This window comes from Halorhodospira sp. M38, from assembly GCF_022227985.1.
In the GTDB taxonomy this organism is placed as follows: domain Bacteria; phylum Pseudomonadota; class Gammaproteobacteria; order Nitrococcales; family Halorhodospiraceae; genus Halorhodospira; species Halorhodospira halophila_A.
The window spans coordinates 1-55,879 of record NZ_JAJNQP010000015.1; the positions used below are offsets into that span (position 1 = coordinate 1).

The window sequence follows — 55,879 nt, forward strand, 5'->3', positions numbered from 1 at the left end:
CTAGCCGTCGGCGACGCTTCCCCTATCGATCCCGGTATGGGGTGTGGCCATCGAGGATCTCGATCGCCTCGGCGACCTGCTCGCGCTCTCGCGTGAGGAAGTCGGCCACCGCGTCGCGCAACCCGGGGTGGGCGATCCAGTGGGCGGCGTAGGTCGGTACCGGGGCGTAACCTCGCTGGAGCTTGTGCTCTCCCTGGACACCCGCCTCGACCCGCGGCAGGCCGGCCGCGATGGCCCGCTCGATGGCCTGGTAGTAACAGAGTTCGAAATGCAGGTACGGGACCCGCTCGCGGACATCCAGCCGGCAGCCCCAGTTGCGCCCGTAGAGCGCCTCAGCGCCAAAGAGGTGCAGCGCACCGGCGATCCATGCCCCGTCCAAGCGCGCCATCACCCAGAGGGTGCGGTCACCGAGCCGCCCAGCCAATTCGTCCAAAAAGCGACGTGTCAGGTACCCAGGGCCGAACTTCTGCCAGCAGGTCTGCTGATAGAGCCGGTCAAAGGCGTCCAGATGCTCGGCACCGACCTCGTCGCCGCTTAGCGCATGGATCTCCACCCCGCTCGCCGCCAAGGCGCGGCGCTCGCGGCGGATCTCCTTGCCCCGACGTTGGCTGAGGTGGGCGAGGAAATCCTCGAAGTCCCGGTAGCCGGCGTTGTGCCAGTGGTACTGGTGGGCGGTCCGCTGGAGCCAGCCGAACTCGCCAAGCACCTCCCACTCCTCGCGCCGCGGGAAGGTGACATGCACCGAGGAGAGGCCGAGTTCGGCGCAGATCTGTGTCAGCTCACCGGCCAGGGCACGGCGGATGGCTTCCGGTTCCGCGGCATCGGGATGAACGGCCAGACGCGGCCCGGTGACCGGGGTGAAGGGAACAGCAACCTGAAGCTTGGGATAGTAACGGCCGCCGGCGCGCTCGAAGGCGTCGGCCCACCCCCAATCGAAGATGAACTCACCGAAGGAGTGGTCTTTGATGTAAGCCGGGCAAACGCCTTTTGCGATCCCGTCGGGGCTACGGGCCACCAGATGGCAGGGTTGCCACCCGGTGGCGGTGGCGGCCGAGCCGCTTCGCTCCAGGGCAGTTAAGTATCCGTGGCTTGTAAACGGTTCCTGGCCCCCGGTGCAGGCATCCCACTCAGCCGCCGGGATCTGCTCGATGCTCGCAAGGCGCTCGATGGCGATCACCCGCTGCTCCCTCATCCTCCCGGTCGGCTCGGGGTCCGCTCGTCTGTCTGGGTGGTCAGCATAGCCCTCGGCTATGATGGGCGTTCGAAGCCGCATGATCGGCGCACCCGCGCTGGGGGATTCCCGGCCTTCCGCATGCGGGGTGGCACGACCGCCCCAAGGCGCAGGCACCTTCAGCCCCCGGCCCGCTTCACCCCTCGTAGGGCTCGCGAATCAGCCACGTCCCCGCCAGACGATCGTGCAGCGCCCGATGCTGGCCATCGAACAGCGCCCAGACAAACCCCAGCCCCAGCAGCGCCCACGACAACCCCGCCGCCGCGAAACGCACACTCGCCTGACGCAGCGTCGGCGGTAGCCCCTCGGCATTGACCACCCGCAGCCGCCACGCCAGCATGCCCAGCGTCCGGCCGCCACGGGTCCAGAAGAGCACGAAAAAGAGATAGACCAGCGCCAGCAGATAGACCTGATAGGTGACCGACAACCACGTCCCCGGGGCCGGCGCCTCGCCGCCGGAAGCGGGCAGGAAGACAACGCTGCCGATGAACACGATCGACACCACCAGCAGCAGGTCGTAGCAGATCGCCCCCAGGCGCAGGCCGAAGCTCGAGAAGACACGGCCACCACGCAGGACTCGGCTCGGGGCGTCGAGGGATGTCTGGCTCACGTCGGGATCTCCGGCAGCGTGCGCATGCGAACCGGCTGGCTGCCGCGCGGCTGAAGGGGGAGAGAAGAAGGTGGCGCTCCCAAGGGGATTCGAACCCCTGTTTCCGCCTTGAGAGGGCGGCGTCCTAACCGCTAGACGATGGGAGCGCTGACTCGCGCTGTGCGGCTCAACCGTCAGCAACGAGGGTGGTATTATAACGATCTTCGTCACTCACACAAGGGTGGTTAGCCATTACGTCCGACAATGGTCTCCAACTTCAACGGCTGGCCGAAGCCGAGCCAACCATCATCCCCCGGGATGCGCACAGCATCTCGCGCGCGGACATCAGCGATAACGCCCTGAAAGTCCTTTACCGTCTGCGCAACGCCGGCTACCAGGCCTACATGGTCGGTGGCGGGGTGCGCGACCTCTCGCTCGGCCGCGAGCCCAAGGACTTCGATGTGGCCACCGACGCCCGGCCCGAGGAAGTGCGCAGGCTCTTCCGCAACTGCCGGCTCATCGGCCGGCGCTTCCGCCTGGCTCACGTCCACTTCGGCGCCGAGATCATCGAGGTGGCCACTTTCCGCGCCCTGCATCCGCCGGAGGACGGCGATGGCGACGGCGATGGCGATGGTGCCGACGGCGAGCGGGTGATCGAAAACGGCCGCATTGTCCGTGACAACGTCTACGGCACATTGGCCGAGGATGCCCTGCGCCGCGATTTCACCGTCAACGCCCTCTACTACAACATCGACGACTTCTCCGTGGTCGATCACGCCGGCGGCATGGACGATCTGGAGGCCGGGGTCATCCGGTTGATCGGCGATCCGCGCGAGCGCTACCAGGAGGACCCGGTGCGCATGCTGCGTGCCGTGCGTTTTGCCCTGAAGCTCGGCTTCCGCATCCATCCGGAGACGGCGGCGCCGATGCACGAGATGGCCGGCAGCGTGGCCGACATGCCTCCGGCGCGGCTCTTCGACGAGGCGCTGAAGCTGTTCATGTCCGGCGACGCGCTGGATGCCTTCGAGATGCTGCGCCACTATGGGCTGTTCGATTCGCTGCTGCCGCTCACCGCCGAGGCCCTGGAGGAGGAGGGCAGTGAGCAGTGGGTGCCGTTCATTGCCGCCGCGCTGCGCAACACCGATGAGCGCATCGGCGCCGATAAGCCCGTCACCCCGGCCTTCCTGTTTGGGGCGCTGCTCTGGCCGGCGGTTCGCCGCCGCGAGGCCGAGTTGATGGAGGCCGGCGAGGCGCCGATCCCGGCGCTGCAGCAGGCGGCCGCGGAGGTGCAGGCGCTGCAGCAGTCGCGGATCGCGCTGCCCAAGCGTTTCAGCATCCCCATGCGCGAGATCTGGACCCTGCAGCCGCGTTTCGCGCGGCGCGGTGGCAAGCGGGCACAGCGGCTGCTCGGGCATCCGCGCTTCCGCGCCGCTTACGACTTCCTCGAGCTGCGCGCCGGGGCGGGTGACGCCCCCGCCGAGCTGGCGCAGTGGTGGCGCGAGTTCCAGGAGCAGCCCGAGCGCCCGCCCTCGCAGAAGAAGAAGAGCAGCCGCGGTGGGCGGCGCCGGCGCGGCGGCCGGGGCCGTGGCAAGGGCAATGGCGAGGGTGGCGGGAATGGCACCGCGGCGTCGACCCCGGAGGAGTCGGCGGAATGAGCACGGCCATCACGGCCTACGTCGGCCTGGGCAGTAACCTCGAGCAGCCGCGCCGGCAGGTCGAGCGGGCGGTGGTGCGCCTGGATCTGCTCGCCGACTGCCGGGTCCAGGCCGTCTCCAGCCTCTACCGCAACCCGGCGCTGCAGGCGCCGGGCGTGCCGGCACAGCCCGATTTCATCAACGCCGTGGCGGCGCTGGAGACGCGGCTGGGCCCGCTGGCCCTGCTCGACGCCCTGCTCGGCATTGAGGCCGCGCAGCAGCGGCGGCGCGACGGGGTGCGCTGGGGGCCGCGGACCCTGGATCTGGACCTGCTGCTCTACGGTCAGATGCAGGTGGAGGAGCCGCGGCTGCAGGTGCCGCATCCGGAGCTGGCCCGGCGGCCGTTCGTGGTCCATCCGCTGCTTGAGATCGCCCCCGGGGTTCGCCTGCCCGGCGCCGGGGCGCTGGCCGACGCCGCCGCGGCGCTCGGCGTCGATGCCCTGGAGCGGGTTGGCGCCGTGGCCGGCTTCGAGCACCGGTCGCTGCAGGAACCGGCCTGAAGGCTGGACGCGTTACGGCGATGGGTACTTCAATCGGGAGCCAGTGGCGCTGTACTCTGTCCCACCTTTCTCAAGCCGAGGTTGACTCCCATGTCCAGCGGTGATCGCAAGCACGCCTCCGGCGGGGCCGTGACGGTCTCCCGCATGCGCGCGATGAAGCGCGAGGGCCGGCCCCTGGTCTGTCTGACGGCCTACGACTATGGCTTCGCGGCCGCCTGCGAGCGCGCCGGGGTGGATCTGCTGCTCATCGGCGACTCCCTCGGCATGGTCGTCCAGGGTCACGAGACCACCCTGCCGGTAACCGTGGATGACATTGTCTACCACACCTGCTGCGTGGCACGGGCCTGCCAGCGGGCGCTGGTGGTGGCGGATCTGCCCTTCATGAGCCATACCGACGTGGAGCAGGGGCTGCACAACGCCGGGCGTCTGATGAAGGAGGGCGGGGCGCAAATGGTCAAGCTCGAGGGCGGTGCCGAGCAGGCAGCGCTGGTCGAGCGCCTGGCCGTGAACGGGATCCCGGTCTGCGGCCACTTGGGGCTGAAGCCGCAGCAGGTCCACAAGCTCGGCGGCTACCGGGTGCAGGGGCGCGAGCAGGCCGACGCCGAGCGCATGGAGGCCGATGCCCGGGCGCTGGAGGCGGCCGGGGCCGATCTGCTCATCCTCGAGTGCGTGCCCACCCCCCTGGCGCGGCAGCTCAGCGAGCAGCTGAGCATCCCGGTAGTGGGTATCGGCGCCGGCGGCGGCTGCGATGGGCAGATCCTGGTGCTCCACGACGTGCTGGGGGTCACCGAACAGCCGCCGCGTTTCGCGCGGGCCTTCGGGGCCGAGACGGGCAGTGTGCAGGCGGCGCTTGCGGCCTATGTGGAGGCGGTGCGCGCCGGTACCTTCCCGGGGTCAGAGCACGGGTTCGAGGCTTGAGGCGGGTTACCGAACGCAACGCCATGCGGGAGCTCTCGCGCGCCTGGCGCGGGCGCGGCGAGCGCGTCGGGCTGGTGCCGACCATGGGCAACCTCCATCGCGGCCACCTGGAGCTGGTCGACCGCCTGGCCGGGTGCGTGGACCGGCTGGTGGTGTCGATCTTCGTCAATCCGCTGCAGTTCGGCCCCGGGGAGGACTACGACGCCTACCCGCGCACGCTGGACGCCGATCTGGCCGTCCTGCAGGGGCGCGGCGTGGACGCCGTCTTCGCGCCCACCGCGCGGGAGATGTACCCCGGCGTCGAGCCGCCCTGGACCGGGGTCGACGTGCCGGCATTGACGCAGACCCTGTGCGGGGCGGCCCGGCCGGGCCACTTCGCCGGGGTGGCGGTGGTGGTGATCAAGCTGCTCAACATCGTCGAGCCGGATGCCGCGGCCTTCGGGCGCAAGGATTACCAGCAGCTGCAGGTGGTGCGCCGGGTGGTGGCCGATCTGGATCTGCCGGTGGAGATCGTCGAGGTGCCCGTCGTCCGCGAGGACGACGGTCTGGCGCTGAGTTCACGCAACGGCTACTTGGATGCGGAGCAGCGCCGGCGGGCGCCGGCGCTCTACGTCACGCTCCGCGAGTTGGCGGCGGCCTTGGAGGCCGGGCGGCGGGACTGGCAGCAGCTCGAAGCCGAGGCCTGCCGGCGGCTGGAGGCGGCGGGGTTCGACGCCGCCGAGTACGTAGCGGTCCGCTGCTGCGATGATCTGGCCGAGCCGCGCGGGGATGAGCCGCGGCTGGTCTGCCTGGGGGCGGCGCGCCTGGGTACGGCGCGGCTGATCGACAACGTCGAGGCGCGATTGAACCGGTAACCGAGGGCGTGCATAATCGCTGAGCTGCCGATTGTGCAGGTGCACATGACCGGTTCTTCATCAATCGGATCGGCATGTGATTTCGCGGCATAGAGGTTTGAGCCATGCAACTGAACATGCTCAAGGGCAAGCTGCATCAGGCCCGCGTCACGCAGACCGAGCTCGAGTACGAGGGCTCCTGCGCCATTGATCTGGACCTGTTGGAAGCAGTCGGCATCCACGAGTACGAGCAGATCCACGTCTACAACATCGAGAACGGCGAGCGCTTTGTGACCTACGCCATCATCGGTGAGCGGGGCTCGCGGATGATCTCCATGAACGGGGCGGCGGCCCACAAGTGCAGCGAGGGTGATCGGGTGATCATCTGCGCCTACGCCGGTGTCCCGGAGTCGGAGCTGGGCGAGTTCCAGCCCCGTCTGGCTTATCTCGATGCGGACAACCGCATTACCCAGCGGCGCGGCAGCATCCCGCTGCAGGTCGCCTAGTCCGTCCCCCGCGGCGTGGCTCCGTGCCGCGCTAGGGCCCACCGCACGTGTTGCCGTACCAGGGCCGAGGGGTGGTTGAGCCGCTGTCCGAGCGCCTCGACCACCTCGGGCGTGGGTGCGGCGTTGCCCAGTGCCACCGCCAGGTTGCGCAGCCATCGCTCGTGGCCGATCCGCCGGATGGCGGAGCCCGCCGTGCGCTCGAGGAAGGTGGCCTCGTCCCAGTTGAACAGCGCCACCAGATCCGCGTCGTCCAGACCGTGGCGGGGCTGGAAATCGTCCTCGGCGGTGGGGTGGGCGTAACGATTCCAGGGGCAGACCAGCTGACAGTCGTCGCAGCCGAAGATGCGGTTGCCCATGGCCGGGCGCAGGGGCTCGGGGATCGAGCCCGGATGCTCGATGGTCAGATAAGAGATGCAGCGGCGCGCGTCGAGCTGGTAGGGGCCGGTGAAGGCGTTCGTCGGGCAGGCGCGCAGGCAGCGTCGGCAGCTGCCGCAATGCGCGCGGACCGGATCGTCCGTGGGCAGCGGCAGGTCCGTGAATAGCTCGCCGAGGAAGAAGTACGACCCGGCGTGGCGATTGAGCAGCATGGTGTTCTTGCCGATCCAGCCCAGCCCGGCCTCGCGAGCCAGCGCGCGCTCGAGGACCGGGGCGCTATCGACGAAGGCGCGGTAGCCGAAGGGGCCGATGGTGGACTGGATGCGTTCGGCGAGTCGCTGCAGCCGCCGTCGCATCAGCTTGTGGTAGTCGCGGCCTAGGCTGTAGCGGGTGATGAAGGCGCGTTGGCGGGCCTCGAGCACGGCGCGGGGCTCCGCCGCCCGATCCGGGGTGTAGTCCATGCGCACCACGACCACCGAACGGGTCCCGGGGACCAGCTGCCGGGGCCGCGCCCGCTTGCGCCCGTGGCGGCCCATGAAGCCCATTTCGCCCTGGTGACCAGCCTGCAGCCAGCGGATCAGGCGCGCTTCGTCCTGCGCCAGCTCGGTGCCGGCGATGCCGCAGGCCGAGAAGCCCAACTCGGCGGCCCAGGTGCGGATGGAGCCGGCGAGGGCGGTGGACTGGAGTGCGGTCGGTTCAGCGTCGGGCATAGACCGTTCAGAATGGAGCGTTCCGGGGCCGGGGGGAACCCCCCCGCCGTGCGCGTTCGACCTGGAGGCGAGCAGAACCCCATGCGTGAGCTCTACACCCCCGACCAAGTGGCCCGCCTGGATCAGGCGGCCATCCGTGCCGGTATCGCCGGCGAGGTGCTCATGGACCGTGCCGGCCGGCGGCTCTGGCAGGAGATACGCCAGCGTTGGCCGGGGGCAGGGCGGTTGGCCGTGGTCTGCGGCGGCGGCAACAACGGTGGTGACGGATACGTGGTGGCCCGTCTGGCCGGCCGGGCCGGGCTGGCGGTGGAGGTCCTCTACCTGGTGCCGCCGGAGCGGCTGAGCGGGGATGCGGCCCGCCACGCGCAGCGTTACCTCGACGGGGGCGGGATCTGCCGACCGTTCGAGGCCGAGGCCCTGGACGGGGTCGACGTGATCGTCGACGCGCTGCTCGGCACCGGGCTGGATCGGCCGGTGAACGGGGCGTTCGCCGAGGCGGTGACGGCCGTCAATGCCACCCCCGCGCCGGTGGCGTCGGTGGATATCCCCTCCGGCATCCACGGGCGCACCGGGGCCGAGATGGGGGTCGCGGTCCGGGCGCAGCTTACCGCGACCTTCGTCGCCCGCAAGAGTGGGCTGTTCACCGGTCGCGGCCCGGCCTGCACCGGGGCGGTGGTCTTCGACGATCTCGGCACGGCGACGTGGACCGCTGGCGCGGAGTTGCCCCATGCGTGGCAGGCGACACCGGCGGATGTCGGCGCGTTGCTGCCGCCCCGGCCGCGGGATGCGCACAAGGGGCAGCAGGGGCATGTGCTGGTGGTCGGCGGGGATCGGGGTATGGCCGGTGCGGTGCGCCTGGCCGCCGAGGCGGCGGGGCGCAGCGGCGCCGGGCTGGTGAGCGTGGCGACGCGCCCGGAGCACGTGCCGGCGGTGGTGGGTCCGTGTCCGGCGGTCATGGCCCACGGCATCGATCGCGCCGAGGAGCTGGCGCCGCTACTCAGCCGCGCCAGCGTGGTCGCCCTGGGTCCGGGGCTGGGCCAGGGGGCCTGGGGGCGTGCGATGTGGGCGGCTTGCCGGGATGTGGCCCGCCCCCGCGTGGTCGATGCGGACGGGCTCAACCTGCTCGCCGCCGACGGGCGGCCGCTGGCCGACGCTGTGCTGACGCCGCACCCCGGTGAAGCGGCGCGGTTGCTCGGCGCCGACTGGGACACCACGGCGATCGCTGCTGACCGCTTCGCCGCCGTGCGCGAGCTGGCCTCGGGGTGGCAGGCGGTGGCCCTGCTCAAGGGGGCGGGGACTCTGGTCGACGACGGTCGAGCGCGCTATCTGGCCAGCGCCGGGACGCCGGGGATGGCCAGCGGCGGCATGGGGGATGTGCTCACCGGGGTGGTGGCCGGGCTGTGGGCCCAGTGTCCGGGGGCCGATCGGGTCCGTATGGCGGCGGTGGCGGCCCACGTCCACGGCCGGGCCGGGGAGCGGGCCGCTGCGGCTCTGGGCGGTGAGCGCGGCCTGCTCGCCAGCGACCTGCTCGGCTGGTTGCCGGCGGTTCTCGCCGAGGGGGAGGCGGCGGCGTGAGCATGTGGCAGTGTGATCTCGCCGACGCCGCGGCCACCGAAGCCCTGGGGGCGGCGCTGGCCGCGGTGCTCCCCGAGGGGGTGGTCTACCTGCACGGCGACCTGGGAGCGGGCAAGACCACCCTGGCCCGCGGGTTGCTGCGCGCCCGCGGGGTGGCCGGCCCGGTGCGCAGCCCCACGTACACGCTGCTCGAGCCCTACGCCACGGCCGCCGGGTCCGTCCTACACCTGGATCTTTACCGCCTGGCCGACCCCGAGGAGCTTTACTTCCTGGGCGTCGAGGAGATCGAGGTGACGGGGACGCTGGCGCTGGTCGAATGGCCGGGGCGCGGCGCCGGGGTGCTGCCGCCCGCGGATCTGTCGGTGACGTTGGGGTACGTCGGCGCCGCACGGCGTGCGACGGTCCGTGCCGAGACGGCGCGAGGCCGCGGAGCGGTGGCGGCGCTGGATTCAGGTAGCGCTTGAGTTTTGCTCCTTATCTTCTCGTCTATCGGGAAAAAACCCTTGAAGCCGGCCGGCGCCCGGCATAGCCTTGAGAGGCAGCAACGGGCGACCGCGAGGTGCGAGGAGGAGCGTTGAGGCGGGGCTATAGCCTGGCATGGATCGGGCTGCTGATCGGGCTGCTGGCGGCCCATGCGGCGCCGGCCGCGACTATCGACAATGTGCGGCTTTCCGATGAGGACGACCGCACCCGGGTGGTCTTCGACCTGGATCAGGTGCCGGAGCATCGGGTTTTCACCCTGCCGGATCCGCACCGGGTGGTGATCGACTTCGAAGGCGTCGAGCTCGGTGCCGCCGATCTGCCGCGGGGCGGGGTGCTCGATGGAATCCGCACCGGCCGGCAGGAAGGCGGCGGGCTGCGCGTGGTCCTCGACGTCAGCCGCGAGGTGGAGGCGCGCAGCTTCGTGATCGGGGACGGCGGCGGCCAGCGCCTGGTGGTGGATCTGGGCGGCAAGCAGGGCGAGCGCCGGCAGGCGGTGCGCTCCGCCTCGGAGCGCGAGACACGCGAGGTGATCGTCGCCATCGACGCTGGCCACGGCGGGGTCGACCCCGGCGCTATCGGTCCCGACGGGACCTTCGAGAAGGACGTTGCGCTGGATGTGTCGCGCAAGCTCTACGACCTGATGAAGGAGGCCCAGGGCCTGCGGCCGCTGATGGTCCGCGAGGGCGACTACTACATGAACCTGCGCGACCGCACCCGGGTCGCCCGGGAGGGCAACGCCGACATCTTCCTCTCCATTCACGCTGATGGGGCGGAGAATCCCAACGTTAAGGGGGCCTCGGTCTACGCGCTGTCCCTGGACGGGGCCACCTCGGAGCAGGCGCGGGTGCTGGCGCGGCGGGAGAATGCGGCCGACTTCATCGGCGGGGTCTCGCTGGAGGACAAGGACGACACCGTGGCCTCGGTGCTGGTGGACCTCTCCCGGGGGCACACGATTGAGGCGAGCCTGGAGATGGGTGAGTTCCTGCTGCCCCAGCTCGACCGCCACGCGGATCTGCTGCGCAACCGCGTCGACCAGGCCGGTTTTGCCGTGCTCAAGTCCCTGGATATGCCCTCGCTGCTCATCGAGCTGGGCTTTCTGACCAACCCCGAGGAGGAGCGCCGGCTGAACACCCGCAGCTATCAGCGTGACCTGGCCGAGGGGATCGTCGCCGGCGTACGCGAGTACGCCGAGCGCCACATCCTCCCTGAGCTGCGCATGGCCGATGCAGGCCAGAACGGCCAGCGCGAGCACGAGGTTCAGCGCGGTGAGAACCTGTCGGTGATTGCGCAGCGGTACGAGGTCAGCACCGAGCGCCTGCGCGAGGTCAACGACCTCTCCGGGGATCAGATCCGCGCTGGCAGCACACTGGTGATCCCTTAGAATGCGCGCATGAGTACGCGCGGCATTCACCCCCTGCCGGATAATCTGATCGACCAGATCGCCGCGGGCGAGGTGGTCGAGCGCCCCGGGTCGGTGGTCAAGGAGCTGGTCGAGAACAGCCTTGACGCCGGCGCCGGGCGCATCGAGGTGCAGATCGAGCGCGGCGGCAAGCAGCGTATCCGCATCGCCGACGACGGCGGCGGCATCCCGCCCGGGGAGCTGGAGCTGGCCCTGCGTCGGCACGCGACCAGCAAGCTCACCGGCCTCGAGGAGCTGGAGCGGATCGCCAGCCTCGGGTTCCGCGGCGAGGCGCTGCCGAGTATCGCCGCCGTTTCGCGGCTGACCCTGGCCTCGCGCACCGCCGACGACGAGCTCGGTTATCAGCTGCGGTGCGACGGCGGGGCGCTGGGCGCGCCGGAGCCGGTGGCCCAGCCGCCGGGGACCACCGTCACCGTCGATGATCTCTTCTACAACACCCCGGGGCGGCGCAAGTTCCTGCGCACCGAGCGAACCGAGCTTTACCACGTCCAGGAGGCGCTGCGCCGGTTGGCGCTGAGCCGGTTCGATGTCGGTTTCTCGCTCGCCCACCAGGGGCGGCGGCTGTGGTCGGTGGCCCCGGCGGTCAGTGAGACGGAGCGCCACGAGCGCCTTGCCGAGCTGCTGGGGCGTGCCTTCGCCGATCACGCCCTGGCGGTGGAGCTGGAGGGCGCCGGGCTGCAACTCAGCGGCTGGCTGGGACTGCCCACCGCGGCGCGGCGCCAGGGGGATCTGCAGTATCTGTTCGTCAACGGGCGGCTGGTGCGTGACCGGGGGGCGGCCCACGGGATCCGCCAGGCCTACAGCGACTGCCTCTACCGGGACCACTACCCCGCCTATGTCCTTTTCCTGGAGATGGATCCGGCGCGGGTCGACGTCAACGTCCACCCGATGAAGCACGAGGTGCGTTTCCGTGACGGGCGCACGGTGCACGACTTCCTGGCACGGCGGATTGCCGACGCCCTGGCGACGGTGGAGCCGGCCGGCGCGGCGGCACCCGCGGCGACGGCTTTGCCTGGTAGGACCCCGTCCGCCGGTGTTGGCACGGCCCCGGGGGCGGCGTCGGCTGTAGCGCCGCGTACCGGGGCCGACGGATCGCAGGGTGGCACCGCGGAGCTGGGGCTGCCCCTGGCTGAGGCCCGGCAGCTCTATGGCGGTGGCGCCGGTGCGCCCGCCGGTACCCCGGGGAGCGCGGGGGCACCGGCTGCCCCCGCAGAGCCAGCCAACCCGGGGGATCCGGCCACCCGGCAGGAGGCCGAGCCGGAGCTCGGCCACGCCGTGGGGCAGATCCGTGACGCCTACATCCTTGCCGAGTCCCAGCGGGGCTTGGTGGTGGTGGACATGCACGCCGCCCACGAGCGAGTGGTCTACGAGCGGATGAAGGCGCAGCTGGCGGCCTCGGGGATCGCCACCCAGTCGCTGCTTGTGCCGGTGAGCGTTCCGGTGCCCCCCGCCGAAGCCGAGCGGGTGGAGCTGCACGCAGCCACCCTGGCGCAGGCCGGTCTGGAGGTGGATCGGGCCGGCCCGGAGTCGGTGCGGGTGCACCGGGTGCCGGCGCTGCTCGCCGAGGCCGACGCGGCGGCGCTGGTCCGCGACGCGGTGGCGGCGCTGGAGGCGGAAGGGGCGGGCGGTGGCGTGGAGGACCGGGTGCACGCGCTACTCGCGCAGATGGCCTGCCACGGCTCGGTGCGCGCCGGGCGCCGCCTGGAGCGGGCCGAGATGGACGCCCTGTTGCGTGATATCGAGCGCACCCCGCGGGCGGCACAGTGCAACCACGGCCGGCCCACCTACACCGTGCTCGACGACGAGGCGCTGGCGCGGCTGTTCATGCGGGGGCGGTGATGGCGGCGCCGGTGGTCTTCATCATGGGGCCTACCGCCGTCGGCAAGAGCGAGCTGGCCCTCTCCCTGGCCGAGCGGCTGGGCGGGGAGATCGTCAGTGTCGATTCGGCGCAGATCTATCGAGGGTTGGATATCGGGACCGCCAAGCCCTCCCGCGCGGTGCGCGCGCGCTGCCCGCACCATCTGATCGACATCCGCGACCCGGTCGAGCGCTACTCGGCGGCGGAGTTCGCCCGCGACGCCCAGGCGGCCATCGCCGCCATCCGCGGCCGCGGGCGGCTGCCGGTGCTCGTCGGTGGGACCGGTCTCTATTTCCAGGCGCTTCAGCACGGGCTCTCACCCATGCCGCCGGCGGATACCCGGATCCGCGCCGAGTTGGCGGCGGAGGAGGCGGCCCACGGCGTGCAGGCGCTGCATCGGCGGCTGTGGGCCCTGGATCCGGAGAGTGCCGCACGGCTGCACCCCAACGACAGCCAGCGCATCCAGCGGGCGCTGGAGGTCTACCGGCTCACCGGCCGACCGCTGAGCGAGGTCCAGCGCGAGCCGGGGCTGCCGGGGCTGGACGAGGCGCCGCTGAAGGTCATCCTCGAGCCGCCGGAGCGTGCCTGGCTGCACCGGCGCATCGAGGCCCGTTTCCGGGCCATGCTCGCTGCCGGGCTGGTGGGCGAGGTGGTGGCGCTGCACCGCCGCGGCGATCTGGGCGAGGAACTCCCGGCGATTCGTGCGGTCGGATACAGGCAAGTCTGGCATTACCTGGAAGGCGCCTGCGACCACCCCACGATGATCCGCCGGGGGCTGCGCGCCACGCGTCAGTACGCCAAGCGGCAGATCACCTGGTTGCGCGGGCAGGACGACGGAGTCCGGTTCACGGCGGGCGACGGGCTGGAGGCGCGGGTTCACAGCTATGTCACCGGGGCCCTCGGGGGCGTGTGATACACTTTTCCCATAAGCAAGTGGCGCCCCTGCGGCGGGGTTCGCGGGTCATAACAACAACAATCATTGGGGGCGAATCGTCATGGCGAAGGGGCAGTCATTGCAGGAACCCTTTCTGAATACCCTGCGCAAGGAAAAGGTTCCGGTCTCGATCTACCTGGTCAATGGGATCAAGCTGCAGGGGCAGATCGAGTCCTTTGATCAGTTTGTGGTGCTGTTGCGCAATAACGTCAACCAGATGGTGTACAAGCACGCCATCTCGACCATCGTCCCGGCACGGCGCGTGCGCCTGCCGCAGCAGGGCGAAGAGGCATCCGCCGAGGCGGTCGTCGGCGAGGAGGCAGGCGATAACTAATCAGCGCAAGGGTAGCGGTCCGGCGGATCTGTTCGCGCGGCCTTCCGGGGGCGAACGGGCCGTGGTGCTGCACGTCCGGCTTCCAGGGGACGCCCTGGACGCCGCGGAGGAGTTCGAGGCGCTGGGTGACTCCGCCGGGGCCGAGGTGGTGGGCCGCTTTCGCCACCGACGCGACACCCCGGATCCGCGGACCTTTATCGGCCGCGGCAAGGTCGCCGAGCTGGCCGAGCGGGTGCGCGAACTGGACGCCGGGCTGGTGCTGGTTGACCAGCCGCTGTCGGCGGCTCAGGAGCGCAACCTGGAGACCGACCTAGGCTGCCGTGTGCTCGATCGCACCGGGCTGATCCTGGATATCTTCGCGCAGCGGGCGCGAACCTTCGAGGGCCGGCTCCAGGTGGAGCTGGCGCAGCTCAAGCACGTCGCCAGTCGCCTGGTCCGCGGCTGGTCCCACCTGGAGCGGCAGAAAGGCGGGATCGGCCTGCGTGGCCCGGGCGAGAAGCAGCTGGAGATGGACCGCCGGCTCATCGGCGGGCGCATCCAGCAGATCGAACGGCGCCTGGCCAAGGTGCGCCGAACCCGTGAGCAGGGCCGCAAGGCCCGGCGCAAGCGCGAGCTGCCCGTGGTCTCGCTGGTCGGCTATACCAACGCCGGCAAGTCCACCCTGTTCAATCACGTGACCGGCTCACAGCGCCTGGCCGAGGATCGGCTGTTCGCGACACTCGATCCCTCGTGGCGCCGCGTGGAGCTGGCCCGTGGCTCGGCGGCGGTGGTTTCGGATACGGTGGGCTTTATCAGCCGGCTGCCCCATGATCTGGTGGCGGCCTTCCGCTCGACCCTCGAGGAGGTCACCGACGCGGATCTGCTTCTTCACGTCATCGACGCCGGGGCCGAGGAGCGCGAGCACCAGATCGAGCAGGTGGAGGCGGTCCTCGCGGAACTCGGTGCCGATGCGGTGCCCACGCTGCGTGTCTACAACAAGGTGGATACCTGCGCCCTGGCGCCGGGCCGGATCGAGGACGACGAAGGCCTGGTGACCGGCGTACGGATCTCGGCGGCCACCGGTGAGGGGGTGGAAGCCCTGCTCGAGGCGGTGGCCGAGCGGCTCGGCCCGGAGCGCACCCGGCGCCGTGTCCATCTGCGGCCGGATCAGGGGCGCCTGCGTGCCCAGCTGTTCCGGCTCGGCTGTGTCATCGAGGAGCACTGCGCCGACGACGGCCAGCTCGCTCTGGAGGTGGAGCTCCCCGTGCATGAGCTGGAAAGGCTCCATGTCCGTGAGGGGCTGCCGCGCGGAGAGGTTGTCCCTACCTGACTTCGGTTGCGGTTGGCGGGGCAGCTCCCTAGAATCTGACCGTTCGACCGACCTGACGGCGGATCGTCTTAGTCACATACGGAGTCCCGAATGGCGTGGAATGAGCCCGGCGGCGGCAGCCGCGACCCCTGGGGCAGCGGCCCCAAAGGCGGCGGCAGTGGGGGGCCGCCCGATCTGGATGAGGTCTTCCGCAAGTTGCGTGAGCAGTTGCAGGGCCTGTTCGGCGGGCGCATGCCCAGCGGGCCCTCCCGCGGGCCCGGCGCAACCGGCATCGGCTTGCTGGCGCTCGGCGCCTTCGTGGTCTGGATGCTATCCGGCATCTATATCGTCGACCAGGGTTGGCGCGGCGTCGAGCTGACCTTCGGTCGCCACTCCGATACGACGGAGCCCGGGCCGCACTGGCACTGGCCGCGCCCCATCGGCCAGATCGAGCGGGTCAATGTCGACCAGCGGCGCATCGCCGAGGTCGGCTACGAGTCGATGCAGAATCGGGCCCGTCCCGTGCCGGCCGAGGCGCTGATGATCACCCGCGACGAGAACATCGTCGATGTGCGGATCGCGGCGCAGTACGAGGTCAATGATCCTTTCCTCTACCTGTTCAACTTCCGCTTGCCGGAGCAGACCCTCAAGCAGGTCACCGAGAGTGCCGTGCGCGAGATCATCGGCAAGCGTGAACTGCAGTATGTGCTCACCGAAGGCCGCACCGAGGTGGCGCAGGAGACCGGGCGGTTGCTCCAGGAGGTGATGGACGAGTACCGCACCGGGCTGCAAGTGGTGCAGGTGGCGGTCCAGGATATCCAGCCCCCCGAGCCGGTGCAGCCGGCCTTCGAGGACGCCATCCGCGCCCGGGAGGACGAGCAGCGCACCATCAACCGGGCCCAGGCCTATGCCAATGAGCTGATCCCGCGGGCCCAGGGCCAGGCGGCGCGCATTCTCGAGGAAGCAGACGGTTACCGCGAGCAGGTTATCGCCCAGGCCGAGGGTGACGCGGCCCGCTTCGAGGCGCTGGTGGCCGAGTACCGCAACGCACCGTCGCTGATGCGTCAGCGGATCTACCTCGAGACCATGGAGGAGATCCTCGGGCGCGTGCCCAAGGTGATGCTCGACTCCGAGTCCAGCCAGTCGCTGATGTACCTGCCGCTGGACAAGCTCATGGATCGCCGGAGTGGCACGACGGCGTTTGCCGGCGAATCCAATATCGATGTACCGCAGGAACGGGACGCCATCTCGCCGACGCAGCGAGCACGAGAGGCGCTCCGTGATAGGGGGACGCGCTGATGCGAATCCTGAAGAACGTCGTGTTGCCCCTGCTGGTGGTGGCCGCGATCCTCGGCTACTTCTCGGTGTTCTCCGTCTCCGAGAAGGAGGTCGCGCTCAAGTTCCGGCTTGGTGAGATCATCAAGTCGGACTTTGATCCGGGGCTCCACTTCAAGACCCCGTTCGTGAACAACGTCCGCAAGTTCGACGCCCGGGTGCAGAATCTGGACGAGGAGCCGGAACGGTTCCTGACGGTGGAGCAGAAGAACCTGATCGTCGACTCCTTCGTGAAGTGGCGCGTGGATGATGCCGAGCGTTACTACACCACCGTCCGTGGTGAGCCGGAGCGGGCCAACCAACGCCTGCGCGAGATCATCCGCGATGCCCTGCGCGCCGAGTTCGGTAAGCGCACGGTGCAGGACATCATCTCCGGCGAGCGCGTGCAGATCATGGACATCCTGCGCGTGACCACCGCCGAGGCGGCGCAGAGCCTGGGGCTGGAGGTGCTCGATGTGCGCCTCAAGCGCATCGATCTGCCCGAGGACGTTACCGACTCGATCTTCGACCGCATGGTGGCGGATCGTGAGCGGGTCGCCCGCGAGATCCGCGCCCGCGGTGAGGAGGCCGGCGAGCGCATCCGCGCCGACGCCGACCGTCAGCGGACGGTGCTCCTCGCCGAGGCCTACCGGGACGGTGAGTCCTTGCGTGGTGAGGGTGATGCCACCGCGGCGGAGATCTACGCCAGCGCCTACAGCCAGGAGCCGGATTTCTTCGCCTTCCAGCGCAGCCTCAGGGCCTATCGCGAGTCCTTCCAGGGTGAGGACGATCTGTTCGTCCTGTCGCCGGACTCGCAGTTCTTCCGCTTCTTCGACGGCGGCGAGCAGCTGCCGGGGATGAACGGCGAGCTCGGGTCCCCCGATCAGGACTGACCGAGAGGGGGGATCGCCGTGGAGATGGGTGACCTGCTCACCGCGATCGCCCTCCTGCTGGTGATCGAGGGCATCCTCCCTGCAGCGAACCCCGGCGCCCTGCGCCGGGTGTTCCTGCAGGCCGCCGAGATGGATGATCGAAGCCTGCGGACCGTCGGCCTCCTGTCCATGGGGGTGGGCGTTCTGCTGCTCTACTGGGTGCGAGGTTAATGGATCGCAAGGCACGGTGGATGCTGCCGGACGGCGTCGACGAGCTGTTGCCGCCGGAGGCCGCACAGGCCGAGGCGTTGCGCCGTCGGCTGTTGGATCTCTTCGATTCCTGGGGGTATGAGCTGATCATGCCCCCTTTCATTGAGTACCTGGAGGCACTGCTCACCGGCACCGGCCGGGATCTGGACGTGCAGACCTTCAAGGTCACCGATCAACTCTCCGGGCGGACGCTGGGCGTGCGCCCCGACATCACCCCGCAGGCGGCCCGGATCGACGCCCATCAGCTGCGCCGCGAGGGCATCACCCGGCTGTGCTACATCGGCAGCACCCTGCAGGCGCGGGCCGAAGGGCCCGCCGGCAGCCGCAATGCCGTGCAGCTTGGCGCAGAGCTCTACGGCCACGCCGGGGTGGAGAGCGATCTGGAGGTGATCTCGCTGATGCTCGCCACGCTGCGCGCCGCCGGGGTGGAGCAGCTGCATCTGGATGTGGGGCACGTGGGTATCTTCGAGGCCCTGCTTGAGGACCTCGGCCTCGGCCCGGCCGCCGAGGAGGCCCTGCTTGACGCCCTGCAGCGCAAGGCCGGCGACGAGATCGCCGTCGTGCTCGCCGAGGCCGGCGTGGAGACGGCGCAGGCCGAGCGTCTTTCGGCGCTGGTCGGGCTGCACGGCGGCGTGGAGGTCCTAGAGCGGGCGCAGACGGTGCTCGGCTGGGCCGGTCCGGCGGTGGCCGAGGCGCTGGAGCAGCTGCGTGTGGTGGCCGACAGCCTGGCGCGGCGCGAGCCGGAGTTGCCGCTGCACCTGGATCTGGGCGAGCTGCGCGGCTACCGCTACCACACCGGGCTGGTGTTCGCCGCCTACACCCCGGGCTATGGGCAGGAGCTGGCGCGCGGTGGGCGCTACGACGGCATCGGCCGGGCGTTCGGGCGGCCGCGGCCGGCCACCGGCTACAGCGCTGACCTCAAGGCGCTGCTCAACCTCGGCGGCGGCGTTGCGGGGCCGGCTGGGGGTGGCGTGCTCGCCCCCTGGGGCGATGATCCGGCGTTGCATGCACGCGTGGCCGAGTTGCGCGCCGCCGGTGAGCGGGTGGTCTGGCAGCTGCCCGGCGACGAGCAGGACAACCACGGTTGCGATCGACGCCTGGTCGAGCGCAACGGCACCTGGGAACTGGATACGGAGTGAGTATGGGCACCAATGTGGTCGTAGTCGGCACGCAGTGGGGCGACGAGGGCAAGGGCAAGATCGTCGACTGGTTGACCGAGAACGCCGGGGTCGTGGCGCGCTTCCAGGGCGGGCACAACGCCGGCCATACGCTGGTCATCGACGGCGAGCAGACGGTGCTGCACCTGATCCCGTCCGGCATCCTCCGCGATGATGCCACCTGCGTGATCGGCAACGGCGTGGTGGTCTCCGCCGAGGCGCTGCTCGAAGAGATCCGCGAGCTCGAGGCCCGTGGGGTTCCGGCGCGGGAACGGCTGCGCATCAGCCCCTCCTGCCCGCTGATCCTGCCCTGCCACGTGGCGCTGGATCACGCCCGGGAGAAGGCGAAAGGCAAGGCGGCTATCGGCACCACCGGCCGCGGCATCGGTCCCGCCTACGAGGACAAGGTGGCCCGGCGCGGCGTGCGGTTGTCGGATCTGTTCCACCGCGAGCGCCTGGCGCAGAAGCTCGGCGAGCTGCTCGACTACCACAACTTCGTGCTCAAGCACTACTTCGGCGCCCCGACCATGGACTTCCAGGAGGTCCTCGACCAGGCGCTGGCCCACGGCGAGCAGCTGCGGCCGCTGGCCACCGACGTCGGTGCCCTGCTGACCGCGGAGATGCGCACCGGACGCAATATCCTCTTCGAGGGCGCGCAGGGTACGCTGCTGGACGTCGATCACGGCACGTACCCCTTCGTGACCTCGTCGAACACCTGCGCTGGTGCCGCCGCCGCGGGGACCGGCGTCGGCCCGCGCACCCTCGACTACATCCTGGGGATCACCAAGGCGTACACCACCCGGGTGGGGCAGGGGCCGTTCCCCACGGAACTCGACTTCGACGACGAGATGGGTATGCACCTGGGCGAGCGGGGCCATGAGTTTGGCGCCACCACCGGGCGGCAGCGCCGCTGCGGCTGGTTCGACGCCGTGGCCACGCGCCGGGCAGCGCAGATCAACAGCCTCAGCGGGTTGTGCATCACCAAGCTCGACGTGCTCGACGGGCTGGAGACGCTGCGCCTTTGCGTCGGCTACCGTTGCCAGGGGGCGCTCTGCGAGACGCTGCCGTCGGAGGTGGAAACCCTGTCGGAGTGCGAGCCCGTCTACGAGGACATGCCCGGCTGGGCGGAGACCACCTCGGGCATCGAGCGCTACGAGGACCTGCCCGAGAACGCCCGCGCCTATCTGGAGCGCATCGAACAGCTGGTCGGCGTCCCGGTGGCGATGATCTCCACCGGCCCGGATCGCAACGAGACCATCGTCCGCCAGAGCCCGTTCTGATCCGCCCGGCGCGGGCTCTGCGCCTTGGCTTCGACGCCTCCCCAGTGATCCGATGCATCCGACGCCGCTGACCATTCCCCGCGAAGGGGTCAGCGGCGACACTGGGTTTTGACCCGGCAACAAAAAAGCCCCCGGGAGGCATCCTCCCGGGGGCTTTCGGCCTTCCAAGCCGTGCAGCTCAGAAGCTCTGCGAAATTGGTGCCGAGGAGAGGACTCGAACCTCCACGGGGTTTCCCCCACTAGCACCTGAAGCTAGCGCGTCTACCAATTTCGCCACCTCGGCATGCCCGCTGAAGACCTCGTCAGCGAGTGCGCAAGACTGTAACGGCGCCCCCGGGCGGGTGTCAACAGGACATCGCCAACCGGCCGGAATCCTTTGTGGAGGCCTGGCCCGCTGGCGTATCCTCCCGGAACTGATCCAAGGAATAGACAATGGCGAAGCAAACCAAGAAGCGACCCCCCAAGCGCGATCCCTATCAGGAGCGCGAACAGGCCAAGTACGAGAACCCGATCCCCAGCCGGGAGTATCTGCTGGAGCTCCTGGCTGCCCACCGTCGCCCGCTGGGCCGGCGCGACATCGCCGAGGCTCTGGGGCTGGAGTCTCCGGAGCAGCAGGAGGCGCTGCGCCGTCGGCTGCGCGCCATGGAGCGCGACGGCCAGCTGGTGCGCAATCGTCGGCGCGGTTACCTGGTGGTCGATCACAGCGAGCTCATCCGTGGTCGGGTGGTGGGCCGCCCCGACGGTTCCGGCTTCCTGCTGCCCGATGGCGGGAGCGGGGATCGGATTGCGATGTCGCCGCGCCAGATGCGCTGTCTGCTGCACGGCGACCGTGCCATTGTGCGCATCACCGGGCGCGATGAGCACGGCACGCCCCTGGGCGAGTTGGTGGAGATCCTCGAGCGGGGCAATCGGCAGATCACCGGTCGGTTCTTCGAGGAGCACGGGGTGGGGTTCCTGGTGCCGGAGAACAAGCGGCTGCAGCAGGACGTTTTGCTGACGCCGGACGGGCGCGGTGGGGCCGAGGACGGCGAGTTGGCGGTGGCCGAGATCCTGGCCCAGCCCAACGAGCGTCGACAGCCCATTGGCCGCATTACTCAGGTGCTCGGGCGGACGATCCACGTCGGTGAAGAGGATGTGGTGGCCGCGCGCATCCACGGCATCCCCATGGACTGGCCGGCCGAGGTGGAAGAGGAGGTCGCCGCCTTCGGTGAGGAGGTCCCCGAGGCCGACAAGCAGGGGCGCACCGACCTGCGTCGGCTGCCGCTGGTGACCATCGACGGCGCCGATGCCAAGGACTTCGACGACGCGCTCTATTGTGAGCCCACCGCCAAGGGGTGGCGGCTGGTGGTCGCTATCGCCGACGTGTCCCACTACGTGCGCCCCGGCTCCGCGCTGGATCAGGAGGCGCGCCTGCGTGGCAGCTCGGTCTATTTCCCGCGATCGGTCGTGCCGATGCTCCCCGAGGCCCTGTCTAACGGGCTGTGCTCGCTGAACCCGAAGGTCGATCGACTGGCCATGGTCTGCGACATGCTCCTGCAGGGCAACGGCAAGGTCCTGCGCTCGCGCTTTTATCGTGCGGTGATCCAGTCGGCGGCGCGGTTGACCTACGACCAGGCCGCGGCGGCGGTGGTCGACGGCGACCGCAAGGCGCGCTCGGCCATCGGCGAGGACGTGGTGCGTCACCTGGGCAACCTGCACAACCTCTACAAGACGCTGCGCAAGTCCCGTGAGGAGCGGGGTGCCATCGATTTCGACACCACCGAGACGCAGATGCACTTCGATGACGAGGGGCGTGTGGTCTCCGTCGAACCGACGGAGCGCAACGACTTCCACAAGGTTGTTGAAGAGTGCATGATCTCGGCCAACGTCTGCGCGGCCAAGTTCTTGACCAAGAACAAGGTGCCGTCGCTCTACCGGGTCCACGAGCGCCCCGGCGAGCAGAAGCTCGAGCAGCTCAAGGAGTTCCTGGCCCAGGCCGGGCTCGAACTCGGTGGCGGTGAAGAGCCCACGGGCAAGGATTACGGCCGGGTGATGGAGCAGGCCCGCGAGCGCCCCGATCGCCACCTCATCGAGACCGTCCTGCTGCGGTCGATGCAGGCCGCCGAATACCGGCCGGACAACGCCGGTCACTTCGGGCTGGCGCTGGACGCCTATACGCATTTCACGTCGCCGATCCGCCGCTACCCCGACCTGGTGGTCCACCGGGGCATCGGCCATGTGATCGACGGCCACCGCGGGCGCAGTTTCCCGGTGACCCACAACGATCTGGTCACCCTCGGTGAGCACTGCTCCATGGCCGAGCGCCGGGCGGATGAGGCGACGCGGGATGCCGAGATGACGCTCAAGTGCGAGTATCTCTCGGACCACCTGGGTGACGAGTTCATCGGGGTGATCGCGGCGGTCACCTCCTTCGGGCTGTTCATCTCGCTGGAGGGGGTCTACGTCGACGGCCTGGTGCACATCACCAATCTTGAGAGCGACTTTTTCCATTACGACTCGGTGGGACACCGGCTGGTCGGTGACCGGACGGGCAAGGAGTACCGGCTCAGCGACCGGGTCCGGGTGCGCGTGGCTCGCGTGGAGAAGGACGACCGCAAGATCGATCTGGAGATGGTCGCTCATCCGGTGGACGCTGACGGCGAGCCTCTGGATGGCAGCCGTAAGTCGGGCAAGCGCGGCAAGGGCGGTACGAACCGTGGCCGCAAGTCGGCTTCCGGCGCCGGCCCGTCCGGCAGCGGGTCGTCGAAATCCGCCAAGTCCGAGAGCGGCGGGAAGCGCAAAACGGCCGCCAAGGGCGGCGAGTCGGGCGACGAATCGCAGAAGGAGGGGGGCGGCAGCGGTAAGAGCCGCCGCAGCAGCCGGAGCCGGCGCTCCGGACGGCGCCGCAGCGGTAGCGATCGCAGTAACTGACGGTCATGGCACAGGGCAGACGACGCCGTAGCCGCGGCAAGGGGTCCGCGGCTGCGGACACCGCCGAGGACGGGGCTCAACTGGTCTACGGCCAACACGCCGCGCGCGAGGCTGCCGCCTACGATCCCGCCGGCGTTGAAGCCGTGTGGGTGGAGCGCGGTCGACGGGATGCCCGGCTCGAGCGCCTGCTCGACAAGCTGGGCCGCCAGGGAGTGAGCGTCGAGCGCGTGCATCGGCGGGCGCTCGATGAGATGGCTGAAGGGGGCAACCACCAGGGCGTCATCCTGCGCTACAGCGGTACCCCAGCCCGCGGCGAAGGGGAGCTGGCGGATCTGTTGGCCACCGAGCCCGAGCCGCTGCTACTGGTGCTCGATCGGGTTCAGGATCCGCACAATCTCGGCGCGTGCATGCGCAGCGCCGCGGCGGCAGGCGCCCACGGCGTGGTGGCGCCGCGGGACCGGGCGGCGGCGCTGAGCCCGGCAGTGCACAAGACCGCCGCCGGCGCGGTTCAGCGCATCCCCTTCTTCCAGGTAACCAACCTCGCGCGGACCCTGCAGCAGCTGTGCGCGGCTGGGGTCTACACAGTGGGGGCCGCTGGTGAGGCGGAGCGCAGCTGCTATCAGATCGATCTGCGCGGCCCGCTGGCGCTGGTCCTCGGCGGCGAGGGCGAGGGCCTGCGGCGGCTGACCCGGGAGCGTTGTGACGCACTGGTGGCGATCCCCATGCCCGGTACGATGGAAAGCCTCAACGTGTCCGTGGCCGCGGGCGTCCTACTGTTCGAGGCTGTCCGTCAGCGCTTTCCACAGGGCGGCGATCTCGGGTAGACTTGCCCGCTTAACCCAAGGTGCAACCTTGCCTCACATCCGTGGGGGTGGAGGCTGTTTGAGCCTGCGGCTCGAATAACCGTAAGGAGTGATGGATGCGACACTACGAGATTGTCTTCATGGTCCACCCGGACCAGAGCGACCAGGTTCCCGCCATGGTCGAGCGCTACCGCAGCATCGTCGAGTCCAGCGGCGGCACCGTGCACCGCCTGGAGGACTGGGGTCGTCGGCAGCTGGCCTATCCGATCAACAAGCTGATCAAGGCCCACTACGTGCTGATGAACGTCGAGTGCGGCAAGGATGAGATCGACGAGCTTACCTCCGCCTTCCGCTTCAACGACGCGGTCATCCGCAACCTGGTGCTGAGCCGCGACGAGGCCGTCACCGAGCCGTCGCCGCTGGCCAAGGGCAACGAGAAGCGCGAGGACCGCAAGGAGTCCGAGGACGCGGAGTAAAACCGCGCCACACGCCCGCCGACACCGACGATCAACGAGGAGCTAGACCATGGGACGTTTCTTCCGGCGCCGTAAGTACTGCAAGTTCACCGCGGAGGGCGTGAAGGAGATCGACTACAAGGATCTCAACACGCTGAAAAACTACATCACCGATACCGGCAAGATCGTGCCGAGCCGGATCACCGGCACCAGCGCGCGCTACCAGCGCCAGCTGGCGCGGGCGATCAAGCGCGCCCGTTTCCTGGCGCTGCTGCCGTACACGGACCGTCACTGAGCCGGGGCCGTGAAGGCGTTCGCCGCCTTCATTCTGCGCGGGCCGTTCCAGGCGGCCACGGTCATGGTGGCAGCGGCACTGCTGCCGCTGCTCTCCGTCCTGGCCGCCGGCGCCCTGGCGCTGGTGACCCTGCGCGACGGGCTGCGCCAGGGTGTGGTGGTCGGCGCCATGGCGGGGGCCGCGCTGTTTGCGCTGATGTTCGCCGCGCTGGGAACGGGCGAGCCCGCGTTGCGACTGATCCTCGAGCAGTGGGTGCCGGTGCTCCTGCTTGCCGAGGTGCTGCGCCGGAGCGTCTCCCTGCCGCTCACCCTGTTGCTGTGGATGGGCCTGGGCGCGGTTGCCGTGATCGGGTTCCATCTGGTGGTGCCGGACCCGGCGGCCTACTGGCGCTCGGTGGTCGAGGCCTTCCTGGCCGTCGCCGGCGGTGAGGCGGAACTCGGCGGCGAGGCCGGGGTCCTGCTGCAGGACGAGCTGCTGCCGGTGATGACCGGTCTTTGGGCGGTGAATCTGATGCTGGTCGTCCTCGCCGGGCTGCTCATCGGCCGGGGGCTGCAGGCGCTGCTGTTCAATCCGGGCGGTCTGCGCGCGGAGTTTCACGCCCTGGATCTGGGGCGCGAGGCGGCGCTGGTTGCCCTGGTGCTCTGGCTCGGGGGGCTGTTCGCCGGCCCGGGTCTGATCACCGACCTGGCGCTGGTCACCGGCGCGGCTTTTGTGGTCCAGGCGATTGCGTTCAGCCACGCCATCGTCGCGGCGCGGGGGCTCAGCGGTGGGTGGCTGGTGCCGGTGTATGTGCTGGCGCCACTGCTGTTCCGCCCGCTGGCGCTGGTGGGGATCGGCGATGCGCTGTTCCAGTGGCGGCGAAGACTCGGCGGCGGGACGTCCTCGCAGTAGCGCCGTCACAACCGAATACGAACGATCGAGGTGCAAGGCATGGAACTGATTCTTCTGGAAAAGGTGTCGAACCTGGGGAACCTGGGTGATCGCGTCCGGGTGCGTCCGGGCTACGGCCGCAACTACCTCCTGCCGTACGGCAAGGCCAAGATGGCTACGGAGGAGAACATCCGTTACTTCGAGGAGCGTCGCGCCGAGCTCGAGAAGGCCGCCCGGGAGGCCGAGCAGGCGGCCCAGGCCCGCCTGGAGCAGCTCCAGGAGCTGACTCTGACCATCGCGGCCAAGGTCGGCGAGCAGGGCAAGCTGTTCGGCTCGGTGGGCCCGGCGGATATCGCCAACGCCGCCGAGCAGGCCGGTGTCGAGCTGGCCCGGCGCGAGGTGCGCATGCCCGAGGGGCCGATCCGTGTGGCCGGCGAGTACGACGTGCAGGTGTCGCTCTACACCGACGTCGAGGGCACGGTGAAGGTTGTGGTCGAGGGCGACGAGTCCTGATCGCCAGCCGGGGGTAACCCGGGGAGGAGACGGTGCAGGGTGACGGATCCGCCTCGGACTCCGAGGCCCTGAAGGTTCCGCCGCACGACCTGGAGGCGGAACAGGCGGTGCTCGGCGGGCTGATGCTCGACAACGCCGCCTGGGATCAGGTCGCCGACCGTCTCCACGAGGAGGATTTCTACCGCCGCGAGCATCGCCTGGTCTACCGGGCCATGGGCGAGCTCGCGGAGGGGAATCACCCCATGGACGTGGTCACCCTCTCCGGGTGGCTGCGCAAGCAGGGCCGGCTCGAAGAGGCCGGTGGCCTCAGCTATCTCGGGGGTATTGCCCGCGAGACCCCCTCGGCGGCGAACATCCGCGCCTATGCGGATATCGTCCGCGAGCGCTCGGTACTGCGGCAGCTGATCCGCGCCGGCTCCGATGTCGCCGAGGCGGCCTTCCGCCCGGAAGGGCGCAGCAGCGAGGATCTCCTCGACTACGCCGAGCAGACCATCTTCCAGATCGCCGAGCAGACCGGCCGCCACCGGCAGGGCTTCGTCGGGATGCGGCAGCTCATGCCGCAAGTCATCGATCGGATCGATACCCTCTACAACACCCAAGAGGCCGTCACCGGTCTGGCCACCGGCTTCGACGACCTCGATCACCTGACCTCCGGGCTCCAGGATGGCGATCTGGTGATCGTCGCCGGGCGGCCGTCCATGGGCAAGACCACCGTGGCCATGAACATGGTCGAGCACGTGGCCATGCAACTGAAAAAGCCCGTGGCGGTGTTCTCCATGGAGATGCCGGCGGACGCCCTGGCGATGCGCATGCTGGCCTCGCTCGGGCGTGTGCATCTGCAGCGGGTGCGCTCGGGCAAGCTGCAGGACGACGACTGGCCGCGGCTGACCTCGACGATGAGCCTGCTCGCCGAGGCGCCGCTGTTCATCGACGACTCCCCGGGGCTGACGCCTACAGAGATCCGCGCGCGCGCTCGGCGGCTGCAGCGGGAGCACGATGAGCTCGGGCTGATCGTCATCGACTACCTGCAGCTGATGCAGATCCCCGGGTTCCGGGAGAACCGCGCCGGCGAGCTTTCGGAGATCTCCCGCGGCCTGAAGGCGCTGGCCAAGGAACTCAACACACCGGTCATCGCCCTGTCGCAGCTCAACCGCTCGCTGGAGCAGCGGCCGAACAAGCGGCCGATCATGTCGGATTTGAGGGAATCGGGCGCCATCGAGCAGGATGCGGACCTGATTGCGTTCATCTACCGGGATGAGGTCTACAACGAGGATACCCCGGACAAGGGCGTGGCCGAGCTGATCATCGCCAAGCAGCGCCAGGGGCCGATCGGTACAGTCAAGCTCACCTTCCTGGGCGAGTTCACCCGGTTCGAGAACTACATCGAGGACGTCTACGGTGGGGGGATCCCGGGGTGAGCCGGGCAGCGCGGGCCACGGTGGATCTGAGTGCCCTGCAGGCCAATCTCCGGGTTGCGCGCCAAGCAGCTCCCGGACGGCGGGTCATGGCCGTGATCAAGTCCGATGGTTACGGCCACGGCCTGACCCATGTGGCCCGGGCGTTGAGCGGGCACGCGGAGGCGTTTGCCGTCACCGACGCCACGGAGGCCGAAGCGCTGCGCGGGGCCGGGTTCCGCGAGCGTGTCGTCCTCCTCCAGGGACCTTTCCGGTTTGAGGATCTGGAGCGGGCGGCGGCTGCGGATCTTGAGCTGGTCATTCACACCCATTGGCAGGTGGAGGCGCTGGCGCAGGCTCGGCTGGCCTCGCCGGTGACCGTCTGGGTGAAGGTCGACAGCGGCATGCACCGGCTCGGCTTCCCGCCGGAGGAGGTCCAGGCGGTCTGGCGCCGTCTGACCGAGGCCCCGGGCGTGCGGGCCGACCTCGGCTTCCTGACCCACCTGGCGTGTGCCGATGACCGGGGCAACCCGGCCACCGAGCGGCAGCTGGCCACCTTTGAAGCCGCCTGTGAAGGTCTACCGGGGCCACGCTCGGCGGCCAATTCGGCCGGTGTGCTGGGCTGGCCGGCAAGCCACTACGACTGGGTGCGTCCGGGGATCATGCTCTACGGCGCATCGCCTTTCGTGGATGGCCGGGCGGATCAGCCCGCGCTGCAACCGGCCATGGCGTTTCGCGGTCAGGTGGTAGCGGTGCGGCATCTGCGCCCCGGCGATGCGGTCGGTTACGGCGCGACCTGGTGCTGTCCTGAGAGCATGCCGGTGGGGGTTATCTCCGTGGGGTATGGCGACGGGTATCCACGCCATGCGCCCAGTGGCACGCCGGTGGAGGTGGCCGGGCGGCGGACGCAGCTGGTGGGGCGGATCTCCATGGACCTGCTGGCGGTGGACCTGCGTGGCCTCGAAGGGGTGACCGAGGGGGATCCCGCGATCCTCTGGGGCGGTGCGGTGCGCGCCGAGGAGGTGGCCGACGCCTGCGGCACCATTGCCTACGAGCTCTTCTGCCGGATGCCGCCCCGGGTTCGGCGCGAGCCGGTGGGCACGGGGGCGTCCTGATGGCCCGCAGCCGTCGGCGTTTTCTCTGCTCGGACTGCGGCGCGGAGCAACCGCAATGGGCGGGTCAGTGTCCGGAGTGTGGCGCCTGGAATACGCTCGAGGAGATCGCACAGCCGGCCGCATCCGGCGGTGGCCGGGTGGGCCGGGGCACGGAGATCACCACGCTGGCCGAGGTATCGACCGCGCCGGAGCCGCGGTTGGCCACCGGCGTGGCGGAGCTGGACCGAGTCCTCGGCGGCGGTCTGGTGCCCGGGTCGGTGGTGCTCATCGGCGGCGAGCCGGGGATCGGTAAATCAACCCTGCTGCTGCAGACGCTGGCGGCCCTCTCCCGCGAGCACCCGGCGTTCTATGCCACCGGTGAGGAGTCGCTCCAGCAGGTGGCGCTACGGGGACAGCGCCTGGGCGTGGCGGATGACGCCATGAAGCTGATGGCCGAGACGGCGGTCGAGGAGGTCGTCGCGGCAGCGGAGCGGATCCGCCCCCGGGCCCTGGTGCTCGACTCGGTGCAGACCTTCCACACTGCGGCGCTTGGCTCGGCGCCGGGGTCGGTCTCCCAGGTCCGCGAGAGCGCGGCGCAGCTGGTGCGTCTGGCCAAGACCACCGGCACGGCGGTGATCCTGGTCGGCCACGTTACCAAGGAGGGGCACCTGGCCGGGCCGCGAGTGCTCGAGCACATGGTAGACACCGTGCTCTACTTCGAGAGCGATCAGGGCAGCCGCTACCGCGTGGTGCGGGCGGTGAAGAACCGCTTCGGCGCCGCCAACGAGCTCGGCGTCTTTGCCATGGCCGAGGACGGCCTGCGCCAGGTGCGCAATCCCTCCTCCATCTTCCTCTCCCGTCACGATCAGGATGTGCCGGGCAGCGCGGTGCTGGTGACCCGGGAGGGGAGTCGGCCCCTGCTGCTTGAGGTGCAGGCGCTGGTGGCCGACTCCGCCGGGAGTCAGCCGCGCCGCGTGGCCGTGGGCCTGGACGGCAGCCGCCTGGCGCTGCTGCTGGCGGTTCTCCAGCGCCACGGCGGGATCAGCACCGCCGGCGAGGATGTCTTCCTGAACGTGGTCGGCGGCGTGCGTGTCCAGGAGACGGCGGGCGACCTGCCGGCGCTGGCGGCGGTGCTCTCGAGCCTGCGCAATCGGCCCCTGCCGCGGGACTCGGTGGTCTTTGGGGAACTCGGTCTGGCCGGCGAGGTGCGCCCCGTCCCCGGTGGCGAGGAGCGCCTGGCCGAGGCGGCCAAGCACGGTTTCACGCGGGCGGTGGTGCCGGCCAAGAATGCCCCCCGCCACGGGGTGGCGGGCATGGAACTCCACCCGGTGCGCCGTCTGGAGGAGGCGATCACCGCCCTGATGGGGTAGTAGTAGGCCAGGGCCGTCTTGCGGCGGCGCACTCCGCGTCTTCCACCGGGTCCGGTGAGCCCACCGGCGTGCGCACCCAGATCCACCCTTCCCGATTGAGGGATTCGTCGATCTCGGCCGGGGGCATCGCCTCGCCGAGGAGGAAGTCCCGAGCTGCGAGCAGGCAGAGCACGGCATCCAGGCCGTCGGAGCGGGTGGCCAGTTCCGGGATCTCGAACGACCCACCCAGCATCTGAGCCATGGCGCAGGCGATGCGTTCACGGGCCGTTTTGCCCTCGGTATCACGACCCTTGTAGCCTTTAGCGGGTATGGCGTGGGCCTGCAGGGTGGCAGCGGGGTAGACCTCGATGAGGCCGCCGGCAGCGGCGTCGCCTTGCTGCAGCTCGCCGCGGCTCCAGCGCATTGGCAGGGTCCAGCCGCGCTCGCATCTGAGTTCGTCGACGAACGCCAGGGCGGCGTGGGCGGTCCGCGCGATGCGGTCGGCACCGACATCCAGGGGTTTCTTGCCGATTTGCCGGTGGACGAAGCGGTCCGTCACCCGATTGAAGAGTTCGCTGGCGTCGGCGCCCAGCGCGTCGCCAGCCCGGTGCCGCGCCAGCTGCTGACCGAGTGGCTGCGGCCACCCGAGGGGCGCATCGAGGGCGAGCAGCGGCGCGTGGGTGTGGTCGGCGAGCCACTCCAGTGCGATCTGAGCCGCACTGCGCGAGGCGGAACCCAGCGCAACCCGCTCGACTCGAAGCCCGCGGCCATCCCAGTGCCCGAGGGCCAGCCCCACTTGCTTGGACTGGACGGCGCAGTCCACGCCGAGGACGGTCAGGGGCCGCTGCGCTGGTTGGTCGTGCCTCATCGGACGGTGGTCCTCCTGCGGAGCATCAGGGCAGCGTCAGCACCAGCTTGCCGGTCAGGCCGCCGGCCTCGAGCCGCCGATGAGCCGCGGCTGCCTCGGCCATTGGGAACGTCTCCTGAACACGCACCTGCAGTGACCCCGCCGCCATGCGCTGGGCGCACTCGGTCAGGATCCCGGTCTGGTGGATGCGCAAATCGTCTCGGCCCAGAACCATGGGGCTGAGCATCAGCTCCTGGACCAGCGTGAGGTTGTGCACGCGCGCATGGTGCAGGTCCAGGTCCTCGGGCAGGGCGAGGATGGTGACGAGCCGGCCGTAGGTGGCGAGGGCGTGGAGCGACCGGGTGCAGACCTCGCCGCCTACGGTGTCGAGCACTACGTCCACGCCCTCGCCGGCGGTCCAGTGTTCCACTGCGTCGACGAAGTCGTCATCCCGGTAATGGATCACCGCCTCGGCGCCCAGTTCGCGGACGATCTCCGCCTTGGCCGGATCGCTGACGGTGGTGATGACCCGGGCGCCGGCCTGCCGGGCGAGTTGGATGGCCACATGGCCTACGCCGCCGGCGCCGGCGTGGATCAGCACGCGCTCGCCCTTCTGCAGAGCGACCCGGTCGAATAAGGCCTCCCAGGCGGTGAGCGCGACCAGCGGCATGGCTGCGGCGTGGACGTCATCGACGGCGTCGGGGGTGGGGGTGACGAAGCGTGCGTCGAGTACCGCGTACTCCGCGTAATTGCCCGGCTCCAAGCCGATCCCGCCGTTCATGAACAGCACCCGCTGACCGGGGGCGAGCTGTTCCACGCCGGGGCCTACCGCGTCGATGGTCCCGGCGCCGTCGCAGCCGAGGATCGCCGGTGGTTGTGCATCGGGGTTGAAGAGGCCGTTGGCCCGCACCTTGGCGTCGACCGGGTTGATGCCGGCGGCGGCCAGGCGCACGCGCACCTGCCCGGGGCCCGGCTCCGGGGTCGGCACCTGGGCGGGCTGCAGAACATCCGGGTCGCCAACAGCGGTCATCTGGATGCAGTGCATGGGTCCGATCCGCTCCCTGAACCTGTGAGTGCTCGGTCGGTGCCGGTGCGTGCGCATACCGCCGCCACCGGCTCCAGTCATGATGCCGGATGGCGGGGTGGTGGGGCCAATCCCAACCGATGATGCTCATGGCTGGACGGGCCGTTGAAGCCGTGCGTGTTCAGGATGAGTGGAGGCGTATGATTCAAGCGTGCCGGATTGGGGCGTAGCGACCCGGCAGCAAGCGAAGTGAACCGCTTGCTGCCGGATCCAGGGCTTTGGTGGAGGGGCAAACGGTCAGAAATGGTAGGAGGCGAAGAGATTGAAGCTGTGCTCGACCAGGTCGACCTTGAAGTCATCGGAGAAGGTCTCATCGCCGAAATCGATACGCATGGCCTCGGCGCGGATGCCGAGCGGGCTGTCCGGTGGGACATACTCGAAACCGAGCCCCACGCCGAATCCGGCGAAGTCCTCGTCCTCTGATTCGTGTCCGCTAGAGTTGTTGAGGCGGTAATTCCCAGTAAACTCAAGCTCACGCTGTTGGTAGGTGACTTTGGCGTAACCGAGGGTGGTATCCGTGAACATCCGCCCCACCCGCACGGAGACGCCGAGACCGTCGCCGGCGTCGACGCTCAACTCGGCGCGATCCCCCTGGTTATTTCGCGCAGAGATGATATCGCCATCCAGGTTGCCGACGGTGTAATTGAACTCCGTGGCCAGGTAAAGGTCACCGATGCGCTCTCCGAAGCCGAAGACGATATCGAACTTCGAGGCCCAGTCTTCTTGTCCATAGGTAATATCGACTCGACCGGCATTGTTGTAGCGCTCGCTGGTCTCGTAGGTCTGCGAGGTCAGCACACCCGCGCCAAGGGCCAGATACGGTCCCGAGAAGGAGGAGGCGCCCGCGAGGGAGGGAGAGGCAGCGATCAAAAGGCTGAGGGTGGAACCACCTAAAAGCCGAAGTCCTTTCACGTTCGTTTCCTGCCATGGTTGTTGGATTGCGCAATGCCGGGGCATGACGGCATGCGGATTGAATATAGTCGAAGCCCAGAAAACCGACACATAGTGCGGCACTTTGCCGCGGGCGGTTTCTTTGCGGCATCATGCTGGGATGCTCTCCCAGCTACGAGTGCCTGAGTGATGCCGCGCGACGAGCAGAGCCGATCCCGCCGTCACGGGGTGCCGCGCATGGCGCGCGCCCTGCGTAACTCTTGGCGGGGGTTGCAGGCCGCCTGGCGTCAGGAGCCTGCGTTCCGGGAGGAGATGGTCGTGATTCCGCCCCTCGGCCTGCTGGCCCTGATGCTAGGGGCGGACGGTGCCGAGCGCGCGATCCTGGTCGGCAGTCTTCTGCTGATCCTGGTGGCGGAACTGCTTAACTCCGGTATCGAAGCCGCTGTCGACCGCGCCGGCGAGCACTGGGATTCGCTGGCCGAGCGCGCCAAGGATCTGGGGTCGGCAGCGGTGTTCATGGCGATCGTCAATGCCGTGGTTCTTTGGCTGCTGGTGTTGCTAGGCTGAGTCGCCGAGGCGGGCAGCATGGATCAGCAGGCCGTACCTCCACTGATCAACGCCTCCTAAGCCGGATAGCGGCTAGAGGCGGAGCGCTGCGGCACGGTTTGGTAGATGGTCTTGCCCGGACCCGCGGGGAGTCGGGCAGGAGAGGAGGGGGCAACGGCGGAATTAGTAAGAGACGCTTGGGGAGTGACTGGAACGCGTAGTCATGCGGTGATGGGAAGCGAATATGGCTGCGGCGCATCGGGGGTGTGCTGCAGCAAGTGAAGCGGGGAGGTGTGTTTAGGCGATTTGAGCGGGATAGCAGGTCGAACCCCTACCGCGGTTCGAGCACTATCAAGTGTTGTTTGCCCAGGGGTCACAAGGAAGTGGGAGAAGAGCCGGTGCGGCAACACCGGCTCTTCGGAGCCCGCCAACGGGGAGTCAAGCGGGCTCGCCCCTGGCCTGGTGTCTACCTTGGCATACGTAGGGTTGCCAACGGTAGCGAAGCTGGTGGGCCGCCAAGGACTCGAACCTTGAACCTACTGATTAAGAGTCAGCTGCTCTACCAATTGAGCTAGCGGCCCGTTGAGGGTTCTATATTCTGCCAAGTCGCTGCCGGTCAGGCAAGTTGCTCCCGGCAACGAAAAAGGCCCGGCGCACCGGGCCTAATCGTGTTGGATGGGGTGAGCGATGGGACTCGAACCCACGACCACCGGAGCCACAATCCGGGGCTCTACCAGCTGAGCTACGCCCACCACCGTAAACCGTTGTACCCTGCCTGCGCTGCGCAAATGGCGCGCCCGGCAGGGTTCGAACCTGCAACCGTCGGCTTAGAAGGCCGATGCTCTATCCGATTGAGCTACGGGCGCAGTGCTCGGCAGTTCGTGCCACGACCGCCTGGCTATCCAGGTGGTCGGGGTGGAGGGATTTGAACCCCCGACTCCCTGCTCCCAAAGCAGGTGCGCTACCAGACTGCGCTACACCCCGTAGGGTCACCGCAGGTCCGCGCTGACCGCCGCGGTCTAGGTGCGAAATCATAGCGACCCCGCCCGCCGCCGTCAATTCCCTATTGCCGCTCGGCCGTTGCCGGCACCACTGCGGCGTGCGAAAATCCGCCTCTATTCGCGGTAGTTCGGGGGATTCATGCCTGCTCAGATCCTGGATGGTAAAGCCATCGCTGCCAAGCGTCGCGTGCTGGTGGGGGAGGCCGTTGAAGAGCGCATTCAGCGGGGGCTGCGGCGCCCCGGGCTGGCCGTGATCCTCGTCGGCCAGAATCCGGCCTCGGCGGTGTACGTCCGCAACAAGCGCCGGGCGTGTGAAGAGGCCGGCATCCTCTCGCGGGCCTACGACCTCGATGCTGACGTCAGCGAGGGTGAGCTGCTTGAGCGGATCGATCGGCTCAATGCCGACCCGGAGATCGACGGCATCCTCGTTCAGCTCCCTCTGCCGGGGCATATCGACGAACAGACGGTGATTGAGCGCATCGACCCGATCAAGGATGTCGATGGCTTCCATCCGGAGAACATGGGCCGACTGGCCCTGCGCCTGCCCGGACTGCGCCCGTGTACGCCGCGTGGGGTCATGACCCTGCTCCACCACACCGGGATCGAACTGGAGGGGCGCAATGCAGTGGTGCTGGGCCAGTCGAACATCGTCGGCCGGCCGATGACCCTGGAACTGCTCAATGCCCGCTGCACGGTCACGGTCTGCCACAGTCGCACCCGCGATGTGGCCGAGCGTGTCCGCCAGGCGGATCTGGTGGTCGCATCGGTGGGCAAGCCGGGGTTGGTCCAGGGCGACTGGATCGGCGAGGGCGCCGTGGTCATCGACGTCGGCATCAACCGCCTGGATAGCGGCAAGCTCACCGGCGACGTCGACTTCGCGGCGGCCAGCGAGGGTGCCTCTTGGATTACGCCGGTGCCGGGCGGGGTGGGCCCGATGACCGTGGCCACGCTGCTCGAGAACACTCTGGATGCCGCCCGCAACCGGGACGAACTGACCGCGGCGGCGTGCTAAGCTGTCTCCGGACAGAGTGACGGGGACAGGGAGTCGGATGGCCACGCACGAGAAGCGCCGTTTCAGCCGGGTGAGCTTTCATGCTCCCGCCCGCCTGGTCGATGCCGCGGGTCACGGTCGCGAGGTCGAGATCCTGGATCTGTCCATGCGCGGTGCCTTGGTGCGACTCAGCGACGGGAGCTCTCCTCAGGGTGCCCTCTGCGATCCGCAGAGCCGCTGGACGCTGGAGCTCTCCCTGAGCGAGGAGGACAGGATCTGCATGGAGGTGCAGCCCGCCCACTGGCATGAGCAGGAGGTAGGGTTGCGCTGCGAGCGGATCGATCTGGACAGCATGGTCCATCTGCGCAGCCTGCTTGAGGCCAACTTGGGTGATGTCGATCTAGTCAACCGGGAGTTGATGCAGCTCGTCTCCTGACTTCGAAACGGTACCGGCAGCCGCAGCGCGCCATCGCCACCGTGTCTCGCGCTCGTAGGCGTCCGGGCGGGTGCTCCGAGCACACCCGCCCGCCCCTGCGTTCTTCCCGTCTAGAAGCTCACGCTGTAGTCGGCCGTTGGCTAGCCTGTACTCTGCAGCCCGGCGCTGAGCCCGGCGATGGTCATCTTGACCAGATCGGTCAGTCGCGGGTGCTCCTGTTCCCGGGATTGCCGCAGCCGCGATAGGGCCGAGAGCTGAAGCAGCGACAGGGCGTCCAGGTCGGTGCGGCGCAGCTCGTGGCTCGCCTGCAGGGCCGGCTGGCGCTCGAGCAGGCGTTCCTTGCCCATGGCCGCCAGGACCCAGGTACGGGTGCGTTGCCACTCGTCGAGGATTCGTTCGCGCAGCTCCGGGTGGCCGCCGAGCTCCAGGGCCTGACGGCCAAGGGTGAGATCCGCCCGGGCCAAGCCCATCTCGACGTTCTCCAGCAGCTGGGCGAAGAAGGGCCAGTCGCGGCGCATCTCGCGCAGCCGGGCGAGCCCGCCCTCGGTTTCGCCGATAGCGGCCAGGCCGGTGCCCACGCCGTACCAGGCGGCCAGGTTGATGCGGCTCTGTGACCAGGCGAAGACCCACGGGATCGCCCGCAGACTCTCCAGGTCGCGGGCCGCGCTACGGTGGGCCGGCCGCGAGCCGATCTCCAGCTGCCCGATCTCCTCGTAGGGCGTCACCCGGGTAAAGAAATCGGCGAACCCCTCGGCGTGGACCAGCTCGTGGTAGGCGCGCTCGCTCGCCTCGCTCATGCGTCGGAGCTCGTCGCGGTAGCGGGCCGCGACCCGCGCGGCGCGCTCTTCGGCATGCCCGGTGGACATGGCCAGCACGGCGTTGATGGTCTGCTCCAGGTGCCACCGCCCGGAGTCCACCGTCCGGTAGCGCGTGAAGATCATCTCCCCCTGCTCGGTGACCTTCAGCCGGCCGTCCACCGAGCCGGATGCCTGGCCACGGATTGCCCGGTTCAGCGGACCGCCGCCACGGCCCAGGGAGCCGCCGCGGCCGTGGAAGAGGGTAAGTTGGATGCCGTGCCCGCGCGCCCAGCTGGCTAGGCGCTCTTGGAGTTTATGGAGCACGGCGTTGGCGGCGAGAACACCCACGTCCTTGGCCGAGTCCGAGTACCCGACCATGACCTCCAACTCGTACCCGCGGGCCTGCAAGGCGTGCTGTTCGCCGGGTAGCTCGAGGAGTTCGTCGAGGACTGCCGGGGCGTGCTCCAGATCCCGGCGCGTTTCGAACAGCGGGATGATATCGAGACGGAAGGTGGCCCACTGTTCCTCGGGCACCGCCAGGCGGGCGAGGGCGCGCACGGCGGCGATGTCCGCCGCCGTGCGCGTGAACGAGATGATGTAGCGCCGGCACGCCTCGGGTCCGTAGGCGGCCTGCAGATCGGCGGCGGCGCGCAGGGTGTCGAGCACCTCTTGCGTGGCCGCGCTGGTCGGTTCCGGCGCCGTTGCCCAGCCCTCGCGCGCCAGGCGGTCGAGTTCCGCGGCGTCGGTGCTGACCCCCGGGGCCAGCGCCTCCAGAGCGGCGGCATGGACACTGGCGTGCTGGCGAAGCTCCAACTCGGCGAGGTGGAAGCCGAAGGTCTCGATCTGCCAGCGCAGGTCCTGGAGGGCGCCGTAGGCCAGGCGCGGGATCCCGGCGCCGGCCAGCGAGCGCTGGACCTGGTCGATCTCGGCGAGCAGCTCCGCGGGGCCGTCGAAGCCGCGCTCCGGATCGCCCTGGCGGCGGGCGCGCAGGCGCTCGGCGGCGTAGACGAGCTTGTGCCGGTGGGCCTGATCGGGGGAGGTGCGCGCCAGGGCGGCGGCCTGTTCCGGGAAATCGGCGCGGTCGCGCTCCAGGCCCTGAAGCAGCTCCGGGGCCGGCGGCGCGTAGCGGTCGCTGGCGGTGAACGTGCGGGCCACCTCGCGGGTGCGCTGCTCAAGGCGCTGGAGGACCTGCGTCGCCTGCCGGGCCATCGCCCGGTGGGTCACCTCCGCGGTGACATTGGGATTGCCGTCGCGGTCACCGCCCACCCACGAGCCGTAGCGCAGGAAGGCCGGGGTGTGGGGCGAGCGGGCCCCGGTGTTGCGGGGGGCCAGGGTGCGCTCCACCTCGTGGTAGATGCCCGGCACCAGGTCGAAGAGCGTCTGGTCGAAGACCGCCATGATCCGTCGCGCCTCGTCGAGGGGGGTGGGGCGCTCCTGGCGGAAGGGCGCCGTGGCCCACAGCGCGGTGAGTTCCTCGGCCAGGCTGCGGCGGACGTCGAAGGCGAGGGCGTCGTCGGCCTCGTGCAGGTCGAGGCGTTCGAGCTCCCGCGAGATGCGCTGTAGCGCATCAACCACTGCCCGGCGGCGGGCCTCGGTGGGGTGGGCAGTCAGCACCGGGTGGATGCGCAGCCGGCGGATCAGCTCGTGGGCGGCGTCCCGGCCCTCGAGCTCGGTGACTTCCTGGATGCCGGCTTCAAGACCATCGCCGACGATGCGCCCGTCCCGCCCCTGTGCCCGCAGGGAGCGCACCCGCTGGCGGTCTTCGGCGAGATTGAGCAGCTGGCAGTGCAGGGTCAGGGCCCGGGCCACCTTGTGGCCCGTGGTCGGATCCAGGCGGTCGAGTTCGGCGAGGGTCGGCTCCGGGTCGGGGTGTTCGGTCCAGTGGAGTTCGTGGGCGGCCTGGCGCAACCGGGCCAGTGGGGTGGTGACGCGCTCCCCCTCGCACTCCTGCAGCACGTCGTGCAGGACGCCGTCGAGCAGGGCGATCTCCTCGCGCAGCGGCGCGGGGACCACGACCCCGGCATCGCGGACGGCAGAGATGTCGGAGAAGCGGGCGGCCAGTGGTTGCATGGTACGGATCCAGGCACGGCTGCTGTTGTCCCGGAAGACATTCGGCGCGATCTTGCGCGTTGTCAACGGATTCGCGATGCTCCCCAGGGGTGTGAGGCACTCTGTCGTAACCAACGCTCAGCCACAATCGGGAGGTGCCATGAGCAGGGTACTGGTTCTCTACTACTCCACCTACGGCCACGTCGAGACGCTCGCCCATGCCGTCGCCGAGGGCGCGCGCGGTACCGGTGCCGAGGTGGCGGTCAAGCGCGTCCCCGAGACCATGCCGGAGGAGGTTGCCCGCCAGGCCGGCGCCAAGCTCGATCAGGAGGCTCCGGTCGCCAGTCCGGAGGAACTCGCCGACTACGACGCCATCCTGTTCGGCACCCCCACCCGTTTCGGCAATATGGCCGGGCAGATGCGCAACTTTCTGGACCAGACCGGCGCGCAGTGGTTCAACGGTCAGCTGATCGGCAAGGTCGGCAGCGTCTTCACCTCGACGGGCACCGGTGGGGGCAACGAGACGACGATCACCTCGTTCTGGCACACCCTGGCCCATCACGGGATGGTCATCGTCGGTCTGCCCTACGCGGCAGCGGAGCTGACCGATCTCTCGGTGGTCAAGGGCGGCAGTCCGTACGGCGCCGCCACCATTGCCGGCGGAGACGGCAGCCGTCAGCCGAACGAGCAGGAGCTGGCGCTGGCCCGTTACCAGGGGCGCCATGTGGCCGAGATCGCCCAGCGCCTGCGCGGCTGAGCCGGCCTTATTGTTGCCACCGTGCGGCGAGGTGGGCCGCATGAGCACCAGGGGAGAGGATCATGGAGGCGGTGACCTCATTGCTCGAGACGGTTAGTGACTTTGTCTGGGGGCCGGCGATGCTGGTGCTGCTGCTCGGCACCGGCCTCTACCTATCCATCGGCCTCAAGGCCATGCCGATCCGGCGGATCGGCTACGGCTTTCGGCGCATGTGGGGCGGCCGCGCGGAGCGCACCGACGAGCCGGGCGAGATCACCCCCTTCCAGGCGCTCACCACGGCGCTGTCGGCGACCATCGGTACGGGCAACATCGCCGGTGTGGCGACGGCGATCACCCTGGGCGGCCCGGGGGCGGTGTTCTGGATGTGGATCACCGCGCTGGTGGGCATGGCCACCAAGTACGCCGAGGCCGTTCTGGCGGTGAAGTACCGCGAGACCGACGAGCACGGGCGCTACGTCGGCGGTCCGATGTACTACATCAAGAACGGCCTGGGGCCCCGGTGGGCCTGGCTGGGGACGCTGTTCGCGATCTTCGCCATGGTGGCCGCCTTCGGCATCGGCAATACCGTGCAGGCCAATTCGGTGGCCGATGTGGTCGAGTCGAACCTGATGGTGCCGCCCTGGCTCACCGGGCTGATCCTCTCCGCCCTGGTCTTTCTGGTGATCATCGGCGGAATCCGGCGCATCGCCCGGGTCGCCGAGCGCTTGGTGCCGACCATGGCGGCGATCTACGTGATCGGTGGGTTGCTGATCATTGGTTGGAATCTCACCGATGTCCCGGCGGCTCTGGGGCAGATCGTCACCGACGCGTTCACCGGTACGGCGGCCACGGGTGGCTTCGCCGGCGCTGCGGTGTGGGCGGCGATCCGCTTCGGTGTCGCCCGCGGCATCTTCTCGAATGAGGCCGGCCTGGGGTCGGCGCCGATCGCCCATGCCGCGGCGCGCACCCGCAATCCGGTCCGCCAGGGCACCGTGGCCATGCTCGGCACCTTCATCGACACCATCATCGTCTGCACCATCACCGCGCTCGCCATCGTCCTGACCGGAGTCTGGACCACCGGCGAGACCGGTGCGTCGCTGACTTCCATGGCCTTCGGCGAGGGCGTGCCTGGAGGCAATTGGATCGTCACCGTGGGCATGATCCTGTTCGCCTTCACCACCATCGTCGCCTGGAGCTACTACGGCGAGCGTTGCGCCGCGTTCCTCTTCGGGGCCCGGGTGATCACGCCCTACCGCTACCTGTGGGTGGTTCTGCTGTTCGTCGGTGCCATCGCCGAGCTGGGGCTGGTCTGGATCGTTGCCGACATCCTGAACGCCTTGATGGCGATCCCCAACCTGATCGCCCTGCTGGCGCTCTCCGGGACCGTGTTCGCCATCACCCGCTCGTACTTCGCCCCGGGGGGTGGTTCCGAGGAGCCGCAGCGCACGGAGTGACGGGCCAGCCGGGGGCGCCGCCGGCGCCCCCGGGGGCAATCGTCCTTGGGCCCTTATTGCATGACGAACCGGGTGAAGTACACGCCGGCCGCCGGCTCGTCCACACCGTACTCGCGGAGCGTGGCGTTGACGCGTTCCAGTGCCTCCTCGCGCAGCGCGTCGCGTGCATCCGGCTCGGCGAGCTCGGTGGAGGACTGATCGGCCAGGAAGAGCATCAGCGCATCGCGGATCGCGGCCTGGTGGGTCTCGATCCCATCGGCTGCGGCGTCGCTGGTGGTGGCGATCTCGACCTCGGCCTCGAGGTACTGCGCCGGCCCGTCGTCATCGAGGTTGACGGTCAGCGCCTGCTCGAGTTCGGTATAGCGGGCCTCGGCCAGGTTCTGCTCGGCCGGCTCCGGCCGTGGTTCTGCGCGGTGCTCCGGGGCCATGCCGGGCGGGGTGAAGACCCCGGTGGCCATGGCCAGCACCAGGCCCAGGGTGGCGAGCATCAGGACGGCCAGGCCGCCGAGTAGCGCGATCAGACCTTTCGGCATGTCGACCTCCTTCGCGGGTCAGCCAGCCCCGGGCAGGTCCTGCCGGGGTGGCAGGGTCAGCTGGTTCATCGGGCGCGGCTGCCGCGCCGGCGCTGCGCCTGCTGCTGCTCTTCCTCGGCGGCGCGCTCGGCGCTGGCCGCGGCATAGTCCTTGAGTCGTTCCTGGCGCTCGCGGCGCCGACGCAGCGTGGTCTCGTTGCGCTCGATGAGCTCGAAGATCCGCATCATTGAGCCGTAGACCACGTACACCGGGTGATCGCGGCTGCGCTGCGGTTCCTCCGGGCCGTCCCCGGGGATCCACAGCACGCCGCGGGCGTTCACGCTGGCGGCGATCCGCGCGCAGCGTTGCAGCGCCGGGGTGAAGCCGAGGGTGGCGTGTTCCGGTGGCAGTACGTAGAGCGCGTAGCGGGCTTCGCCGGTCTCCACCAGGATGTTGACCATGCCGGCCGGGGTCTCGACATCGAAGCGGTAGCGATAATCGGGTGCGTTGTCGCCGATCCATGTGCGCAGCTCATCGGAGACGCGTGCCGGGTTGAGCCCCCGGGCGGCGTCGCTGTTGCGGCGGGCGAGGGCGGCACGGCGCTCGCGTTCGCGCTGGAGTTCAGGCAGGGCGGTGCGTACGGCGACGGCCGCCGCCACGGCCGCCGCCCCGAGGATCAGCGGCCAGGCGAAGCTGAGCAGGGTATGGGCCTCTGCAATGATCGGTACCCCGGGCTGGTCGATGAACGTCGGCAGCAGGGCGAGCGCGGCAATCAGCAGGGCCAGGTTCAGCCAGCGGCGCGCCGCCCGCCAGCGCCGAACGGCCGCGGGATTGTCGCGGGTGCGGTGGATGCGGTTGGTGGTGACCTCGCGCAGGGCGAGCAGCAGCACCAGGACCGTGATGGCAAGCAGTATCATCTTCCCTCTGTGCGCGGGCGGCGCCGACGATGGGCAGGTGCCCATGGTAGCGGACCGCGGCCGGCCAGCCGAGCGCTCGGATGCGCATTGCGGGGAACGCGTCAGCCGTTGTTATACTGATGCGGCGAAAGGCGTCAGGGTTACCCCCATTACGCCGCGCAGAGTCTGCGAAAGTGGCGGAATCGGTAGACGCGCCGGGTTTAGGTCCCGGTGGGGTTCGCAGCCCCGTGAGAGTTCGAGTCTCTCCTTTCGCACCAGGCAGTCCGTAGGCCGCGCGGTCCAGGACCGCGCGGCAAGCGCGAAACCGCAATCACCAAACGTTTGGATCCCAAGGACTTCCCGATGCAAGTTTCCGTGGAGACGACCGAAGGCCTGGGCCGGCGCATGACGGTCCAGGTCCCCGCCGAGCGCGTGGAGCAAGAGGTAGAACGCCGGCTGAAAGACCTCAGCGGCCGCGTCAAGATGGACGGCTTCCGGCCCGGTAAGGTGCCGGTGAAGGTCGTTCGCAAGCAGTACGGCGCCCAGGTGCGCAGCGAGGTGCTCAGCGAGGTGGTCCAGCAGACCTACTCCGAGGCCCTCGAGCAGGAGTCGCTGCGCCCGGCCGGCAACCCGCACATCGAGCCCAGGCGTACCGGCGAAGGGGAGGACCTGGAGTACGAGGCCACCTTCGACGTGCTGCCGGAGATCGAGGTTCAGGGCCTCGACCGGATCCGGGTCGAGCGGCCCCAGGTCGAGGTCGCCGACGCCGACCTGGACAACGTCCTCGAGCGGCTGCGCAAGCAGCACGCCGACTACCAGGAGGTGGATCGGGCGGCCCAGGATGAGGACCGTGTGGTCATCGACTTCCACGGCACCATCGACGGCGAGGCGTTCACCGGCAACTCCGCCGAGGACGCTCCGCTGATCCTCGGCGCCGGGCAGCTGCCCGAGGCCTTCGAGCAGGCGCTGCAAGGCGCCCAGGCCGGCCAGGAGCTGACCGTTGAGCACAAGTTCCCGGACGATCTGGCCGAGCCGAGCATCGCAGGCAAGACCGCAGTCTTCCAGGTGACGGTCAAGCGGGTGGAAGAGCCGCAGCTACCCGAGCTCGACGACGACTTCGCGGCCCGTCTGGGCATCCAGGAAGGCGGAGTGGAGGCGCTGCGCGACGCCGTCCGCGGCAACCTCGAGCGCGAGCGAGACCAGGCCGTGCGCCAGCGCCTCAAGCGGCAGGTGCTCGATCAGCTGGCCGATCAGAACGAGCTGGAGCTGCCCAAGAGCCTGATCGATGGCGAGATCGAGGCCCTGCGCCAGCAGTCCGGCGCCACCGCCGAAGGCGAGCTGCCCGAGTCGGAGCGTTCCGCCTACGAAGAGGTGGCGGGCCGCCGCGTGAAGCTGGGCTTGCTGGTCAACGAGCTGGTGCGCAGCCAGGGGATCCAGCTCGACCGCGAGCGGATGATGACCCAGCTGCGCGAGATGGCCGCCAACTCCGGCCAGGATCCGAGCGAGGCCCTGCAGCAGATCGCTCAGGACCGGCAGATGATGCAGGGGCTCGAGGCCTCGGTGATCGAGGAGCAGGTGGTCGACTGGCTGCTCGAGCAGGTGCAGACCGAGGACAAGCCCATGAGCTTCGACGAGCTCATGAACAGCGAGGACGGCGACCAGGCTTCGGCCTGAGTCGCGGCCCCAGGAGGCCAACGGCATGAGCGATACGCAGCAATCCGCCCCCGACGTGTTCAACACCGGCCTGGTGCCGATGGTCGTCGAGCAGTCGGCGCGCGGCGAGCGGGCCTACGACATCTTTTCGCGCCTGCTCAAGGAGCGCGTCATCTTCCTTGTGGGCCCGGTGGAGGACTACCAGGCCAACCTGCTGGTGGCGCAGCTGCTGTTCCTCGAGTCCGAGAACCCGGACAAGGACGTGCACCTGTACATCAACTCGCCGGGCGGATCGGTGACCGCCGGGCTGGCGATCTACGACACCATGCAGTTCATCAAGCCGGACGTGGCCACCCTCTGCGTGGGGCAGGCGGCTAGCATGGGTGCTCTGCTGCTCGCCGCCGGCGCCTCGGGTAAGCGCCACGCCCTGCCCAACTCGCGGATGATGATCCACCAGCCGCTGGGCGGGTTCCAGGGGCAGGCGACGGACATCGACATCCACGCCCGCGAGATCCTCAACATGCGGGATCGTCTCAACACCATCCTGGCCCACCACACCGGGCAGGACATCGATACCATCCGCCAGGACACCGATCGGGACAACTTCATGACCGCCGAGGCGGCCGCGGAGTACGGCCTGATCGACCGGGTCCTGACCAGCCGCGGTGCCTCCGAGTGAGGACCCGCGGGCTGGTTGCGTACCCGCTGAAAAGGGTGCATCGTTGATAACGAATGATTCCAGTGCGCAAACCGAGGCCGTGGCATGACTGATCGAACTCAGAACAAGGGCGAGGACGGCGGCAAGCTGCTGTACTGCTCCTTCTGCGGGAAGAGCCAGCACGAGGTCCGTAAGCTCATCGCCGGGCCATCGGTGTTCATCTGCGACGAGTGTGTCGAGCTCTGCAACGACATCATCCGAGAGGAACTCCAGGAAGGCGCGGCGACGGAGGGGGGCGGTCTGCCCCGGCCCCACGAGATCAACCGCGAGCTCGACCAGTACGTGATCGGCCAGGAGCACGCCAAGAAGGTGCTCTCGGTGGCCGTGTACAACCACTACAAGCGCCTCGAGAGCCGGACCAGCCAGGACGACGTGGAGCTGACCAAGAGCAATATCCTGCTCATCGGCCCCACCGGCTCGGGCAAGACCCTGCTCGCCGAGACCCTGGCTCGGCTGCTCAACGTGCCGTTCACCATCGCCGACGCCACAACGCTGACCGAGGCCGGCTACGTCGGCGAGGACGTCGAGAACATCATCCAGAAGTTGCTGCAAAAATGCGACTACGACGTCGACAAGGCGCAGCACGGCATCGTCTACATCGACGAGATCGACAAGGTTTCGCGCAAGGCCGACAACCCGTCGATCACCCGGGATGTCTCCGGTGAGGGGGTGCAGCAGGCGCTGCTCAAGCTCATCGAGGGGACCACCGCCTCGGTGCCGCCCCAGGGCGGGCGCAAGCACCCGCAGCAGGAGTTCGTCCAGGTCGATACCAGCAACATGCTGTTCATCTGCGGCGGCGCCTTCGCAGGGCTCGACAAGGTCATCCAGGAGCGCTCCGAGCGGGGCGGGATCGGCTTCTCGGCCGAGATCAAGAGCGAGCGGGAGCGGGCCAGCGTGGGCGAGACGCTGCAGACGGTGGAGCCCAGCGATCTGGTCCGCTACGGCCTGATCCCGGAGTTCGTCGGCCGTCTGCCGGTGATCGCGACCCTCAACGAGCTCGACCAGGAGGCCCTGGTGCAGATCCTGCGCGAGCCGAAGAACGCACTGGTCAAGCAGTACCAGAAGCTCTTCGAGATGGAGGGCGTCGAGCTCGACCTGCGCGACGATGCCCTGCGCGCCGTGGCTGACAAAGCCATGGAGCGCAAGACCGGTGCGCGCGGGCTGCGCACGATCATCGAGCAGGTGCTGCTCGAGACCATGTACGAGCTCCCGTCCATGGAGAACGTCAGCAAGGTGGTGGTCGACGAGTCGGTCATCGCCGGCGACAGCGACCCGTACATCGTCTACGCGGGTCCCGAGCACTCCAAGGCGGCGTCCGACGAGTAGGGCGCCGTCACCCGGCGCACCTTGAAACCCGCCCGTATCACCCCCATTCCGAACCCAGAGGAGGGGCGCGCGGCTGCGGCCGCGCGCGTCCCGCCGTTCGCACGCCAATGAGGTTCGCATCCAATGGCTGAGCCAACCGCTCACAACCCCGAATCCCCGCAGACCGTCACCCAGGCGCCGGTTTTGCCGCTGCGCGACGTGGTGGTCTACCCGCACATGGTGATCCCGCTGTTCGTCGGGCGGGAGCGCTCCATCCACGCCCTCGAGGCGGCGATGGAGCAGGACAAGCGCATCTTCCTGATCGCCCAGCGCAGCGCCGAGGTGGACGACCCGGGCGTCGACGAGCTCTACGGCTACGGCACCGTCGCCTCGATCCTGCAGATGCTCAAGCTCCCGGACGGCACCGTGAAGGTGCTGGTAGAGGGCAGCGAGCGGGCGCGCCTGGTCGAGCTGCTCGATAGCAACGAGTATCTCTCGGCCCATCTGGTCACGGTGCCGGAGCCGCAGCCCAGCGACGAGGACCGCGAGCTCGAGGTGGTGGCCCGTTCCGCCACCAACGTTTTCGAGCAGTACGTGAAGCTCAACAAGAAGATCCCGCCGGAGATCCTCTCCTCGCTATCCGGCATTGAAGAGCCGGGACGGCTGGCGGACACCATCGCCGCGCACATGGCGCTGAAGGTTGAGGAGAAGCAGAAGGTCCTCGAGATGGAGGACCCGCGCGAGCGCCTCGAGCATCTGATGGGGCTGATCGAGGGGGAGATCGACATCCTCCAGATCGAGAAGCGCATCCGTGGGCGCGTCAAGCAGCAGATGGAGAAATCCCAGCGGGAGTACTACCTCAACGAGCAGATGAAGGCCATCCAGAAGGAGCTGGGTGAGCTGGAGGACGTGCCCAACGAGGTCGAGGATCTCGAGAACAAGATCGAGCAGGCCGGCATGCCCCAGCAGGCGCTGGACAAGGCGAAGCAGGAGCTGAACAAGCTCAAGATGATGTCGCCGATGTCCGCGGAGGCCACGGTGGTGCGCAACTACCTCGACTGGCTGGTGAGCCTGCCGTGGAAGGACAAGACACGGGTGCGCCACGACCTCAAGCACGCCGCCAAGGTGCTCGACCAGGACCACTACGGGCTCGAGAAGGTCAAGGAGCGCATCCTCGAGTACCTGGCCGTCCAACGCCGGGTGCGTAAGCTCAAGGGTCCGATCCTCTGCCTGGTCGGGCCGCCCGGCGTGGGCAAGACGTCGCTGGGTCAGTCCATCGCCCGGGCGACCAACCGCCGGTTCACTCGCATGTCCCTTGGCGGGGTGCGCGACGAGGCCGAGATCCGCGGCCACCGGCGCACCTATATCGGCTCGTTGCCGGGCAAGATCGTCCAGAACCTGAGTAAGGCCGGCAAGCGCAATCCGCTGTTCCTCCTCGACGAGGTGGACAAGATGGCCATGGACTTCCGGGGCGACCCGTCCTCGGCCCTGCTCGAGGTCCTCGACCCGGAGCAGAACAACAGCTTCAGCGACCACTACCTGGAGGTGGATTTCGACCTCTCGGACGTGATGTTCGTCTGCACGGCGAACACCATGAACATCCCGGCACCGCTGCTCGATCGGATGGAGGTCATCCGTCTGCCGGGTTACACCGAGGAGGAGAAGCTGGCCATCGCGCAGAACTACCTGCTGCCCAAGCAGATGAAGGCCAACGGCCTCAAGAAGGGCGAGTTGGACGTCAAGGAGAGCGCCATCCGTGACGTGATCCGGTACTACACCCGCGAGGCCGGTGTCCGGAACCTGGAGCGGGAACTGGCCACGGTCTGCCGCAAGGTGGTTAAGGACCTGGTCGAGGGCGAGTCGAAGGGGCGCAAGCGCGGCAGTGGCGTGCAGGTGACCCGTCGGAACATCGACAAGCACCTCGGGGTCCGGCGTTACCGTTTCGGCGTAGCCGAGACCGAGGACCGCATCGGCCAGTCCACTGGCCTGGCCTGGACCGAGGTGGGCGGCGAGCTGCTGACCATCGAGGTGGCCGTGGTGCCGGGCAAGGGCCGGGCGACGCAGACGGGCCAGCTCGGCGAGGTCATGAAGGAGTCCATCGATGCGGCCACCACCGTGGTGCGCAGCCGCGCCCGCGCGCTGGGGCTGGATCCGGAGTTCTACACCCGGAACGACTACCACATCCACGTCCCGGAGGGCGCCATCCCCAAGGACGGGCCTTCGGCGGGCACCGGCATGTGTGTCGCCTTGGTCTCGGCGCTGACCAGCATCCCGGTGCGCGCCGGGGTCGGCATGACCGGCGAGATCACCCTGCGCGGCGAGGTGCTGCCCATCGGCGGGCTCAAGGAGAAGCTCCTGGCTGCCTTGCGCGGCGGTATCGACACGGTCCTGATCCCCGCCGAGAACGAGAAGGATCTGGCCGATGTGCCCAAGGACGTGAAGTCGAAGCTCGACATCCGGCCGGTGCGCTGGATCGACGAGGTCCTCGAGGTGGCCTTGACCCGTCAGCCGGAGCCGCTGCCGGCTCCGGAGGGCGAGGACGAGGCCGACGCGGCCAAGCGCGTGGCCGTCGGTGAGGGCGAGGGCGACGCCAAGCGGCCGCACTGAGCTCGTGCCGCCCGTTTGACAGTCCGGAAAAGCCGCTGCTATAACGCCAGCAACTGAGCGGCCTGGGCCGTGACAGGCCCGGGCCGGCGGCGTCGGCGCTGCCAGCAGGGCGATTCAACGGCAACGCTGTGGAAGCACGCTACGCCGTGGTAGGGTTTGGGGGTCCGTAGGGTTGCCGGGCCGCCGTTCGGTGACCCAGGCCCGAAGGGCCAGCCACGCCAGCATCGAGTAAAAAAACCGAAAAGGGGACACGGGGATGAACAAGAGTGAACTCATCGAGGCGGTAGCCGACTCCGCGGATCTTTCCAAGGCCGCGGCCGCGCGCGCCGTCGATGCCATGGTTGAGTCGGTCACCGACGCCCTGCGCGAGGGGGATCAGGTCACCCTGGTGGGTTTCGGCACCTTCACCGTGCGCGATCGGGCCGCCCGCACTGGCCGGAATCCGCGCACCGGCGAGAGCATCAACATCCCGGCGTCGAAGGTCCCGGGTTTCAAGCCTGGCAAAGCGCTCAAGGATGCGATAAACTAAGGGGCTTAGTCGGTTTGGGTGGTTAGCTCAGTTGGGAGAGCGTCGCCCTTACAAGGCGAATGTCGGGGGTTCGAATCCCTCACCACCCACCAGGGGTAGACAAGCGGCAAAAAGTTGTTACAATAATCGACGTAATCACGGAGCGGTAGTTCAGTTGGTTAGAATGCCGGCCTGTCACGCCGGAGGTCGCGGGTTCGAGTCCCGTCCGCTCCGCCAAATCAGAAAGTGGCCCTGACAGCCGCGATAAAAAGGCGCCCATAGTGGCGCCTTTTTTGTATCCTGATCACCCACATGAGCACTCGGCGGAAGACAAGGCATGCTTCAGGCGATTCGTGACGGCATCAAGGGCTGGATTGCGTGGGTCATCATCGGGTTTATCGCCCTGCCGTTCATCTTCATGGGTGGTTACGAATACTTCGGTGGTGGCCGCGAGGACGCGGTGGTCGCCCGCGTCGATGGCGAGGAGATTCCCCGCTCGCAGATCAACCAGGCGGTGGAGCGCCAGCGCGCGCAGCTGCGCGAGATGTTCGGCGGTGATCTTCCCGATGGCGCCTTCGACGCTGCTGCATTGCGCCGCGAGGCCCTGGAGCAGCTCATCGACGAGCGGTTGCTGCACGCCTACGTCGATCGCCAGGGATTGCGGGTTACCGATCAGGAGGTGGCCCAGACCATCCGTAGCCAGGAGATCTTCCACGAGGGCGGGCAGTTCTCCCGGGGTCGATACCAAACCCTGCTTGAGCGCAATCGCATGACGCCGGAGGACTACGAGGAGCTGGTCCGGCGGGATCTTAAGGCTGATCAGTTCCAGCAGGCCGTGTTCGCCAGCAGTATCAGCACCCCCTCCCAGCTGGATCGTCTGGTGCGCCTGCAGGACGAGTCGCGCAGCTTCAGCTACCTCGAGCTCGCCGCCGAGCGCTACATCGACGAGGTTCGTGTCGATGATGCCGAGGTTGAGGCCCATTACGAGGCCAACACCGACGACTACATGGCCCCGGAGGCGGTGCGCCTTGAGTACGTCGAGCTGGGTCCGCTGGCCCTGCGTGATCAGGTCGAAGTGGATGATGATGCGCTCCGCGAGCGCTATGACGAGCGTTACGGCGATGACGAGGACCCGCCGGCCTTCGATGCCGTGCGCGAAGAGCTGCTGGCCGACTACATCCGCGAACAGCACGGCACCGAGTTCATGGAGGCCGGCGATGAGTTCGGCAATATTGCCTTTGAGCAGCCGGACAGCCTGGAACCGCTGGCCGACACCTTCGGCCTGGAGATCCGGAGCAGCGACTGGATCGATCGCGAGGGCGGCGAGGGCATCGGCGAGCTTTCCGGGGTCGTCGAGCAGGCGTTCAGCGAGGATGTGCTGGAGTATGGCTACAACAGCGACCTGATCCGCGCCGACGAGGACCGCTACCTGGTGGTACGGCTCCTGGAACACCGAGAGGCCGAGCCCCGTCCCCTGGAGGAGGTGGCGGATTCCATCCGCGAGGAGATCCGCCAGGAGCGTGCCGCCGAACTTGCCCTGGAGCGGGCGGAGGAGTTGATGACCCGGCTGCGCGATGGTGAGTCGTTGGACGAGCTGGCCGAGGAGCTCGATGTCGAACGCTTCACGGTCGAGGAGGCCTATCGGGACGACCGCAGCCACCCGGCGGCCGTTGTGCGCGAGGCGTTCGCCCTGGAGGAGGGCGGCCATGCCCGGGTGGAGCTGGAGGACGGGGCCGCGGCGCTGCTCCGTCTGGACGGCATCAGCCGCGGCGATCCGGACGGCCTCTCGGCTCAGGAGCGTGAGCAGCTGCAACAACAGCTCCAGCGCATGGCCGGGGACTCCGAGGTGCGGGCGCTGATCCGCGCCCTGCGTGCCGAGGCGGATATCGAGATTGCCCGCGAACGGCTCTAGCGGCGGGCGCGGGGGCTCTATCGCTGGCCCCCTGCGGAAGGAGCGCTGGGCGCGACCGGGAAGAGCGGCTCAGGGGCACGACACGGCGAAATGGAGAGCGCTGGGGTGCCCCTCTTCACCGGGGGCATTGAGCGCGCCGAGCAGCGCAGCCCGAGCGGGGAAAAGCGCCGACGCCCGCCGTCGGCGCTTTTAGCGAGGTTTTGTCCGAGCGAAGCGTCAGCGGAGCGAGTTAAGCGAGCGACCCGATCGGGTGAGCCGCGCAGGGGATCGCGAAGCGGCGCGCTCGTCAGCCCCCGGTGAAGAGGGGCACCCCGTCGCTCGCCGGATGGGGCGACGCCCTCGATGAGCCGCTCTTCCCGGTCGCGCCCAGCGCTCGCCTTGTGGAAGCCCCCATAGCAAAAGGCCCCGCGGCTTGCGCCGCAGGGCCTTCGCGTTCGGCACCTGTTTCAAGCAGGCGCCGCGTCTAAAGCTCCGCGCCCGACAGCGCCACGCAGTGGAAGCCGCCGTCGACGTGGACCACCTCACCGGTGATCCCCGAGGCGAGATCCGAGCACAGGAACGCCCCCACGTGCCCGACCTCCTCGGTCGAGACGTTCTTGCGCAATGGCGAAGCCTGCTCGTTGAAGCTCATCATCTGCTTAAAGCTGCCGATCCCCGAGGCCGCCAGGGTGCGGATCGGGCCGGCCGAGATGGCGTTCACGCGAATGCCCTCCGGACCCAGGTCAGCGGCCATGTAGCGGGTGGTCGCCTCCAGGCTCGCCTTGGCCGCGCCCATGACGTTGTAGTTGGGCAGGGCCCGCTCGCCGCCCAGGTAGGTCAGCGTGATCAGCGAGCCCTGGCGCTGGCGCAGCATCTCGCGGCCGTAGCGGGCCAGGGCCACGAAACTGTACGCCGAGATCTCGTGAGAGGTGCGGAAGCCCTCCCGGGTGGTATTGTCCACGAACGAGCCGGCCAGCTCCTCGCGCGGCGCGAAGGCCACGGCGTGGACGATGCCGTCGATGCCATCGGTCCAGTGCTTGCTAAGCTCAGAGAAGACCGATTCGATCTGCTCGTCGGAGCTGACGTCGCAGGGGAAGACCAGCTCGCTGTCCACCGAGGCGGCGAGCTTGGTGACCCGGTCCTGGAGCTTTTCGTTCTGGTAGGTAAAGGCGAGTTCGGCGCCTTGCTGGTGCATCGCCTCGGCAATGCCCCAGGCGATGGAGCGGTCACTGGCGACACCGACCACGAGGATGCGCTTGTTCTGCAGGAATCCCATATCTGCTCTCCGGCAACTGTTGCTTGCGTGCGCGTGCCCAGGGGCGAAACGCCGGAGATGATAACATGACCGGCATGCACGCCTTCCCCCGTCCCAGCGGCCGCGCCTGGCCCCGCCTGGCGCGTTGGCTGCTGGGCACGGCCTGCCTGCTGGCCGCGGTGCAGCTGCCGGCCATCGTCGGGGCAGCGCCGGGCTCGTCGGGGGTGCACGGCCTGGCGCTGCACGGTGAGCCCAAGTACCCGCCGGATTTCTCGCACTTTGACTACGTCAACCCGGACGCGCCCAAGGGCGGGACCGTCATCCGCGAGGCCCGCGGCAGTTACGACAGCCTCAACGGCTATATCCTGCGCGGCACCAGGCCGCCGGGTCTGGGGCTGGTGGTGGATACGCTGATGGCTCACGCCGAGGACGAGCCGTTCTCCGTCTACGGGCTCATCGCCGAGCGTGTCGAGGTGGGCGAGGATGATGCCTGGGTGGAGTTTCATCTGCGCGAAGAGGCGCAGTTCCACGACGGGGAGCCGATCACCGCCGAGGACGTGGTCTATAGTTTCGAACTACTGCGTGAGCACGGTCACCCCCGGCTGCGCTCCTACTACCGCCATGTGGAGTCGGCCGAGGCGCTGGATCGGCACCGGGTGCGCTTCGAGTTCGCCCACGCCGGCAATCGCGAGCTGCCGCTGATCATGGGTGAGCTGCCGGTGCTGCCGCAGCACTACTGGGAGGATCGGGACTTCAGCCGGACCACCATGCAGCCGCCCCTGGGCAGCGGCCCGTACCGCATCGCCGAGGCCCGCCCCGGGCGCAGCATCACCTATGAGCGCGTGACCGACTACTGGGCCGAGGACCTGCCGGTGCGCCGCGGTCGGTTCAATTTCGATCGTCTGCGCTACGACTTCTACCGGGATGCCACCGTCGCCCTCGAGGCCTTTCGGGCCGGGGAGTTCGATCTGCGCGAGGAGAACACCGCACGGCACTGGGCGACGGGGTACGAGACTTCCGCGCGTCGCGACGGCCGCATGGTGCTCGAGGAGATCGAGCACCGCCGCCCGGCGGGCATGCAGGGGTTCGTCTTCAACACCCGCCGCCCGGTCTTCGAGGACCGCGAAGTGCGCCGGGCCCTCGGCTACGCCTTCGATTTCGAGTGGACCAATCGGCAGCTCTTCCACTCGGCCTATACCCGCACGGCCAGCTATTTCGAGAACTCCGAGCTGGCTGCGCGTGGCGCGCCCAGTGAAGCCGAGCGGGCGATCCTCGAGCCCTATCGCGACGAGCTCCCCGAGGCGGTTTTCGAGCCGTACCAGCCGTCGGTGACCGACGGCTCCGGGTGGAATCGCGACAACCTTCTGCGCGCGCTGCGCATCCTCGAGCAGGCTGGATGGTCGGTGGGGGAGGACGGCATCCTCCGTCACCAGGACAGTGGCCGGCCGCTGGCCTTCGAGCTTCTGTTGGTCAACCCTAGTTTCGAGCGGGTGGCCCTGCCGTTCGTCCAGAACCTGCGGCGCATCGGGGTGCTGGCCCGGGTGCGCACCGTGGACACCACGCAGTATCAGTACCGGCTGGATAACTTCGAGTTCGATATGGCCGTTGTGGTCCTGCCGCAGTCGCCCTCGCCGGGCAACGAGCAGGCGATGTACTGGAGCTCGGCGGCCGCCGAGCAGCCGGGTAGTCGGAACTACGCCGGTGTGCGCGACCCGGTGGTCGATGAGCTGGTCGAGCGGCTGGTCACCGCCGAGGGGCGCGATGAGCTGGTGCACCGGACCCGTGCCCTGGACCGGGTCCTGCTGGCCGGTCATTACGTCATCCCCAACTGGCACACTCCGGTGCACCGGGTCGCCTACTGGGACAAGTTCGGGCGGCCGGAGATCGCCCCCGACTACGGCCTGGGTTTCGACACCTGGTGGGTCGATCCGCAAAGGGAGCAGCGACTGCGCGAGGCCAACGGCCCGCGTTCGGTCCGATAGCCGATGGGGACCATGCCGGCCTACATCCTGCGCCGCCTGTTGCTGATGATCCCGACCCTGCTCGGGGTCATGGTCATCAACTTTCTGATTGTCCAGGCCGCCCCGGGTGGGCCCATCGAGCGGATCAGTGCCGAGCTGGCCGGCACCGGGGTCGAGGCCACCGCGCGGGTGGGCGGCTCCGGGGGCGAGGTGGGCGCCGCCTTCGCCGAGGCCGGCGGTGGCTACCGCGGCGCCCACGGCATGGATCCGGAGCTGCTCGCCGAGCTCGAGCGGCAGTTCGGCTTCGATCTGCCCGCCCATGAGCGTTTTCTCACCATGATGGGCAATTATCTCACCCTCGATTTCGGCGATAGCTTCTACCGCGACCAGTCCGTCCTGGAGCTGATCGTCGAGGCGCTGCCGGTGTCGATCTCCCTGGGGCTGTGGACCCTGCTGCTGGTCTATCTCATCTCCATCCCGCTCGGGGTCCGCAAGGCGGTGCGCGACGGCTCGCCGTTCGATGTCTGGACTTCGGCGCTGGTGATCGTCGGCTATGCCGTGCCCGGCTTCCTGTTCGCGATCCTGCTGATCATCCTCTTCGCCGGCGGCACCTACCTGGATCTCTTCCCTCTGCGTGGGCTGGTCTCCGAGGGGTGGGCGGAGCTGTCCTGGCCTATGCGCATCCTCGACTACCTGCACCACATCGCGCTGCCGGTGCTGGCCATGGTCATCGGCGGCTTCGCCGGTCTGACCATGCTCACCAAGAACTCCTTCCTGGAAGAGATCCACAAGCAGTACGTGGTGACCGCCCGGGCCAAGGGAGTGACCGAGCGCCGGGTGCTCTACGGACACGTCTTTCGCAACGCCATGCTCATCGTCATCGCCGGCTTCCCGGCAGCCTTCGTCTCGACGCTTTTCACCGGCGCACTGCTCATCGAGGTGATCTTCTCGCTGGAGGGGCTCGGGCTGCTCGGTTTCGAGGCCGCCGTGGACCGGGATTACCCGGTCATGTTCGGGACGCTGTTCATCTTCACCGTGCTCGGACTGGTGCTGAATCTCGTCGGCGACCTGATGTACGTCGCCGTCGATCCGCGCATCGATTTCGAGACCCGGGAGGTCTGAGCCGGTGCTCGGGTCGCTGTCGCCGATCAATCAGCGTCGCCTGGCCCGCTTTCGCGCCAATCGCCGGGGGTGGTGGGCGCTGTGGATCTTCGTCGGGCTGTTCGTGCTCAGCCTCTTCGCCGAGCTCATCGCCAATGACCGGCCGCTGGTGGTCTGGTTCGAGGGCAGCCTCCACTTTCCGGTGGTCGAGTCGATCCCCGAGACCACCTTCGGCGGTGAGTTGCCCACCGAGACGGTCTATCGCGACCCCCATGTGCAGGAGTTGATCGAGGCGGGGGGCTGGGCGCTGTGGCCGCCGATCCGCTTCAGCTATGACACGGTGCACTTCGGCCTGGCAGAGCCGGCCCCGGCGCCGCCTTCGGCGGAGAACTGGCTCGGTACCGACGACATGGGGCGCGACGTGGCGGCGCGCATCCTCTACGGCTTCCGCATCTCGGTGGTCTTTGCCCTGCTGCTGACCGTGGCCAGCTCGGTGATCGGGGTGGTGGTGGCGGCGCTGCAGGGGTACTTCGGGGGCAAGACGGATCTGTTTGGTCAGCGCATCGTGGAGATCTGGTCCGGTCTCCCGGCGCTCTACATCATCATCATCGCCTCGGCGTTGATCGAGCCGAGCTTCTGGTGGCTGCTGTTCATCCTGCTGCTGTTCCAGTGGGTCAGCCTGGTGGGGGTGGTGCGCGCCGAGGTGCTGCGCGCTCGCAACCTGGAGTACGTCAAGGCGGCGCGGGCCCTGGGGGCCGGGCACCTGCGGGTGTTGTTCCGCCATGTGCTGCCCAACGCCATGGTGGCCACGCTGAC

The 55,879-nt window shown here is 68.8% G+C and carries 50 protein-coding genes and 9 tRNA genes (1 of these 59 cut by a window edge); 43 read left to right on the forward strand and 16 right to left on the reverse strand.

Annotated features, from left to right (window positions below):
• Positions 1-22: 22 nt before the first annotated feature.
• From LRA98_RS09255 to LRA98_RS09265, 3 genes are all read right to left on the reverse strand, one after another.
• Positions 23-1,192, reverse strand: coding sequence for a GNAT family N-acetyltransferase (locus LRA98_RS09255; RefSeq protein WP_238633799.1), 1,170 nt, complete (start codon positions 1,190-1,192; stop codon positions 23-25).
• Between the two features lie 175 nt (positions 1,193-1,367).
• On the reverse strand, positions 1,368-1,841 hold the full coding sequence (locus LRA98_RS09260) for an RDD family protein (RefSeq protein WP_238633801.1): 474 nt from the start codon (positions 1,839-1,841) through the stop codon (positions 1,368-1,370).
• 71 nt (positions 1,842-1,912) lie between these two features.
• Positions 1,913-1,987 (reverse strand) — tRNA-Glu (locus LRA98_RS09265).
• A gap of 138 nt (positions 1,988-2,125) precedes the next feature.
• Here LRA98_RS09265 and pcnB point away from each other — a divergent pair.
• The 5 genes from pcnB to panD all read left to right on the forward strand — a co-directional run bounded on the left by pcnB (position 2,126) and on the right by panD (position 6,271).
• Positions 2,126-3,475, forward strand: a complete 1,350-nt coding sequence (pcnB, locus tag LRA98_RS09270) for a polynucleotide adenylyltransferase PcnB (RefSeq protein WP_443134947.1) — start codon at positions 2,126-2,128, stop codon at positions 3,473-3,475.
• On the forward strand, positions 3,472-4,014 hold the full coding sequence (gene folK / locus LRA98_RS09275; RefSeq protein ID WP_201241347.1) for a 2-amino-4-hydroxy-6-hydroxymethyldihydropteridine diphosphokinase: 543 nt from the start codon (positions 3,472-3,474) through the stop codon (positions 4,012-4,014). The genes pcnB and folK overlap by 4 nt, the downstream gene beginning before the upstream one ends.
• A 90-nt stretch (positions 4,015-4,104) precedes the next feature.
• Positions 4,105-4,932 (forward strand): 3-methyl-2-oxobutanoate hydroxymethyltransferase, encoded by an 828-nt coding sequence (panB, locus tag LRA98_RS09280; RefSeq protein WP_238633802.1) that lies wholly within the window; start codon positions 4,105-4,107, stop codon positions 4,930-4,932.
• Positions 4,929-5,786, forward strand: coding sequence for a pantoate--beta-alanine ligase (panC, locus tag LRA98_RS09285; RefSeq protein ID WP_238633804.1), 858 nt, complete (start codon positions 4,929-4,931; stop codon positions 5,784-5,786). The genes panB and panC overlap by 4 nt, the downstream gene beginning before the upstream one ends.
• 104 nt (positions 5,787-5,890) lie before the next feature.
• The gene (gene panD / locus LRA98_RS09290) at positions 5,891-6,271 is read left to right on the forward strand and encodes an aspartate 1-decarboxylase (RefSeq protein ID WP_201168936.1); all 381 of its coding nucleotides are present in this window, start codon (positions 5,891-5,893) and stop codon (positions 6,269-6,271) included.
• Here the strand turns inward: panD and queG are convergent.
• Positions 6,268-7,356, reverse strand: a complete 1,089-nt coding sequence (queG, locus tag LRA98_RS09295) for a tRNA epoxyqueuosine(34) reductase QueG (protein WP_238633805.1) — start codon at positions 7,354-7,356, stop codon at positions 6,268-6,270. The genes panD and queG overlap by 4 nt on opposite strands.
• Positions 7,357-7,437: 81 nt before the next feature.
• On the opposite strand from queG, the gene LRA98_RS09300 reads away from it, so the two are divergent.
• The 12 genes from LRA98_RS09300 (at position 7,438) to LRA98_RS09355 (ending at position 20,141) form a co-directional block, all read left to right on the forward strand.
• Positions 7,438-8,931 carry an NAD(P)H-hydrate dehydratase gene (locus LRA98_RS09300; protein WP_238633806.1) on the forward strand — a complete coding sequence of 498 codons (1,494 nt, stop codon included), beginning with the start codon at positions 7,438-7,440 and terminating at the stop codon, positions 8,929-8,931.
• Between the two features lie 2 nt (positions 8,932-8,933).
• A complete protein-coding gene (gene tsaE / locus LRA98_RS09305) occupies positions 8,934-9,395 on the forward strand; it encodes a tRNA (adenosine(37)-N6)-threonylcarbamoyltransferase complex ATPase subunit type 1 TsaE (protein WP_238633859.1) in 462 nt (153 codons plus the stop codon).
• Between the two features lie 110 nt (positions 9,396-9,505).
• The gene (locus LRA98_RS09310) at positions 9,506-10,795 is read left to right on the forward strand and encodes an N-acetylmuramoyl-L-alanine amidase (RefSeq protein WP_238633807.1); all 1,290 of its coding nucleotides are present in this window, start codon (positions 9,506-9,508) and stop codon (positions 10,793-10,795) included.
• A 9-nt stretch (positions 10,796-10,804) separates the two neighbouring features.
• On the forward strand, positions 10,805-12,673 hold the full coding sequence (gene mutL, locus LRA98_RS09315; protein ID WP_238633808.1) for a DNA mismatch repair endonuclease MutL: 1,869 nt from the start codon (positions 10,805-10,807) through the stop codon (positions 12,671-12,673).
• A complete protein-coding gene (gene miaA / locus LRA98_RS09320) occupies positions 12,673-13,605 on the forward strand; it encodes a tRNA (adenosine(37)-N6)-dimethylallyltransferase MiaA (RefSeq protein ID WP_201168917.1) in 933 nt (310 codons plus the stop codon). Before mutL ends, miaA begins: the two co-directional genes overlap by 1 nt.
• An 82-nt stretch (positions 13,606-13,687) precedes the next feature.
• The gene (gene hfq, locus LRA98_RS09325) at positions 13,688-13,960 is read left to right on the forward strand and encodes an RNA chaperone Hfq (RefSeq protein WP_238633809.1); all 273 of its coding nucleotides are present in this window, start codon (positions 13,688-13,690) and stop codon (positions 13,958-13,960) included.
• Between the two features lie 28 nt (positions 13,961-13,988).
• Complete coding sequence (hflX, locus tag LRA98_RS09330; RefSeq protein WP_255772162.1) at positions 13,989-15,269, forward strand: ribosome rescue GTPase HflX; 1,281 nt, start codon at positions 13,989-13,991, stop codon at positions 15,267-15,269.
• Between the two features lie 90 nt (positions 15,270-15,359).
• On the forward strand, positions 15,360-16,547 hold the full coding sequence (hflK, locus tag LRA98_RS09335) for an FtsH protease activity modulator HflK (protein WP_201168913.1): 1,188 nt from the start codon (positions 15,360-15,362) through the stop codon (positions 16,545-16,547).
• Positions 16,547-17,455 carry a protease modulator HflC gene (gene hflC, locus LRA98_RS09340; RefSeq protein WP_238633811.1) on the forward strand — a complete coding sequence of 303 codons (909 nt, stop codon included), beginning with the start codon at positions 16,547-16,549 and terminating at the stop codon, positions 17,453-17,455. Before hflK ends, hflC begins: the two co-directional genes overlap by 1 nt.
• A gap of 24 nt (positions 17,456-17,479) precedes the next feature.
• Positions 17,480-17,665 carry a DUF2065 domain-containing protein gene (locus tag LRA98_RS09345; RefSeq protein ID WP_207189659.1) on the forward strand — a complete coding sequence of 62 codons (186 nt, stop codon included), beginning with the start codon at positions 17,480-17,482 and terminating at the stop codon, positions 17,663-17,665.
• Positions 17,665-18,843 carry an ATP phosphoribosyltransferase regulatory subunit gene (locus LRA98_RS09350; protein WP_201168906.1) on the forward strand — a complete coding sequence of 393 codons (1,179 nt, stop codon included), beginning with the start codon at positions 17,665-17,667 and terminating at the stop codon, positions 18,841-18,843. Before LRA98_RS09345 ends, LRA98_RS09350 begins: the two co-directional genes overlap by 1 nt.
• 2 nt (positions 18,844-18,845) lie before the next feature.
• Complete coding sequence (locus LRA98_RS09355; RefSeq protein ID WP_238633813.1) at positions 18,846-20,141, forward strand: adenylosuccinate synthase; 1,296 nt, start codon at positions 18,846-18,848, stop codon at positions 20,139-20,141.
• Between the two features lie 196 nt (positions 20,142-20,337).
• Here LRA98_RS09355 and LRA98_RS09360 read toward each other — a convergent pair.
• A tRNA-Leu gene (locus LRA98_RS09360) sits at positions 20,338-20,424 on the reverse strand.
• 149 nt (positions 20,425-20,573) lie between these two features.
• Here LRA98_RS09360 and rnr point away from each other — a divergent pair.
• The 9 genes from rnr to radA all read left to right on the forward strand — a co-directional run bounded on the left by rnr (position 20,574) and on the right by radA (position 29,845).
• Positions 20,574-23,051 (forward strand): ribonuclease R, encoded by a 2,478-nt coding sequence (gene rnr / locus LRA98_RS09365; protein ID WP_238633815.1) that lies wholly within the window; start codon positions 20,574-20,576, stop codon positions 23,049-23,051.
• Between the two features lie 5 nt (positions 23,052-23,056).
• Positions 23,057-23,875 (forward strand): 23S rRNA (guanosine(2251)-2'-O)-methyltransferase RlmB, encoded by an 819-nt coding sequence (gene rlmB, locus LRA98_RS09370; RefSeq protein WP_238633817.1) that lies wholly within the window; start codon positions 23,057-23,059, stop codon positions 23,873-23,875.
• A gap of 95 nt (positions 23,876-23,970) precedes the next feature.
• Positions 23,971-24,330 (forward strand): 30S ribosomal protein S6, encoded by a 360-nt coding sequence (gene rpsF, locus LRA98_RS09375; RefSeq protein WP_201168894.1) that lies wholly within the window; start codon positions 23,971-23,973, stop codon positions 24,328-24,330.
• A 49-nt stretch (positions 24,331-24,379) separates the two neighbouring features.
• Complete coding sequence (gene rpsR / locus LRA98_RS09380; RefSeq protein ID WP_201168890.1) at positions 24,380-24,604, forward strand: 30S ribosomal protein S18; 225 nt, start codon at positions 24,380-24,382, stop codon at positions 24,602-24,604.
• 9 nt (positions 24,605-24,613) lie between these two features.
• On the forward strand, positions 24,614-25,495 hold the full coding sequence (locus LRA98_RS09385; protein ID WP_238633819.1) for a hypothetical protein: 882 nt from the start codon (positions 24,614-24,616) through the stop codon (positions 25,493-25,495).
• A 39-nt stretch (positions 25,496-25,534) separates the two neighbouring features.
• Positions 25,535-25,987 carry a 50S ribosomal protein L9 gene (rplI, locus tag LRA98_RS09390; protein ID WP_201241728.1) on the forward strand — a complete coding sequence of 151 codons (453 nt, stop codon included), beginning with the start codon at positions 25,535-25,537 and terminating at the stop codon, positions 25,985-25,987.
• A gap of 32 nt (positions 25,988-26,019) precedes the next feature.
• Positions 26,020-27,405 carry a replicative DNA helicase gene (dnaB, locus tag LRA98_RS09395; protein ID WP_238633821.1) on the forward strand — a complete coding sequence of 462 codons (1,386 nt, stop codon included), beginning with the start codon at positions 26,020-26,022 and terminating at the stop codon, positions 27,403-27,405.
• Positions 27,402-28,496 (forward strand): alanine racemase, encoded by a 1,095-nt coding sequence (gene alr, locus LRA98_RS09400; RefSeq protein ID WP_238633823.1) that lies wholly within the window; start codon positions 27,402-27,404, stop codon positions 28,494-28,496. Before dnaB ends, alr begins: the two co-directional genes overlap by 4 nt.
• On the forward strand, positions 28,496-29,845 hold the full coding sequence (gene radA, locus LRA98_RS09405) for a DNA repair protein RadA (RefSeq protein ID WP_238633825.1): 1,350 nt from the start codon (positions 28,496-28,498) through the stop codon (positions 29,843-29,845). Before alr ends, radA begins: the two co-directional genes overlap by 1 nt.
• Here the strand turns inward: radA and LRA98_RS09410 are convergent.
• The 3 genes from LRA98_RS09410 to LRA98_RS09420 form a co-directional block, all read right to left on the reverse strand.
• Complete coding sequence (locus LRA98_RS09410) at positions 29,826-30,692, reverse strand: DUF429 domain-containing protein (protein ID WP_238633826.1); 867 nt, start codon at positions 30,690-30,692, stop codon at positions 29,826-29,828. The genes radA and LRA98_RS09410 overlap by 20 nt on opposite strands.
• A gap of 25 nt (positions 30,693-30,717) precedes the next feature.
• On the reverse strand, positions 30,718-31,716 hold the full coding sequence (locus tag LRA98_RS09415) for a zinc-binding dehydrogenase (protein ID WP_238633828.1): 999 nt from the start codon (positions 31,714-31,716) through the stop codon (positions 30,718-30,720).
• 276 nt (positions 31,717-31,992) lie between these two features.
• On the reverse strand, positions 31,993-32,712 hold the full coding sequence (locus LRA98_RS09420; RefSeq protein ID WP_238633861.1) for an outer membrane protein: 720 nt from the start codon (positions 32,710-32,712) through the stop codon (positions 31,993-31,995).
• Between the two features lie 123 nt (positions 32,713-32,835).
• Here LRA98_RS09420 and LRA98_RS09425 point away from each other — a divergent pair, with 123 nt between their 5' ends.
• A complete protein-coding gene (locus LRA98_RS09425) occupies positions 32,836-33,213 on the forward strand; it encodes a diacylglycerol kinase (RefSeq protein WP_201168865.1) in 378 nt (125 codons plus the stop codon).
• A 484-nt stretch (positions 33,214-33,697) separates the two neighbouring features.
• Here LRA98_RS09425 and LRA98_RS09430 read toward each other — a convergent pair.
• From LRA98_RS09430 to LRA98_RS09445, 4 genes are all read right to left on the reverse strand, one after another.
• Positions 33,698-33,773, reverse strand: a tRNA-Lys gene (locus LRA98_RS09430).
• A gap of 95 nt (positions 33,774-33,868) precedes the next feature.
• A tRNA-His gene (locus LRA98_RS09435) sits at positions 33,869-33,944 on the reverse strand.
• 37 nt (positions 33,945-33,981) lie between these two features.
• Positions 33,982-34,058, reverse strand: a tRNA-Arg gene (locus LRA98_RS09440).
• A 41-nt stretch (positions 34,059-34,099) separates the two neighbouring features.
• A tRNA-Pro gene (locus LRA98_RS09445) sits at positions 34,100-34,176 on the reverse strand.
• 156 nt (positions 34,177-34,332) lie between these two features.
• On the opposite strand from LRA98_RS09445, the gene folD reads away from it, so the two are divergent.
• Together folD and LRA98_RS09455 are read left to right on the forward strand one after the other, a co-directional pair.
• A complete protein-coding gene (gene folD / locus LRA98_RS09450) occupies positions 34,333-35,205 on the forward strand; it encodes a bifunctional methylenetetrahydrofolate dehydrogenase/methenyltetrahydrofolate cyclohydrolase FolD (protein WP_238633829.1) in 873 nt (290 codons plus the stop codon).
• 37 nt (positions 35,206-35,242) lie between these two features.
• A complete protein-coding gene (locus LRA98_RS09455) occupies positions 35,243-35,620 on the forward strand; it encodes a PilZ domain-containing protein (RefSeq protein ID WP_238633832.1) in 378 nt (125 codons plus the stop codon).
• A 140-nt stretch (positions 35,621-35,760) separates the two neighbouring features.
• Here LRA98_RS09455 and LRA98_RS09460 read toward each other — a convergent pair whose 3' ends face one another.
• The gene (locus LRA98_RS09460) at positions 35,761-38,487 is read right to left on the reverse strand and encodes a phosphoenolpyruvate carboxylase (RefSeq protein WP_238633833.1); all 2,727 of its coding nucleotides are present in this window, start codon (positions 38,485-38,487) and stop codon (positions 35,761-35,763) included.
• Between the two features lie 139 nt (positions 38,488-38,626).
• Between LRA98_RS09460 and wrbA the strand changes: the two genes are divergently transcribed.
• On the forward strand, positions 38,627-39,223 hold the full coding sequence (wrbA, locus tag LRA98_RS09465; protein WP_238633835.1) for an NAD(P)H:quinone oxidoreductase: 597 nt from the start codon (positions 38,627-38,629) through the stop codon (positions 39,221-39,223).
• A 62-nt stretch (positions 39,224-39,285) separates the two neighbouring features.
• Positions 39,286-40,656, forward strand: coding sequence for an alanine/glycine:cation symporter family protein (locus LRA98_RS09470; RefSeq protein ID WP_201168794.1), 1,371 nt, complete (start codon positions 39,286-39,288; stop codon positions 40,654-40,656).
• 53 nt (positions 40,657-40,709) lie between these two features.
• On the opposite strand, the gene LRA98_RS09475 is transcribed toward LRA98_RS09470, so the two are convergent.
• On the reverse strand, positions 40,710-41,189 hold the full coding sequence (locus tag LRA98_RS09475; protein ID WP_238633837.1) for a flagellar basal body-associated FliL family protein: 480 nt from the start codon (positions 41,187-41,189) through the stop codon (positions 40,710-40,712).
• A 65-nt stretch (positions 41,190-41,254) separates the two neighbouring features.
• Positions 41,255-42,085 carry a hypothetical protein gene (locus LRA98_RS09480; RefSeq protein ID WP_238633838.1) on the reverse strand — a complete coding sequence of 277 codons (831 nt, stop codon included), beginning with the start codon at positions 42,083-42,085 and terminating at the stop codon, positions 41,255-41,257.
• Between the two features lie 167 nt (positions 42,086-42,252).
• Here LRA98_RS09480 and LRA98_RS09485 point away from each other — a divergent pair.
• The 9 genes from LRA98_RS09485 (at position 42,253) to LRA98_RS09525 (ending at position 50,767) form a co-directional block, all read left to right on the forward strand.
• Positions 42,253-42,342 (forward strand) — tRNA-Leu (locus LRA98_RS09485).
• 85 nt (positions 42,343-42,427) lie between these two features.
• Positions 42,428-43,738: a trigger factor gene (tig, locus tag LRA98_RS09490; protein ID WP_238633840.1), complete on the forward strand. Its 1,311-nt coding sequence runs from the start codon at positions 42,428-42,430 to the stop codon at positions 43,736-43,738.
• Between the two features lie 25 nt (positions 43,739-43,763).
• Positions 43,764-44,396, forward strand: a complete 633-nt coding sequence (gene clpP, locus LRA98_RS09495) for an ATP-dependent Clp endopeptidase proteolytic subunit ClpP (protein ID WP_238633842.1) — start codon at positions 43,764-43,766, stop codon at positions 44,394-44,396.
• 84 nt (positions 44,397-44,480) lie between these two features.
• On the forward strand, positions 44,481-45,761 hold the full coding sequence (gene clpX, locus LRA98_RS09500; RefSeq protein WP_201168783.1) for an ATP-dependent Clp protease ATP-binding subunit ClpX: 1,281 nt from the start codon (positions 44,481-44,483) through the stop codon (positions 45,759-45,761).
• Between the two features lie 123 nt (positions 45,762-45,884).
• Positions 45,885-48,347, forward strand: coding sequence for an endopeptidase La (gene lon, locus LRA98_RS09505; RefSeq protein WP_201168780.1), 2,463 nt, complete (start codon positions 45,885-45,887; stop codon positions 48,345-48,347).
• A gap of 256 nt (positions 48,348-48,603) precedes the next feature.
• Positions 48,604-48,876: an HU family DNA-binding protein gene (locus tag LRA98_RS09510; protein WP_201168777.1), complete on the forward strand. Its 273-nt coding sequence runs from the start codon at positions 48,604-48,606 to the stop codon at positions 48,874-48,876.
• A gap of 16 nt (positions 48,877-48,892) precedes the next feature.
• Positions 48,893-48,968: transfer RNA gene (locus tag LRA98_RS09515), tRNA-Val, on the forward strand.
• 47 nt (positions 48,969-49,015) lie between these two features.
• A tRNA-Asp gene (locus LRA98_RS09520) sits at positions 49,016-49,092 on the forward strand.
• A 100-nt stretch (positions 49,093-49,192) separates the two neighbouring features.
• The gene (locus LRA98_RS09525) at positions 49,193-50,767 is read left to right on the forward strand and encodes a peptidylprolyl isomerase (protein WP_238633844.1); all 1,575 of its coding nucleotides are present in this window, start codon (positions 49,193-49,195) and stop codon (positions 50,765-50,767) included.
• Positions 50,768-51,230: 463 nt separating this feature from the next.
• On the opposite strand, the gene LRA98_RS09530 is transcribed toward LRA98_RS09525, so the two are convergent.
• The gene (locus LRA98_RS09530) at positions 51,231-52,022 is read right to left on the reverse strand and encodes an enoyl-ACP reductase FabI (RefSeq protein ID WP_201168772.1); all 792 of its coding nucleotides are present in this window, start codon (positions 52,020-52,022) and stop codon (positions 51,231-51,233) included.
• Positions 52,023-52,087: 65 nt separating this feature from the next.
• Between LRA98_RS09530 and LRA98_RS09535 the strand changes: the two genes are divergently transcribed.
• The 3 genes in view from LRA98_RS09535 to LRA98_RS09545 are tightly spaced (at most 12 nt apart) and all read left to right on the forward strand, a layout consistent with a single transcriptional unit that may run on beyond the window.
• Positions 52,088-53,983, forward strand: a complete 1,896-nt coding sequence (locus LRA98_RS09535; protein WP_238633845.1) for an extracellular solute-binding protein — start codon at positions 52,088-52,090, stop codon at positions 53,981-53,983.
• Positions 53,984-53,995: 12 nt separating this feature from the next.
• Positions 53,996-55,084 carry a microcin C ABC transporter permease YejB gene (locus tag LRA98_RS09540; protein ID WP_238633847.1) on the forward strand — a complete coding sequence of 363 codons (1,089 nt, stop codon included), beginning with the start codon at positions 53,996-53,998 and terminating at the stop codon, positions 55,082-55,084.
• 4 nt (positions 55,085-55,088) lie between these two features.
• Positions 55,089-55,879 carry the 5' portion of an ABC transporter permease gene (locus tag LRA98_RS09545; protein WP_238633849.1) on the forward strand. It continues 253 nt past the right edge of the window, so only the first 791 of its 1,044 coding nucleotides appear in the window; its start codon is at positions 55,089-55,091; the stop codon falls past the right edge of the window.

Excerpts from the sequence above, each read along its gene's own strand:
- LRA98_RS09530 (WP_201168772.1), bottom strand. The coding sequence starts at position 52,022 with ATGGGATTCCTGCAGAACAAGCGCATCCTCGTGGTCGGTGTCGCCAGT.
- rplI (WP_201241728.1), top strand. The coding sequence starts at position 25,535 with ATGGAACTGATTCTTCTGGAAAAGGTGTCGAACCTGGGGAACCTGGGT.
- folK (WP_201241347.1), top strand. The coding sequence starts at position 3,472 with ATGAGCACGGCCATCACGGCCTACGTCGGCCTGGGCAGTAACCTCGAG.
- LRA98_RS09300 (WP_238633806.1), top strand. The coding sequence starts at position 7,438 with ATGCGTGAGCTCTACACCCCCGACCAAGTGGCCCGCCTGGATCAGGCG.
- hfq (WP_238633809.1), top strand. The coding sequence starts at position 13,688 with ATGGCGAAGGGGCAGTCATTGCAGGAACCCTTTCTGAATACCCTGCGC.
- mutL (WP_238633808.1), top strand. The coding sequence starts at position 10,805 with ATGAGTACGCGCGGCATTCACCCCCTGCCGGATAATCTGATCGACCAG.
- LRA98_RS09425 (WP_201168865.1), top strand. The coding sequence starts at position 32,836 with ATGCCGCGCGACGAGCAGAGCCGATCCCGCCGTCACGGGGTGCCGCGC.
- LRA98_RS09420 (WP_238633861.1), bottom strand. The coding sequence starts at position 32,712 with ATGCCCCGGCATTGCGCAATCCAACAACCATGGCAGGAAACGAACGTG.
- folD (WP_238633829.1), top strand. The coding sequence starts at position 34,333 with ATGCCTGCTCAGATCCTGGATGGTAAAGCCATCGCTGCCAAGCGTCGC.
- LRA98_RS09470 (WP_201168794.1), top strand. The coding sequence starts at position 39,286 with ATGGAGGCGGTGACCTCATTGCTCGAGACGGTTAGTGACTTTGTCTGG.
- panD (WP_201168936.1), top strand. The coding sequence starts at position 5,891 with ATGCAACTGAACATGCTCAAGGGCAAGCTGCATCAGGCCCGCGTCACG.
- panB (WP_238633802.1), top strand. The coding sequence starts at position 4,105 with ATGTCCAGCGGTGATCGCAAGCACGCCTCCGGCGGGGCCGTGACGGTC.
- LRA98_RS09480 (WP_238633838.1), bottom strand. The coding sequence starts at position 42,085 with ATGATACTGCTTGCCATCACGGTCCTGGTGCTGCTGCTCGCCCTGCGC.
- clpX (WP_201168783.1), top strand. The coding sequence starts at position 44,481 with ATGACTGATCGAACTCAGAACAAGGGCGAGGACGGCGGCAAGCTGCTG.
- rlmB (WP_238633817.1), top strand. The coding sequence starts at position 23,057 with ATGGCACAGGGCAGACGACGCCGTAGCCGCGGCAAGGGGTCCGCGGCT.
- wrbA (WP_238633835.1), top strand. The coding sequence starts at position 38,627 with ATGAGCAGGGTACTGGTTCTCTACTACTCCACCTACGGCCACGTCGAG.
- tig (WP_238633840.1), top strand. The coding sequence starts at position 42,428 with ATGCAAGTTTCCGTGGAGACGACCGAAGGCCTGGGCCGGCGCATGACG.
- miaA (WP_201168917.1), top strand. The coding sequence starts at position 12,673 with ATGGCGGCGCCGGTGGTCTTCATCATGGGGCCTACCGCCGTCGGCAAG.
- rpsR (WP_201168890.1), top strand. The coding sequence starts at position 24,380 with ATGGGACGTTTCTTCCGGCGCCGTAAGTACTGCAAGTTCACCGCGGAG.
- radA (WP_238633825.1), top strand. The coding sequence starts at position 28,496 with ATGGCCCGCAGCCGTCGGCGTTTTCTCTGCTCGGACTGCGGCGCGGAG.
- LRA98_RS09255 (WP_238633799.1), bottom strand. The coding sequence starts at position 1,192 with ATGAGGGAGCAGCGGGTGATCGCCATCGAGCGCCTTGCGAGCATCGAG.
- LRA98_RS09410 (WP_238633826.1), bottom strand. The coding sequence starts at position 30,692 with ATGAGGCACGACCAACCAGCGCAGCGGCCCCTGACCGTCCTCGGCGTG.
- lon (WP_201168780.1), top strand. The coding sequence starts at position 45,885 with ATGGCTGAGCCAACCGCTCACAACCCCGAATCCCCGCAGACCGTCACC.
- LRA98_RS09455 (WP_238633832.1), top strand. The coding sequence starts at position 35,243 with ATGGCCACGCACGAGAAGCGCCGTTTCAGCCGGGTGAGCTTTCATGCT.
- LRA98_RS09540 (WP_238633847.1), top strand. The coding sequence starts at position 53,996 with ATGCCGGCCTACATCCTGCGCCGCCTGTTGCTGATGATCCCGACCCTG.
- LRA98_RS09415 (WP_238633828.1), bottom strand. The coding sequence starts at position 31,716 with ATGCACTGCATCCAGATGACCGCTGTTGGCGACCCGGATGTTCTGCAG.
- rnr (WP_238633815.1), top strand. The coding sequence starts at position 20,574 with ATGGCGAAGCAAACCAAGAAGCGACCCCCCAAGCGCGATCCCTATCAG.
- LRA98_RS09475 (WP_238633837.1), bottom strand. The coding sequence starts at position 41,189 with ATGCCGAAAGGTCTGATCGCGCTACTCGGCGGCCTGGCCGTCCTGATG.
- LRA98_RS09525 (WP_238633844.1), top strand. The coding sequence starts at position 49,193 with ATGCTTCAGGCGATTCGTGACGGCATCAAGGGCTGGATTGCGTGGGTC.
- rpsF (WP_201168894.1), top strand. The coding sequence starts at position 23,971 with ATGCGACACTACGAGATTGTCTTCATGGTCCACCCGGACCAGAGCGAC.
- queG (WP_238633805.1), bottom strand. The coding sequence starts at position 7,356 with ATGCCCGACGCTGAACCGACCGCACTCCAGTCCACCGCCCTCGCCGGC.
- LRA98_RS09350 (WP_201168906.1), top strand. The coding sequence starts at position 17,665 with ATGGATCGCAAGGCACGGTGGATGCTGCCGGACGGCGTCGACGAGCTG.
- LRA98_RS09510 (WP_201168777.1), top strand. The coding sequence starts at position 48,604 with ATGAACAAGAGTGAACTCATCGAGGCGGTAGCCGACTCCGCGGATCTT.
- LRA98_RS09345 (WP_207189659.1), top strand. The coding sequence starts at position 17,480 with ATGGGTGACCTGCTCACCGCGATCGCCCTCCTGCTGGTGATCGAGGGC.
- hflC (WP_238633811.1), top strand. The coding sequence starts at position 16,547 with ATGCGAATCCTGAAGAACGTCGTGTTGCCCCTGCTGGTGGTGGCCGCG.
- clpP (WP_238633842.1), top strand. The coding sequence starts at position 43,764 with ATGAGCGATACGCAGCAATCCGCCCCCGACGTGTTCAACACCGGCCTG.
- hflK (WP_201168913.1), top strand. The coding sequence starts at position 15,360 with ATGGCGTGGAATGAGCCCGGCGGCGGCAGCCGCGACCCCTGGGGCAGC.
- LRA98_RS09535 (WP_238633845.1), top strand. The coding sequence starts at position 52,088 with ATGACCGGCATGCACGCCTTCCCCCGTCCCAGCGGCCGCGCCTGGCCC.
- LRA98_RS09355 (WP_238633813.1), top strand. The coding sequence starts at position 18,846 with ATGGGCACCAATGTGGTCGTAGTCGGCACGCAGTGGGGCGACGAGGGC.
- LRA98_RS09460 (WP_238633833.1), bottom strand. The coding sequence starts at position 38,487 with ATGCAACCACTGGCCGCCCGCTTCTCCGACATCTCTGCCGTCCGCGAT.
- tsaE (WP_238633859.1), top strand. The coding sequence starts at position 8,934 with ATGTGGCAGTGTGATCTCGCCGACGCCGCGGCCACCGAAGCCCTGGGG.